The organism is Pseudomonas sp. Irchel s3f7 (assembly GCF_900187615.1).
Lineage (GTDB): Bacteria > Pseudomonadota > Gammaproteobacteria > Pseudomonadales > Pseudomonadaceae > Aquipseudomonas.
Map to the genome: position 1 here is coordinate 56,330 of NZ_FYDO01000013.1, position 56,444 is coordinate 112,773.

At 56.9% G+C, this 56,444-nt stretch carries 51 protein-coding genes, 2 tRNA genes and 4 pseudogenes (2 of these 57 running past the window's edge); 14 read left to right on the forward strand and 43 right to left on the reverse strand.

The genetic code is table 11. The annotated features are described in order from the left end of the window. Both CKW19_RS13185 and CKW19_RS13190 read right to left on the reverse strand, forming a co-directional pair. Positions 1-209, reverse strand: the 5' portion of a protein-coding gene (locus CKW19_RS13185) for a hypothetical protein (RefSeq protein WP_095058236.1). The gene continues 82 nt to the left of window position 1, outside the view; 209 of the gene's 291 nt are visible here — the first part of the coding sequence; the start codon lies at positions 207-209; its stop codon lies beyond the left edge, outside the window. 249 nt (positions 210-458) lie between these two features. After that, positions 459-1,523: a S8 family peptidase gene (locus tag CKW19_RS13190; RefSeq protein WP_095058237.1), complete on the reverse strand. Its 1,065-nt coding sequence runs from the start codon at positions 1,521-1,523 to the stop codon at positions 459-461. A 264-nt stretch (positions 1,524-1,787) separates the two neighbouring features. On the opposite strand from CKW19_RS13190, the gene CKW19_RS13195 reads away from it, so the two are divergent. The 3 genes from CKW19_RS13195 (at position 1,788) to CKW19_RS13205 (ending at position 5,633) form a co-directional block, all read left to right on the forward strand. Beyond that, complete coding sequence (locus CKW19_RS13195; RefSeq protein ID WP_095058238.1) at positions 1,788-3,716, forward strand: ATP-dependent DNA helicase RecQ; 1,929 nt, start codon at positions 1,788-1,790, stop codon at positions 3,714-3,716. A 111-nt stretch (positions 3,717-3,827) separates the two neighbouring features. Then, on the forward strand, positions 3,828-5,054 hold the full coding sequence (locus tag CKW19_RS13200; protein ID WP_095058239.1) for a 3-hydroxyacyl-CoA dehydrogenase: 1,227 nt from the start codon (positions 3,828-3,830) through the stop codon (positions 5,052-5,054). A 156-nt stretch (positions 5,055-5,210) separates the two neighbouring features. Continuing rightward, complete coding sequence (locus CKW19_RS13205) at positions 5,211-5,633, forward strand: thioesterase family protein (protein ID WP_095058240.1); 423 nt, start codon at positions 5,211-5,213, stop codon at positions 5,631-5,633. 66 nt (positions 5,634-5,699) lie between these two features. On the opposite strand, the gene CKW19_RS13210 is transcribed toward CKW19_RS13205, so the two are convergent. From CKW19_RS13210 to fdhD, 3 genes are all read right to left on the reverse strand, one after another. After that, positions 5,700-6,194: a glycine zipper domain-containing protein gene (locus tag CKW19_RS13210; RefSeq protein ID WP_095058241.1), complete on the reverse strand. Its 495-nt coding sequence runs from the start codon at positions 6,192-6,194 to the stop codon at positions 5,700-5,702. Positions 6,195-6,488: 294 nt separating this feature from the next. After that, a complete protein-coding gene (locus tag CKW19_RS13215; protein WP_095058242.1) occupies positions 6,489-8,837 on the reverse strand; it encodes an FdhF/YdeP family oxidoreductase in 2,349 nt (782 codons plus the stop codon). Next, a complete protein-coding gene (gene fdhD / locus CKW19_RS13220) occupies positions 8,834-9,673 on the reverse strand; it encodes a formate dehydrogenase accessory sulfurtransferase FdhD (RefSeq protein ID WP_095058243.1) in 840 nt (279 codons plus the stop codon). The genes CKW19_RS13215 and fdhD overlap by 4 nt, the downstream gene beginning before the upstream one ends. Positions 9,674-9,936: 263 nt before the next feature. On the opposite strand from fdhD, the gene lysM reads away from it, so the two are divergent. Beyond that, positions 9,937-10,377 (forward strand): peptidoglycan-binding protein LysM, encoded by a 441-nt coding sequence (gene lysM / locus CKW19_RS13225; protein WP_095058244.1) that lies wholly within the window; start codon positions 9,937-9,939, stop codon positions 10,375-10,377. A gap of 155 nt (positions 10,378-10,532) precedes the next feature. On the opposite strand, the gene yrfG is transcribed toward lysM, so the two are convergent. Continuing rightward, a complete protein-coding gene (gene yrfG / locus CKW19_RS13230; RefSeq protein ID WP_095058245.1) occupies positions 10,533-11,195 on the reverse strand; it encodes a GMP/IMP nucleotidase in 663 nt (220 codons plus the stop codon). Between the two features lie 88 nt (positions 11,196-11,283). Between yrfG and nudE the strand changes: the two genes are divergently transcribed. Both nudE and cysQ read left to right on the forward strand, forming a co-directional pair. Next, on the forward strand, positions 11,284-11,847 hold the full coding sequence (gene nudE / locus CKW19_RS13235) for an ADP compounds hydrolase NudE (protein WP_095058246.1): 564 nt from the start codon (positions 11,284-11,286) through the stop codon (positions 11,845-11,847). A 20-nt stretch (positions 11,848-11,867) separates the two neighbouring features. Then, entirely contained in the window at positions 11,868-12,674 is an 807-nt protein-coding gene (cysQ, locus tag CKW19_RS13240) for a 3'(2'),5'-bisphosphate nucleotidase CysQ (RefSeq protein WP_095058247.1), read from the forward strand. A gap of 86 nt (positions 12,675-12,760) precedes the next feature. Here cysQ and CKW19_RS13245 read toward each other — a convergent pair whose 3' ends face one another. From CKW19_RS13245 to CKW19_RS13255, 3 genes are read right to left on the reverse strand one after another with little or no spacing between them, the layout of a single operon-like run. After that, positions 12,761-13,216, reverse strand: coding sequence for a YiiD C-terminal domain-containing protein (locus CKW19_RS13245; RefSeq protein ID WP_095058248.1), 456 nt, complete (start codon positions 13,214-13,216; stop codon positions 12,761-12,763). A 40-nt stretch (positions 13,217-13,256) separates the two neighbouring features. Beyond that, entirely contained in the window at positions 13,257-14,651 is a 1,395-nt protein-coding gene (locus CKW19_RS13250) for a sigma-54 dependent transcriptional regulator (RefSeq protein WP_095058249.1), read from the reverse strand. Beyond that, positions 14,648-16,456 carry an ATP-binding protein gene (locus CKW19_RS13255; RefSeq protein WP_095058329.1) on the reverse strand — a complete coding sequence of 603 codons (1,809 nt, stop codon included), beginning with the start codon at positions 16,454-16,456 and terminating at the stop codon, positions 14,648-14,650. Before CKW19_RS13255 ends, CKW19_RS13250 begins: the two co-directional genes overlap by 4 nt. 163 nt (positions 16,457-16,619) lie before the next feature. Here CKW19_RS13255 and CKW19_RS13260 point away from each other — a divergent pair, with 163 nt between their 5' ends. The 3 genes from CKW19_RS13260 (at position 16,620) to CKW19_RS13270 (ending at position 21,373) form a co-directional block, all read left to right on the forward strand. Beyond that, positions 16,620-19,532: an aminotransferase gene (locus CKW19_RS13260; RefSeq protein ID WP_095058250.1), complete on the forward strand. Its 2,913-nt coding sequence runs from the start codon at positions 16,620-16,622 to the stop codon at positions 19,530-19,532. 277 nt (positions 19,533-19,809) lie between these two features. Then, a complete protein-coding gene (aguA, locus tag CKW19_RS13265) occupies positions 19,810-20,916 on the forward strand; it encodes an agmatine deiminase (protein WP_095058251.1) in 1,107 nt (368 codons plus the stop codon). A gap of 244 nt (positions 20,917-21,160) precedes the next feature. After that, a complete protein-coding gene (locus CKW19_RS13270) occupies positions 21,161-21,373 on the forward strand; it encodes a hypothetical protein (RefSeq protein WP_095058252.1) in 213 nt (70 codons plus the stop codon). Between the two features lie 176 nt (positions 21,374-21,549). On the opposite strand, the gene CKW19_RS13275 is transcribed toward CKW19_RS13270, so the two are convergent. Continuing rightward, positions 21,550-23,643, reverse strand: coding sequence for a TonB-dependent siderophore receptor (locus CKW19_RS13275; protein ID WP_095058330.1), 2,094 nt, complete (start codon positions 23,641-23,643; stop codon positions 21,550-21,552). Between the two features lie 142 nt (positions 23,644-23,785). Here CKW19_RS13275 and CKW19_RS13280 point away from each other — a divergent pair. After that, positions 23,786-23,923, forward strand: a pseudogene (locus tag CKW19_RS13280) (outer membrane porin, OprD family); the annotation flags it as partial. A 229-nt stretch (positions 23,924-24,152) separates the two neighbouring features. Here CKW19_RS13280 and CKW19_RS13285 read toward each other — a convergent pair. The 3 genes from CKW19_RS13285 to CKW19_RS13300 form a co-directional block, all read right to left on the reverse strand. Beyond that, entirely contained in the window at positions 24,153-24,434 is a 282-nt protein-coding gene (locus CKW19_RS13285; protein WP_095058253.1) for a DUF3077 domain-containing protein, read from the reverse strand. A 456-nt stretch (positions 24,435-24,890) separates the two neighbouring features. Next, positions 24,891-25,121, reverse strand: coding sequence for a hypothetical protein (locus CKW19_RS13295; protein WP_095058254.1), 231 nt, complete (start codon positions 25,119-25,121; stop codon positions 24,891-24,893). Between the two features lie 21 nt (positions 25,122-25,142). Then, positions 25,143-25,730 (reverse strand): colicin E3/pyocin S6 family cytotoxin, encoded by a 588-nt coding sequence (locus tag CKW19_RS13300; RefSeq protein WP_095058255.1) that lies wholly within the window; start codon positions 25,728-25,730, stop codon positions 25,143-25,145. Here CKW19_RS13300 and CKW19_RS13305 point away from each other — a divergent pair. Further along, a pseudogene (locus CKW19_RS13305) lies at positions 25,698-25,850 on the forward strand (transposase); the annotation flags it as partial. The gene CKW19_RS13300 and the pseudogene CKW19_RS13305 overlap by 33 nt on opposite strands. Positions 25,851-26,543: 693 nt before the next feature. Continuing rightward, positions 26,544-27,134 (forward strand): hypothetical protein, encoded by a 591-nt coding sequence (locus CKW19_RS13310; protein ID WP_095058256.1) that lies wholly within the window; start codon positions 26,544-26,546, stop codon positions 27,132-27,134. Positions 27,135-27,501: 367 nt separating this feature from the next. Here the strand turns inward: CKW19_RS13310 and CKW19_RS13315 are convergent, their stop codons facing one another. The 12 genes from CKW19_RS13315 to CKW19_RS13385 form a co-directional block, all read right to left on the reverse strand. Further along, positions 27,502-29,196: a DUF262 domain-containing protein gene (locus tag CKW19_RS13315; RefSeq protein WP_095058257.1), complete on the reverse strand. Its 1,695-nt coding sequence runs from the start codon at positions 29,194-29,196 to the stop codon at positions 27,502-27,504. Positions 29,197-30,251: 1,055 nt separating this feature from the next. Then, on the reverse strand, positions 30,252-32,084 hold the full coding sequence (locus tag CKW19_RS13330) for an AAA family ATPase (protein WP_095058260.1): 1,833 nt from the start codon (positions 32,082-32,084) through the stop codon (positions 30,252-30,254). A 251-nt stretch (positions 32,085-32,335) separates the two neighbouring features. Continuing rightward, positions 32,336-32,611: a hypothetical protein gene (locus CKW19_RS13335; RefSeq protein ID WP_095058261.1), complete on the reverse strand. Its 276-nt coding sequence runs from the start codon at positions 32,609-32,611 to the stop codon at positions 32,336-32,338. Continuing rightward, on the reverse strand, positions 32,608-33,588 hold the full coding sequence (locus tag CKW19_RS13340) for an integrase domain-containing protein (RefSeq protein ID WP_095058262.1): 981 nt from the start codon (positions 33,586-33,588) through the stop codon (positions 32,608-32,610). The genes CKW19_RS13335 and CKW19_RS13340 overlap by 4 nt, the downstream gene beginning before the upstream one ends. A 903-nt stretch (positions 33,589-34,491) precedes the next feature. Further along, positions 34,492-35,820, reverse strand: coding sequence for an integrase arm-type DNA-binding domain-containing protein (locus CKW19_RS13350; protein ID WP_095058264.1), 1,329 nt, complete (start codon positions 35,818-35,820; stop codon positions 34,492-34,494). Positions 35,821-35,984: 164 nt separating this feature from the next. Next, positions 35,985-36,060 (reverse strand) — tRNA-Thr (locus CKW19_RS13355). Positions 36,061-36,164: 104 nt separating this feature from the next. Next, complete coding sequence (locus CKW19_RS13360) at positions 36,165-36,692, reverse strand: serine acetyltransferase (RefSeq protein ID WP_095058265.1); 528 nt, start codon at positions 36,690-36,692, stop codon at positions 36,165-36,167. A 331-nt stretch (positions 36,693-37,023) separates the two neighbouring features. Continuing rightward, on the reverse strand, positions 37,024-38,253 hold the full coding sequence (locus CKW19_RS13365) for a methyltransferase (protein WP_095058266.1): 1,230 nt from the start codon (positions 38,251-38,253) through the stop codon (positions 37,024-37,026). Next, positions 38,234-38,923: an ABC transporter permease gene (locus CKW19_RS13370; RefSeq protein WP_053153100.1), complete on the reverse strand. Its 690-nt coding sequence runs from the start codon at positions 38,921-38,923 to the stop codon at positions 38,234-38,236. The genes CKW19_RS13365 and CKW19_RS13370 overlap by 20 nt, the downstream gene beginning before the upstream one ends. After that, positions 38,920-39,615, reverse strand: coding sequence for an ABC transporter permease (locus CKW19_RS13375; RefSeq protein ID WP_053153103.1), 696 nt, complete (start codon positions 39,613-39,615; stop codon positions 38,920-38,922). Before CKW19_RS13375 ends, CKW19_RS13370 begins: the two co-directional genes overlap by 4 nt. Positions 39,616-39,692: 77 nt before the next feature. Then, the gene (locus CKW19_RS13380) at positions 39,693-40,442 is read right to left on the reverse strand and encodes an ABC transporter substrate-binding protein (protein ID WP_095058267.1); all 750 of its coding nucleotides are present in this window, start codon (positions 40,440-40,442) and stop codon (positions 39,693-39,695) included. Between the two features lie 13 nt (positions 40,443-40,455). Next, entirely contained in the window at positions 40,456-41,229 is a 774-nt protein-coding gene (locus CKW19_RS13385; RefSeq protein WP_007972784.1) for an ABC transporter ATP-binding protein, read from the reverse strand. Positions 41,230-41,793: 564 nt separating this feature from the next. On the opposite strand from CKW19_RS13385, the gene gabP reads away from it, so the two are divergent. Further along, a complete protein-coding gene (gabP, locus tag CKW19_RS13390) occupies positions 41,794-43,185 on the forward strand; it encodes a GABA permease (protein ID WP_095058268.1) in 1,392 nt (463 codons plus the stop codon). Between the two features lie 77 nt (positions 43,186-43,262). Here gabP and vapC read toward each other — a convergent pair whose 3' ends face one another. From vapC to CKW19_RS13420, 6 genes and pseudogenes are all read right to left on the reverse strand, one after another. Continuing rightward, the gene (gene vapC, locus CKW19_RS13395; protein WP_095058269.1) at positions 43,263-43,670 is read right to left on the reverse strand and encodes a tRNA(fMet)-specific endonuclease VapC; all 408 of its coding nucleotides are present in this window, start codon (positions 43,668-43,670) and stop codon (positions 43,263-43,265) included. Next, positions 43,670-43,900 carry a type II toxin-antitoxin system VapB family antitoxin gene (gene vapB, locus CKW19_RS13400; RefSeq protein ID WP_095058270.1) on the reverse strand — a complete coding sequence of 77 codons (231 nt, stop codon included), beginning with the start codon at positions 43,898-43,900 and terminating at the stop codon, positions 43,670-43,672. Before vapB ends, vapC begins: the two co-directional genes overlap by 1 nt. Before the next feature lie 171 nt (positions 43,901-44,071). Continuing rightward, on the reverse strand, positions 44,072-44,524 hold the full coding sequence (locus CKW19_RS13405) for a hypothetical protein (protein WP_095058271.1): 453 nt from the start codon (positions 44,522-44,524) through the stop codon (positions 44,072-44,074). 6 nt (positions 44,525-44,530) lie between these two features. Next, complete coding sequence (locus tag CKW19_RS13410; protein ID WP_095058272.1) at positions 44,531-44,947, reverse strand: hypothetical protein; 417 nt, start codon at positions 44,945-44,947, stop codon at positions 44,531-44,533. Between the two features lie 13 nt (positions 44,948-44,960). Then, positions 44,961-45,950, reverse strand: coding sequence for an alpha/beta fold hydrolase (locus tag CKW19_RS13415; RefSeq protein ID WP_095058273.1), 990 nt, complete (start codon positions 45,948-45,950; stop codon positions 44,961-44,963). 114 nt (positions 45,951-46,064) lie between these two features. Continuing rightward, positions 46,065-46,265: pseudogene (locus CKW19_RS13420) on the reverse strand (DUF1016 domain-containing protein); the annotation flags it as partial. A gap of 260 nt (positions 46,266-46,525) precedes the next feature. Between CKW19_RS13420 and CKW19_RS13425 the strand changes: the two are divergent. Beyond that, complete coding sequence (locus CKW19_RS13425; RefSeq protein ID WP_095058274.1) at positions 46,526-46,975, forward strand: hypothetical protein; 450 nt, start codon at positions 46,526-46,528, stop codon at positions 46,973-46,975. 47 nt (positions 46,976-47,022) lie between these two features. On the opposite strand, the gene CKW19_RS13430 is transcribed toward CKW19_RS13425, so the two are convergent. The 12 genes and pseudogenes from CKW19_RS13430 to CKW19_RS13480 all read right to left on the reverse strand — a co-directional run. Further along, entirely contained in the window at positions 47,023-47,814 is a 792-nt protein-coding gene (locus CKW19_RS13430) for a TSUP family transporter (RefSeq protein ID WP_095058275.1), read from the reverse strand. Between the two features lie 268 nt (positions 47,815-48,082). Then, positions 48,083-48,592 carry a hypothetical protein gene (locus CKW19_RS13435; protein ID WP_256580335.1) on the reverse strand — a complete coding sequence of 170 codons (510 nt, stop codon included), beginning with the start codon at positions 48,590-48,592 and terminating at the stop codon, positions 48,083-48,085. Positions 48,593-49,014: 422 nt separating this feature from the next. Beyond that, positions 49,015-49,215, reverse strand: coding sequence for a hypothetical protein (locus tag CKW19_RS28440; RefSeq protein WP_143500359.1), 201 nt, complete (start codon positions 49,213-49,215; stop codon positions 49,015-49,017). A 15-nt stretch (positions 49,216-49,230) separates the two neighbouring features. Then, on the reverse strand, positions 49,231-50,652 hold the full coding sequence (locus tag CKW19_RS13440; protein WP_095058276.1) for an amino acid permease: 1,422 nt from the start codon (positions 50,650-50,652) through the stop codon (positions 49,231-49,233). Between the two features lie 331 nt (positions 50,653-50,983). Beyond that, positions 50,984-51,301, reverse strand: a complete 318-nt coding sequence (locus CKW19_RS13445; RefSeq protein ID WP_095058277.1) for an ASCH domain-containing protein — start codon at positions 51,299-51,301, stop codon at positions 50,984-50,986. Positions 51,302-51,374: 73 nt separating this feature from the next. Next, on the reverse strand, positions 51,375-51,881 hold the full coding sequence (locus CKW19_RS13450; protein ID WP_095058278.1) for an AAA family ATPase: 507 nt from the start codon (positions 51,879-51,881) through the stop codon (positions 51,375-51,377). 22 nt (positions 51,882-51,903) lie between these two features. Next, positions 51,904-52,452 (reverse strand): annotated as a pseudogene (locus tag CKW19_RS13455) (IS66 family transposase); the annotation flags it as partial. Positions 52,453-52,679: 227 nt separating this feature from the next. Beyond that, complete coding sequence (locus CKW19_RS13460; RefSeq protein ID WP_095058279.1) at positions 52,680-53,768, reverse strand: hypothetical protein; 1,089 nt, start codon at positions 53,766-53,768, stop codon at positions 52,680-52,682. Positions 53,769-53,900: 132 nt separating this feature from the next. After that, positions 53,901-53,976, reverse strand: a tRNA-Phe gene (locus CKW19_RS13465). A gap of 103 nt (positions 53,977-54,079) precedes the next feature. Further along, positions 54,080-54,352 (reverse strand): oxidative damage protection protein, encoded by a 273-nt coding sequence (locus CKW19_RS13470; RefSeq protein WP_007989188.1) that lies wholly within the window; start codon positions 54,350-54,352, stop codon positions 54,080-54,082. Further along, positions 54,349-55,416, reverse strand: coding sequence for an A/G-specific adenine glycosylase (gene mutY, locus CKW19_RS13475; RefSeq protein WP_095058280.1), 1,068 nt, complete (start codon positions 55,414-55,416; stop codon positions 54,349-54,351). The genes CKW19_RS13470 and mutY overlap by 4 nt, the downstream gene beginning before the upstream one ends. Next, on the reverse strand, positions 55,413-56,444 hold the end of the coding sequence (locus CKW19_RS13480) for an AsmA family protein (RefSeq protein WP_095058281.1). Its footprint extends 1,203 nt past the window's final position; 1,032 of the gene's 2,235 nt are visible here — the last part of the coding sequence; its start codon lies beyond the right edge, outside the window — the gene reads right to left on this strand; its stop codon occupies positions 55,413-55,415. Before CKW19_RS13480 ends, mutY begins: the two co-directional genes overlap by 4 nt.

The window sequence follows — 56,444 nt, forward strand, 5'->3', positions numbered from 1 at the left end:
ACGATTTTCGGGATGTCGCTCGCGTCGGCCTGTTTGAAGCAAAGGCAATACAAGGTTTCCAGCAGGTCGCTGGCGGCGCGGATGCGCTGGCGGGCGGCATCGAGGATCTCGTAGGGATCGGCCTCGGTGTCGATGACCAGCACCGGGGTTTCGCTGTAGCTGGATGTAAGTGACTGGTAGCGTTCGGTCGTTGTGTTCAGCGGGGGCATTGATGTCGGTCCTGTGAGAAATCGGAGGTCACTCCGGCAGGCCGCCACAGTATCTTCAGCCGCGCAAAAACTATGAAGAGAGCGGCGCATCAGAGCAATACCGCCGCTATCGACAGGTTTTGTAGGGCGTTTACACCGATAGGGGAATGCTCCTACGCCCCCCATTGGTTTGATTGATGAACGCTTTTTCGGGTAACGATTCCTACGAGCTGAGCAGAAAAAACTGTTGGATGCGTCGACGATCAGGATTCAATCGGTCCCAGGTGCGGGAAGACGTCGCGATGCTGCTTCAAGATCCAGTAATCCTCGACCATAGGCTTCGCTGTTGGCGTAAAGACCTGTCCGGTTTGCAGTTTCCAGCACGTGGTCGCGAACTTGCTGTGTGCTCATTTCAGGGTACAGGCTCTGCACGGCTGCCAATGCGCCACTGACCAATGCGGCGGCGGGGGACGTGCCAGCGGTTTGCACGTATTTACCGTCCTTGCCTGTGGTCAACAAACCTTGACCAGCACCCGAATCCCCACCGGGAACGGCGATGCACCATGCCGCAGCTACGCCACAGTAATTGGATTTACCATTGATGGCACTGCCGTCGTTTTTCAACGCTACGACCGCGATCCAGCCTTTTTCCAGTTCAGGGATGGCAAGGGGCAAGCCCGGTTCTGCCAAAGGCTCTCGTCTGAGTTCATTGCCGGTTGGAAACACAAATACGGCACCTTCTTGAACCAGTTGCCGAGCCTTCACCAGCGAGTCTGGCATGACCTGGCTGTAACGCGCTTCAGTGAGTTCCGTCGCTGGAATGGCATTGGCCCAGGAGTTGTTGAAGATCCGCGCGCCGCTGTCAAAACCTGACTGCCAGGAGCGGGCAATTTCACTGTCAAAGAAAAAGGGTTCGTTATCGTCGCCGAAACGGAAGGGGATCAATTGCGCATTGAATGCGACGCCGTGCATGCCATGGTCATCCTTGTTGGCGGCGAGAATACCGGCCATCTGGGTGCCGTGACCGACGCGGTCAAATGTCCCCGGCCGGTTCTCAACATAATCAAACCCGGGGGCACCCACCCTGCCTTCAAACTCTGCAAGTTCGGCGTTCAGGCCTGAGTCAATCAAAGCGACGGTCACACCCTGCCCGGTGCCGCCGCGTGCGTAGAGGCGTGACGCCTGCACGACCGCCAACCCCTTTTGAGCGTGATACTCAGGTGTCTCGAATGTGTCGGGCGCAATTGTGGTTTTTTCGGGAACAGTCAGGCATCCGCTGAGCAGCACAGGCATGGCCAATAGGAGCGCAAATTGAAAAGCATAGGGTTGGAACATGATCGGTCCTTCGAAAGGGGGCGCCCGTTTCAGTCCTCTTCAGTGATGAAAACGTCGCGCAGAATCTGGTTGGTCATAGAACATACCTGCGCCGCACTGGGGGCGTGAGATGGCAAAAGGCTCTGTGTGTTTCAACCTGTGGCGCGAGCGGGAGCGGGTTATGGCTGTATCATCCCGTATCGTTTTTACCCCCGACCTTTTCTCGACTCACTGCGATCGCCGACTAGGCTTTGCTCATCGCAGCGGTCAACGGAGTGACAGCTTATGCACAACACCCTGGAACAGGTTTTCGGTTATCCACAGTTTCGGCCCGGTCAGGAAGCGGCGGTCAGCGCGGTGCTGGCGGGGCGCTCGGCGGCGGCCATTTTTCCCACCGGTTCCGGCAAATCCCTGTGCTATCAATTGTCGGCCGTGCTGTTGCCACACCTGACGCTGGTGGTCTCGCCATTGCTGGCGTTGATGCAGGATCAGTTGGCGTTCCTGCAGCGTCATGGCATCGCTGCGGGCAGCATCGATTCGGCCCAGAGTCGCGATGACGCCAGCGACGTGATGGCCCGCGCCAAGTCCGGTGAATTGAAGATTCTGATGATTTCGGTTGAGCGCCTGAAGAACGAGCGCTTCCGCAATTTTCTTCAGCAAGTGCCGATCTCGCTGTTGGTGGTGGACGAGGCGCATTGCATCTCGGAATGGGGTCATAACTTCCGTCCGGATTACCTCAAGCTTCCGGACTACCAACGGCAGTTCAATATCCCGCAGGTGCTGCTGTTGACGGCAACGGCGACACCCAAAGTCATTGTGGATATGCAGACAAAATTCGCCATTGCCGCTGACGATGTCGTCACCACGGGTTTCTATCGACCCAACTTGAATCTGCTGGTGGAGCCTGTGCGGGGTCAGGACAAGCGTCGTCGCCTCGTCGAGTGGATGGCTGAGCGCCACGGCCAACCGAGCATCGTGTACGTCACGTTACAGAAGACCGCCGAGCACATTGCCGAGCACCTCAATCGTAATGGCATTCAGGCCGAGGCTTATCACGCCGGTTTGCCCCACGACCAGCGCGACGGTATCCAGAAACGCTTCATGGGCGGGCAGTCCGGTTGCATCGTCGCCACCATCGCCTTCGGCATGGGCATCGATAAAAGCGACATCCGCAACGTGGTGCATTTCGACCTGCCCAAATCCATCGAAAACTACAGCCAGGAAATCGGCCGCGCAGGACGCGATGGCCAGCCGTCCGATTGCCTGGTACTGGCCAACCGCGACAGCCTCAACGTGCTGGAAAACTTCGTCTACGGCGATACGCCTGAGCTGGATGGAATCCGCCATGTGCTAGACGAACTGCAAGCTTGCGCCCCGGAAGGACAATGGGAGTTTTTGCTGGGACCGCTGGCGGACCAGAGCAACATCCGTCAGCTCCCGCTCAAAACCTTGCTGGTGCAGTTGGAGCTGCGTGGAATCATCGCTCCGCGCTACGCCTATTACGCGGAGTACCGATTCAAGTACTTGCTGGAACCCGATGCCTTGCTGGCACGTTTCGAGGGTGAGCGCAGGGATTTTGTCGCAGCCATTATCCAGACCTCCAGCCGTGCCAGAACCTGGGCCACGGTGAATTTCGACGCGCTGTATGAACATCATCAAGCCGAGCGTAATCGAGTGGTCAAAGCACTGGATTACTTTCAGGAAAAGGGCTGGGTCGAGCTGGAAAGCAAGCAGATGACCGAGGTCTACAGCCTGCTGCAAAGCGGTTTCGACAGCGCCGCGTTGAGCGAGGAACTGCACGCCTGCTTCAGCCGACACGAACACACCGAGATCGCGCGGATTCACGCGATGCTGGATCTGTTCGCTACCGAACGCTGCCTGGGTTATCGCCTGGCCGAGTACTTCGGTGACGAAAATGCGCCACAGCAATGCGGGCATTGTTCGGTGTGTCACGGGCAAGTGGCGCGACTACCGGCACCACCGGCGTTGCCGGCGCTTGTGGATAAAAACTTCGAGGCGTTGTGTGGCAATTTTATCCACAAGCACGAGCAGCACACGGGCAGCGCACCCTCGGCTGAACGCACGACAAGATTCTTGTGCGGTATCAGCGTGCCGCTGTTCACCAAGCTCAAGGCGCGGGCGATTCCGGGGTTTGCGGCGTTGGAGGATTATCCGTATGCCGAGGTGCGGGCGTGGGCCGAGCGGCATCTGTAGCAGGCCACATCCATCCGCTGAATGTTGCTCATCACAGGAATAAATTTCAAAAAAACGTTGTGGCTGACTATGGTGGGGGCTGTCTTAGGATCGCCAACAAGAGAACACAATATGAGCCAGACGCCGACGAATATTCAGCGCGCAGCCGTGATTGGCGCGGGCACCATGGGCCGAGGCATTGTCATGTGCCTGGCCAACGCCGGGGTAGCAGTGCAATGGGTTGATAACAATCCACAGATGCTCGAGCAGGCATTGGTCACCGTAGCAGACACCTACGCCCACAACGTGCGGCAGGAGCGAATCGATCAGGCTGAAGCAGACGCTCGTATCGCTCGGGTCACTGCCGCCGCCGATTACGCGGCCATTCGCGATGTTGATCTGGTCATCGAGGCGGTGTACGAAAACCTTGAGCTCAAGCAGAAAATCTTCCGCGAGCTGGACGGTCTGCTCAAGCCCGAAGCCATTCTGGCGAGCAACACCTCGGCACTGGATATCGACGCCATTGCGGCGGTGACTCGCCGGCCGCAACAAGTCCTGGGCCTGCATTTTTTCAGCCCGGCACACATCATGAAACTGCTGGAAATCGTCCGTGGCGCCCAAACTGCACCGGCGGTCATCGACGCTGCGCTGGCACTGGGCAAACGCATGGGCAAGGTCAGCGTGGTGTCGGGCAACTGCGACGGTTTCATCGGCAACCGCATGCTCAATACCTATGTGCTGGAGGCGCGAAAAATGCTGCTGGAGGGGGCTTACCCCTATCAGGTGGATGCGGCGCTGCAAGGTTTCGGTTTCGCCATGGGGCCGTTCCGCATGTTCGACGTGGTCGGTGTCGATTTGCAGTGGCGTTCCCGACAACTGTCCGGTGTCGGTCAGGATGCACCTGAGGTTCAGGTGGATAACCGGTTGTGCGAGATGGAGCGTTTTGGTCAGAAGAGTGGCAACGGCTATTACCACTATGAGCCGGGCAGTCGTCAGGCCGAACATGATCCTCTGGTCGATGCGTTGGTGCTGGAAGTCAGCGAAGGGCTGGGGTTCCAGCGTCGCGAGATCAGCCAGGAAGAGATTCTGGAGCGCTGCTTGCTGGCACTGGTCAACGAAGGGGCGAAGATCCTTCAGGAAGGCATCGCCGGATCGGCCCACGATATCGACCTGGTTTACCTCAACGGGTACGGTTTCCCGGCAGACAAGGGCGGGCCGATGGCCTGGGCGGATCAGCAGGGGTTGGCGGATATTCACCGGCGCTTGATAGACCTTGAGACACGCCAGGGTGATCACTGGAATCCGGCGCGGGTGATTGGTGAGCTGGCAGCGGCTGGCAAGGGCTTTGCTGACAAGTGATTGATGTGGCGCCCGCGAGGACGCCTTCGCCAGCAGGCTGGCTCCCACAGTTGATCCAGGTCGCCCGCAGATTTTGGCAATGTGCGAGCCTGCTCGCGATGAGTTCAACTCGGTTTTTCGCCGTAGACTGGCGAACCCACTCAGGAATCAACACTGATGCCTCATCGCACCGAGTACCCGCACTTCCAGCCCGTCACCACGCGCTGGCATGACAACGACGCCTACGGTCACGTCAACAACGTCACCTACTACAGCTTTTTCGACACCGCGGTGAACACTTACCTGATCGAAGTCGGTGGTCTGGATATCCACGATGGCGAGGTGGTGGGGTTCGTGGTGAGCTCAGCCTGCGATTACTTTGCGTCCATCGCTTTCCCGGACCGGATCGAGATCGGTCTGCGGGTGGGCAAGTTGGGCAACAGTTCGGTGCAATACGAACTGGCCGTGTTCAAGCAGGGAGAAGACGAGGCCTGCGCGGCGGGGCGCTTCGTGCATGTGTTTGTCGATCGTGGGTCGAATCAACCCGTGGCGATTCCTGCAGGGTTGCGCGGGGCGCTGGAGCGTCTGGTGGTTCAGTAAGGCAAAAAAAATCGCAGCCCTTGGGCTGCGATTTTTGTTGTACTCACCAGCGAGGCGCTCGAGGCGTTAGTCGCGGTGGTACTTGTGGTGCTTGCGATGACCATAGGCATGGCCACGGCCCGGATGGCCGTCACGGTAGTAACGACGGTCATTATGGCTGCGATACGAACGATGATCGTCGTCGTGATCATTATCATTGTCGTACTCTTTGCCCATGTAGTTACCCAGTGCGCCACCGGCACCGCCGCCCGCTGCGGAGCCGATCAGGCTGCCGGTGGTGCCGCCCACGCTGCGGCCGACCACGTTACCGCCTGCAGCACCCAACGCACCGCCAATGGCGGCTTCGCCACGACTGTGTTTGTTTGCGCCGACTGCGCTACCACCCGCGCCACCCAGGGCAGCACCGATGGTGGAACCTGTATTGCCGCCTAACGACTGACCGACGACCGAGCCTAGAACCCCGCCCAATGCGCCGCCCACACCAGCTTCGGTGGTGCCGCCAGCAGAGGCAATGCCACTGACCAGGCCAAGGGACAACAAGAGAATCGAGGAGTACTTCATGGGGGAACCTCAAGGGGATGACGATGCGATCCTGAGGCTCCGAATTGTGCGTGACAATCGAAATCCGACGAATAACACGACTTGTATACAATTGTGCAAGTTACTGTTTTCTGGATGGAACTTAACTTTTTTTCGCCGGTCTTTTACTTATTCCCGAAGGCTGTTTTCATTTGAAAACGGCCTTTTTTGTGGGCGATTGAAATGTTTTTGCGTGGCCCATCAAGAATTTAAAAGATCGCAGCCTTTGGCAGCTCCTACAGGGATTGCCGAAGGCTGCGATTTTTTGATTTTGCGTTACGCCGACCGGGCCATAATCAACCCCGAGTCACTCGCCGCCTCCAGGCGGATCGCCACGAACTTCGACGTCGGTGTATGGCTACCATCACCGATGCTTTCCAGTGGCACCAACGGGTTCACTTCCGGATAGTACGCCGCCGCTTGCCCGGCCGGGATGTCGAATGCCAGCAGCGTGAAGCCTTTCACCCGGCGCTCGACGCCATCGTCCCAGATCGAAACGATGTCGGCCTTCTGACCAGGCTTGAAGCCCAGGCGGATGATGTCGGCTTCGTTGACGAACAATACATCGCGTTGTCCCTTCACGCCGCGATATCGGTCATTAAGGCCATAGATCGTGGTGTTGTACTGATCGTGGGAACGCATCGATTGCATGATCAGGTCCGGCAGCACGCCGGTGGCGCGGGTGCGCTCGTGGACCAGATCCTTGGGCAACCTGTTGGGTTTGAAAGTGGCCCGGCCCGACGCGGTGTTCCATTTGCGCGCACCGGCGCTGTTGCCGAGGTAGAAACCGCCCGGGTGCTTGATCTTCTCGTTGAAGTCTTTGAAGTTGGGGAGGGTGTCGGCGATCAGGTCGCGGATGCGGCCGTAGTCGGCCACCAGCCAGTTCCAGTCCACCGGATGGCTGCCCAGCGTCGCAGCAGCGATCCCGGCGAGGATCGCCGGCTCCGAGCGCATCTGGTTCGACAGCGGCTGCAACTGGCCGTTGGAGGCGTGGACCATGCTGAAGGAGTCTTCGACGGTCACCGCTTGCGGGCCTTCGAACTGGATATCGATGTCAGTCCGGCCCAGGCACGGCAGGATCAGCGCGTCTTTGCCGTGGGTCAGGTGGCTGCGGTTGAGCTTGGTGCTGATCTGCACGGTCAGGTCGCAGTTTTGCAGCGCCTGGAAGGTCCGTGGGCTGTCCGGGGTGGCTTGGGCAAAGTTGCCGCCCAGGCCGATGAAGACTTTTGCCCGGCCTTCGGCCATGGCGTGAATGGCCTCGACCACGTTGTGACCGTGGGCGCGCGGTACCTTGAACTGGAAGCGATGCTCCAGCGCGTCGAGAAACGCCGCTGGCGGGCGCTCATTGATGCCCATGGTCCGGTCGCCCTGCACGTTGCTGTGGCCTCGCACCGGACACAGGCCGGCACCCGGTCGGCCGATGTTGCCGCGCAGCAGCATCAGGTTGGCGATTTCCTGAATGGTCGCCACCGAATGACGATGCTGAGTGATGCCCATGGCCCAGCACATGATGACGTTCTTGCCCTTGGCATACATGCGCGCCGCTTGCTCGATCTCCTCGAGGGTCAGGCCGGATTGCTCGATGATCTGTTCCCACGGGGTGTCATCGATGGTCGCCAGATAATCCAGCACGTTGACGCTGTGTTCATTGAGGAAGTCGTGATCGAACACCGCCGGGGCGCCGGTCTTTTGCGCGTCGCGTTCCCACAGCAGAAGGAATTTCGCCATGCCGCGCATGATCGCCATGTCGCCGCCGAGTGCCGGGCGGAAGAAGGCGGTGTTGGTCGGCTTGTCGCGGTTGGTGAGCATTTCGATCGGATGCTGCGGATGCTGGAAGCGCTCCAGCCCGCGCTCCTTCAGCGGATTGATGCACACCACTTGCGCGCCGCGATTCACCGCTTCACGCAAGGGTTCGAGCATCCGCGGGTGGTTGGTGCCGGGGTTCTGGCCCCAGACGAAGATTGCATCGGCGTCTTCAAAGTCGTCGAAGGTCACGGTGCCTTTGCCGACGCCAACGCTCTGCGCCAACGCGACACCGCTGGCTTCGTGACACATGTTCGAGCAGTCAGGGAAGTTGTTGGTGCCGTAGGCGCGTACGAACAGCTGGTACAAAAAAGCCGCTTCGTTGCTGGCGCGGCCCGAGGTGTAGAACTCGGCCTGATTGGGGCTCGCCAAGCCGTTCAAGTGTTTGGCGATCAGGGCGAAGGCGTCGTCCCAACTGATTGGCTTGTAGCGATCGGTTTCGGCGTCGTAGCTCATTGGCTCGGTCAGGCGACCTTGATATTCGAGCCAATAGTCGCTTTGTTCCAGCAATGAGGTGACGCTGTGTTTGGCGAAGAACTTGCCATCGACACGGCGTTTGGTCGCTTCCCAGTTCACCGCTTTGGCGCCGTTCTCGCAGAACATCACCATGCCCTTTTCCGGCGAATCGCCCCAGGCGCAACCGGGGCAGTCGAAGCCACCGTTCTGGTTGGTCTTGAGCATTATGCGGAGATTTTTCAGCGCGTTGTCGCTGGTCATCCAGGCCTGGGCCACACTGATCAGCGCACCCCAGCCACCGGCCGGACCTCTGTAGGGCTTGTAGCGAGGGACGGGTTTCTGGTCGGCTTGGCGGTGTTGACTCACGCTTGGTTCTCCATCGCGGGGCTGTAGACCCGCGGCGCATTCTTTTGCGGCAGGTGAATGAGATTGAGGTTGTGGCGCCGGGCCCATTGCACGGCAAGGCCGGTGGGGGCCGACAGGCTGACCAGCGTTTGAATGCCGGCACGCAGGACTTTCTGGATCAGTTCGAGGCTGCAACGGCTGGTGACGATCGCCAGCCCGCCAGCGGTCGGGATCTTTTGTCGGATCAGGCCGCCGATCAATTTGTCGAGGGCGTTGTGCCGACCGATGTCTTCACGGCCCAGCAGCAACTCGCCCTGGTCATTCATGAACACCGCCGCATGCACTGCACCGCAATGCTGGCCCAGCGGCTGGAACGCTCCAATGCGCTGGCGCAGTCCGTCGAGCCATTCGGCGGGTGGCAGCGGCGCGCCGGGTAAAACTTTCAGGTCCGGCAATGCCTGCTCGACCGCCTCCACGCCGCACAACCCGCAACCGCTGGTGCCGGCCAGTTGCCGACGCTGTTGCTTGAGGTTCCAGAAGGCGCGATTGGCGATGGTCACTTGCGCGTATTGCGCCGACCCCGAGCCACTGAGTTGCAGGTCATAAATGTCCGTGGCGTCCTCGATGATGCCGCTGCCCAGGCTGAAGCCGACAATGAAGTCTTCCAGATCTGTGGGCGTCACCAGCATGACCGCCTGGCTGATGCCGTTGAAGGCAATGGCCAGCGCCACTTCTTCGGCCAGCGCGGTGCTGGCCGATTCCGAGTACTCAAGATTGCTGTAGCTGTATGTCTGGCTTGCGGCGGGCGCGGGCGTTTCGAGGGCAGGCGCCGCGCAGGCAGGGCGCTTGGTGTTCATGGCATCACCGACGGTTTGATCAGCTTTAAGACTAGGCGTGACAACATGTCGCGTCTAATCGCTATTACTGATCTACCGATAGATGCGCTCGATCAAGCTCGGCCAGCGATTGCGGATAAATCGCGAAACAGGCTTGCGCGAGCATGCTGGATGTCGATCTTCGCTCCAGGCGGGAAGCGGCGTCATTGGTCGGGTTGAATTCGCAAAGGGCGACTGTGGTCTAGGCTTTGATGTCTGGAACCCAAACCCAAGGAGAGTGAAACATGAGTCTTTTCAGCTTTATCAAAGAAGCAGGCGAGAAGCTTATTGATCTACTGACGCCGGGCAATGCCAATGCCAGTGAGCAGTTGAAGGAACACATCAGCAAGGTTGGCCTGGGTAATCCGAATGTACAGGCGACGGTCGACGGCGACAAAGTCACCGTGACCGGTGAAGTCGCGAGTCAGGAAGAGAAAGAAAAGATCCTGCTGGCATTGGGCAACATTGCCGGGGTTGGCAGTGTGGATGATCAGATCACTGTGACAGGACCGGTGGTCGCTGCCGCGCGTTTTGTGGTGGTGAAAAAAGGCGACACCCTCAGCGCGATTTCCCTGAGCGTGTATGGCAATGCCAACCAGTACAACAAAATCTTCGAGGCCAACAAGCCGATGCTGTCGCACCCGGACAAGATTTATCCGGGGCAGACACTGCGAATTCCCGAGTAACACAAAGCCTGTGGCGAGGGAGCTTGCTCCCGCTGGAGTGCGAAGTACTCCCAATTTGGTTAATGCGTTCTCTCTGATAGATCGCATCAGCTGAATGGCGACTGCTGCGCAGCCGAGCGGGAGCAAGCTCCCTCGCCACATTGACCGTGTCAGGTCTACAGCCCTGCAATCAAATCCCGATAATCCTCAACCGCCGCAAACTCTGCGGTGTCCTTCGGCCCTTTGCGGCTGTCGGGTTCGCGTACGGCCAGCAAATGCGCCACACCAAAATCCCGTGCACTGCGCAGAATCGGCAGGGTGTCGTCGATAAACAGGCTGCGCGCCGGGTCGAAATCGATGTCGGCTTGCAAGGCGTCCCAGAACTGCGGGTTTTCTTTGGGGAAGCCGTAATCGTGGGAGCTGATCAGGCGCTCGAAGTACGGTGCCAGCTCGATTTTTTCCAGCTTCAACGACAGCGAATCACGATGGGCGTTGGTGATCAGCACCACGCGTTTGCCGGCCTGCTTGATCGCGGCGAGAAAAATGTCTGCGTCCGGGCGCAGGGCGATCAGATGGGCGGTTTCCAGTTTCAGGTCGCGCACGGGTAATTTCAGTTCGGCACTCCAGAAATCCAGGCAGTACCACTGCAACTGGCCGGCATTGCGTTCGAACAACGGCTGCAACTCCAGTTCAGCCATGGCCCGGCTGACGCCGTGCAACTCTGCATAGCGTTGGGGCAAATGTTCGAGCCAGAAATGGTTATCGAAATGCAGGTCCAGCAACGTGCCGTCCATGTCCAGCAGAACGGTATCGATGTCGGACCAGGGTAGTGAAGGCATGGCAACTTCTCGGGCGGTAGAAAGATTTCTGGCGTAAACAATCGGGAAAGCCGCGTTATAGTACCGCGTTCACGCCAAGGAGCTTTGCATGCGCCAGAAACCCACCATACTCGCCCGCGAAATTGTCGCCACCAGTCGATTGTTCTGCGTGGAAGAGCTGAAACTGCGCTTTTCCAACGGCGTGGAGCGCACGTATGAGCGCCTTGTCGGCAAGGGGGCCGGGTACGGCGCAGTGATGATCGTGGCGATGCTGGATGCCGAACATGCGGTATTGGTCGAGGAATACTGCGGCGGTACCGATGAATATGAGATGTCCCTGCCCAAGGGCTTGATCGAGCCGGGCGAAGACGTGCTGGCGGCGGCTGAACGTGAACTCAAGGAAGAGGCCGGTTTCGGCGCGCGTCAGCTTGAGCACTTGACCGAGTTGTCATTGTCCCCCGGCTACATGAGCCAGAAAATTCAAGTGGTGTTGGCCACCGATCTGTACGAAGAGCGCCTGGAGGGTGATGAGCCCGAGCCGATGGGCGTGAGCAAGGTCAACCTGCGCGAGTTGTCGGCCTTGGCGCAGAATCCGCAATTTACCGAAGGCCGCGCCTTGGCGGCGCTGTACCTGGCCCGTGACCTCTTGACCCAGCGTGGAGCGTTTCAGTGACGAACTTTTCTCATCCATTGATGGCGCCGATTGTTGAGCTGGCGTTGCAGGCGGGCGATGCGATCCTGCCGTTCTGGCGCACGGGCACGGCCGTCACCGCCAAGTCGGATGACTCCCCGGTGACCGCGGCGGATCTGGCAGCCCACCACCTGATTCTCGCGGGCCTGACCGCACTCGACCCGAGCATCCCGGTGCTGTCGGAAGAGGACGCCAACATCCCCCAAAGCGTTCGCGCCGGATGGCAGCGCTGGTGGTTGGTCGACCCGCTGGATGGCACCAAGGAATTCATCAGCGGCAGCGAAGAATTCACCGTCAACATTGCCCTGGTTGAAAACGGTCGCGTGGTGTTCGGCGTGGTCTCGATGCCGACCAACGGTCGTTTTTACGTCGGCGGCGCCGGGCTCGGTGCGTGGCGAGGTGACAAGGGCGGCACGCCAGTGGCGATTCAGGTGCGTGATGTTTTAGCGCCTGGCGAAGCGTTCACTGTGGTTGCCAGTCGTCGTCACTCCAGCCCGGAGCAGGAGCGTTTGCTGGCCGGGTTGAGCGCCAGCCTTGGCGAATTGCAATTGGCGAATATCGGCAGCTCGCTGAAATTCTGCCTGTTGGCCGAAGGCGCGGCGGATTGCTATCCACGCCTGGCACCGACTTCGCAGTGGGATACCGCTGCCGCACAAGGCGTGCTGGAAGGGGCGGGCGGGGAAGTGCTGGATCTGAGCGGCGAACCGTTCTGCTATCCGGCGCGGGAGTCGCTGTTGAATGGATTCTTCCTGGCCTTGCCGGCGAAGGCGGCATGGCGGGAGCAGTTGCTGGCGCTCGCGATCCTGTAGGAGCTGGCTTGCCGGCGAAGCGGTGTGTCAGGCACACCGCGTTGCATCATTCGCCAGCAAGCCGGCTCCTACAGAGGTAGTGGCGCTTAACGGTGCATCACGTACTGCCCGACAAACCTCACCGCCACCTCATCACTGCCCTCATTCACCACCCGCGTGTTCAACGTCAACCGCGCTCGGCTGTATCGCTGGAAGGTGGTCAAAAACTTCTTCCACACGACCGGGTCCGGCGCCTGGCAAATGGCGTTGGCATCGCCCGTCACCGGTAGCGGGTAGCTGATCTGCCCTTCCTGAATCACGATGTGCCCGTCCGTAATGCCTTCTTCTTTCAGACGCAGGTGCAACCAGCCCCAACCGGCCAGGACGGCGCCGCAATACAGGCTGCCGCCAAACATGGTGCTCTTGTGGTTGACGTTGGCCTCCAACGGCAAGCGCAGGCGCAGTTGCTGGTCATGCCAGTCGAGCACCGTGAGGCCCATCTCCCGGGTGAGGGGAATGTCGTGATGCAGGACGGATTCGAGTTGACGACTGTCGCGGCTCATTCAATGACCTCTTGTTTGAAATGGATGACTGGACGGCCACTCAATCGAGGTCGTCGGGTTGGGGACTTGCGCCACTGTCGGCGAAACTCAAGCCGTGCTTGCGCAGTTTGTCGTGCAGGGTCTTGCGCGGAATGCCGAGGGCTTCGGCGACGCTGCGCACTGAGCTGTGGGAACGTGCCAGTTCAGCAGCAATCAGGGTTTTTTCGAAGTTTTCCACTTGCTCGCTCAACCCGCCACTGACGACGTCTATCGCTGTGCCGAGACCACTCTGCGGCTCAGTGTTGTCCAGCGCCAATTCCAGACCCAGGGCAAAACGTTCAGCGGCATTTTGCAGTTCGCGAACATTGCCGGGCCAGGTGTGGCGCAGCAACAGCGCACGCTGACCGGGTTGCAGTTCATGGGGTGGCAAGCCGTGGCGGGCGCTGGCCTCATCGGCAAAATGCTGGAACATCACCAACGCATCTTCACCCCGCTCACGCAGCGGCGGAATGCGCAGCGGTGCGACGTTCAGGCGGTAATACAAGTCGGCGCGGAAGCGACCCTGATCGGCAGCCTGGCGCAGGTCTTCCTTGGTCGCGGCGATGATACGGATGTCGAGCGGGATCAGTTGATTGCCACCCAAGCGCTCGACCACGCGTTCTTGCAGCAAGCGCAGCAACTTCACCTGAACATCCAGGCTCATGCTTTCGATTTCATCCAGGAACAGCGTACCGCCATTGGCGAACTCGAACTTGCCGATGCGGCGTTTTTGCGCGCCGGTAAAGGCGCCGGGCTCGTGACCGAACAGCTCGCTTTCGACCACGGACTCGGCCAGCGCCCCGGCGTTGATCGCTACGAACGGACCGTTGCGCCGGTTGGACAAGTCGTGCAGCGCTCGGGCCACGACTTCTTTACCGGCCCCGGTTTCGCCGAGGATCAGCACATCAGCCTTGGTCGCCGCGAGTGCGCCGATTTGCTCGCGCAGGCGCAACATTGAGGCGGATTGCCCGACCAGACGCGTGCTCAACTCATTGCGATCACTCAGGGCCAGCCGCAGGCTGCGGTTGTCCAGCACCAGTCGGCGCAGGGCCAGGGCACGGCGCACGCTGTCGAGCAGAGCGTCGCTGGCGAAGGGTTTTTCCAGAAAGTCGTAAGCCCCGGCGCGCATGGCCTGCACTGCCAGCGGCACGTCACCGTGACCAGTGATCAGCAACACCGGCAGGTCGGGATCCTGGGCATGAAGTTCAGTCAGCAGTTCGAGACCGTCCATCCCCGGCATGCGGATATCGCTCACCACCACGCCCGGCCAGTCGCGCTCAAGCTGCCCGGCCAAACCTTTGGCTTCGGCCAGCGGCAGAATTTTCAGGCCGGCCAGATCCAGCGTCTGGCTCAGGGCCTGGCGCAGATGGGGATCGTCGTCGATCAACACGACCTGGATACGGTTGTCGATGGTCATGCACTTCGGTCCTCGGACGGTTGCAGGCTCACACCCGGCGCGCCTGCGCGTAGCTTCAGGGTAATCAGTGCGCCGCCTTCCTTGTGGTTGGCGAACGACAGTTCACCGCCGAAGGCGCGCATCAGGGTCTCGCAAATCGCCAGGCCCAATCCAAGCCCCTGAGTACGGGTCTTGGTGGTGTAGAAGGGCTCGCTGGCGCGACCAAGGGCTTCCATGCAAAAGCCGGGGCCGTTGTCGCGAATGTACAGGTTGACGCCTTCGGGCGTGGATTGGGCACTCAGCCAGAGTTTGCGCGGCGGACCTTTTTCGGTCAGTGCGTCCAGAGCGTTGGCCAGCAGATTGCCGAGCACCTGGCGCAGACGGGTTTCCCCGGCCTCGACCCACAGAGTGGCAGCGGGCAAGTCGCGGATCAATTCGACTTCCATGCTGCGTCGGCGTTTGGCCAGCAAGGCCAGCGCATCGTCCAGCGCCGGTTGCAGGGCGACACTTTCCGGAGCGTGGCGATCGCGCCGGGCAAAGGCGCGCAAATGGGCAATGATCGAGGCCATGCGCCCGGTCAATTCGCTGATCAGCTTGAGGTTGCCACGGGCGTCATCGGTGCGCTGGTGGTCCAGCAGCACTTCGGCGTTTTCCGCGTAACTGCGGATGGCGGCCAGTGGCTGATTGAGTTCGTGGCTGATGCTCGCCGACATGGTCCCCAGCGCCGACAGTTTGCCGGCCTGCACCAGATCATCCTGGGCGCGGACCAGTTCCTGCTGAGCCTGTTCGCGCTCCAGCACTTCCTGTTTCAGGCGACGGTTGAGGCCTTCGAGGTCGCTGGTGCGCTCGGCGACCCGGCCTTCCAGTTCGCGGCGGGCCTTGGCTTCGAAGGCGATGCGTTCGAGGTAATGGCGACGGCGCTGCATCATCAGGCCAAGCAGCAACATCGCAACCAGCAGCGCTGCGCCGCCGATGGCGACCACCGTGCGTACCGGCCGGTCGATCAAGGTACGCGGGGCGAGAATGCTGACGTTCCAGCCCGTTTCGGCGATGGGTTGGGTTTGAGTCAGCCAGGCATCTGGATTGAGCTCCAGCGGCTTCGGGTCGCGGGTTGGATAAGGCTGGATCGCGGTGATGGCTTTGTTTTCTGCTTCGCTCAACGGGCGCGTCGAGCGGAATCGCCACTCCGGGCGTGACGTCAGAATCACCACGCCGTTATGGTCCGTCAGCAGCAGCTGTTCCGGGGTTTTACCCCACAGGCTTTCGGTGTGGTCCAGGTCTACCTTGACCACCAACACGCCGACGATTTTCTCGCCATCGCGCACGCCCGCCGCGAAGAAATAACCGCGCTTGGCGGAGGTGGTGCCCAAACCGAAAAACCGCCCGAGCCGCCCGGCCATGGCTTCGCTGAAGTACGGCCGGAAAGAAAAATTGCGCCCGACGAAACTGTCGTGTTTGTCCCAATTGGAGGCGGCCAGGGTTTTACCGCTGGCGTCCATCAGGTACATGACTTCGGCACCGGTCTGGGCGCTGATGTTCTTCAACAGGCGGTTGGCGTTGCCCTGGGTGACGCCGTCGTCCGGTGCACCGAGCACGGCGCGCAGGGCCGGCAGGTCGCCGAGGATCTGCGGCAACACTTCATAGCGGTGCAGGGTGCCCAGCAGGTTGGCGACGTAGAGGTCGAGGGTCTGACGGTTCTGACTGGCCAATTCGCTGCGGTAGTAGCGCTCCGCCAGATGCTGCAACGGCCAGAGCAGCGGTGCCAGGCACAGTGCCAGCAGGGCCAGGCTGCGCCAACGGGGTCTGGGGGGAAGGGTCGGAGTCATGAGCATCGAGCGCCTGTGGGTACAGGCGCATTATGCCTAGGCTTGCGGGCACCGTCTGCGCGAGAAAACGGCCCTGCAAACGCTCAGTACGGACCGTGGGGGGTTGCGTATCGCCCGAAGCGGTGGCGATATAAGCGCCTAATAAATTTTCAGGGGTCGTTGTATGCCGCTCGCCACGTTGATTCATCGCGCCAGTTTGCCCAGCCCGCAGGTGTCTGCGGAGCAGGCGCTTGAGCTGCTTGAGGAACATTACGGCTTTAGCGGAAAGTTGCAGGCCCTGGGTAGCCAGCAGGATCTGAACTTCCGCGTCGACAGCGACCGGGGGCGTTTCGTCCTGAAAATCTGCCGTGGCGACTATTCGGTACTGGAGCTTCAGGCCCAGCACGCGGGGCTCAAGCATTTGGGCGAGCACCCCGATGTGCAGGTGCCGCGCGTGATCCCGGCGAAAAGCGGCGCGGACCTGCTTTCCCTGGACGTTGGCGACCAGGTGGTGCATGTCCGTTTGCTGGAGTACATCGAAGGCCAGCCCCTGACGAGCCTCAAGTATTTCAACCCGGCAGTGGTGGCGGGTTTCGGTCGCCTGTGTGGCGAGATGGACCTGGCGCTGGCGGACTTCGATCACCCTGGCCTGGTGCGGACGCTGCAATGGGACGCTCGCCACGCACACGCCTTGATCGCGCACCTGCTGCCGGTCATCAAGGATGAAGCCCAGCGTCGGCTGATCGTCGAAGCGTCCGAACAAGCCGAGCGCCATTTGCAGCCACTGGAAGACAAGCTGCCGGTGCAGGCCATCCACATGGACATCACCGACGACAACGTGGTGTGGCAGCGCGATGCGCTGCGTCACTGGCAACTGCAAGGCGTGATCGATTTCGGCGATCTGGTGCGCACCTGGCGAATCACCGATTTGTCGGTGACCTGCGCCGCGCTGCTGCATCACGGTGAAGGCGATCCGTTCTGCATTTTGCCGGCGATCCAGGCTTACCACGCGGTCAACCCGCTTCAGCACGAAGAACTGCTGGCGCTCTGGCCACTGATCGTCGCTCGTGCGGCGGTGCTGGTGCTCAGCGGTGAGCAGCAAGTCAGCATCGACCCGGGCAACACCTACAGCCGCGACAATCTGATCCACGAGTGGGAAATTTTCCGCGTCGCCACATCGGTGCCACTGGCGTTGATGGAAGCAGCGATTCTCTCTTCGGTTGGCCAGACGCTGCCGGTTATTGGCAGTGAAGGTTTCGCGCCGCTGTTGCCGAACCTGGTGGGGCGTGAGTTTGCCTTGATCGATCTGGGGGTGTTGAGCCCGCATTTCGAGGCCGGCAACTGGGAGCAGGAAGGCGTCGATCAGCGCCTGCTGGATGAAGCCGTTGCAGCTCATGGGCTGGCGGCCAGTCGCTACGGGCAGTACCGTTTGTCACGGACCCGGCCGGACGTCGCGACTGAGCCAGAGACTTTCCCGTTGCATGTCGAATTGCGTGTCCCCCAGGGCTCGGCGGTCGAATCGCCGTTTGCCGGCGTGGTGCACCAACTGTCGACCGGCGTGCTGCAACTGGACGGCCCGCAACTGAGTGTGCGGCTGTGGGGTGTGACGCCATCGCTGCACAGCGGCGCAGCCTTGGTCAAAGGCCAGGTGCTGGGTTCGGTCAGCGGCCCGTTGATTGTGCAGTTGTGCCGAGGGGCGTCGATCAATGCGCCGCTGTTCTGTACGCCATCGCGGGCGGCCGCCTGGCATGCCTTGTGTCCGTCACCGGCGTCGCTGCTGGGGCTGGCGTGTGACGCCGAAGATGAGCTCGACGCAAAGACCTTGCTGGCGCGGCGTGACGCCAGTTTTGCCCGCACGCAAAAACACTACTACGTCGACCCGCCGCGCATCGAACGCGGCTGGCGCAATCATTTGATCGACATGCAGGGCCGCTCCTACCTCGACATGCTCAACAACGTCGCGGTGCTGGGTCACGGACACCCGCGCATGGCGGCGGTCGCCAGTCGTCAGTGGTCGCTGCTCAACACCAACTCGCGTTTCAACTACGCCGCGGTGGCCGAGTTTTCCGAGCGTTTGCTGAAACTGTCGCCCGAGGGCATGGACCGGGTTTTCCTGGTCAACAGCGGTAGCGAAGCCAATGACCTGGCGATTCGTCTGGCGTGGGCCTACAGCGGTGGTCGCGACATGCTCAGCGTGCTGGAGGCCTATCACGGCTGGACGGTAGGCGCGGACGCGGTGTCGACCTCGATTGCCGACAACCCCAAGGCCTTGAGCAGCCGTCCGGACTGGGTGCATCCGGTGATCGCGCCGAACACGTATCGCGGCGAATTCCGCGGCCCGAACAGTGCACCGGACTACGTGCGCAGCGTCGAACACAACCTGGCAAAAGTCGCCGAGCAAAAACGCCAACTGGCCGGTTTCATCTGCGAACCGGTGTACGGCAATGCAGGCGGTATCTCGCTGCCGCCGGGTTACTTGAAACAGGTTTATGCAAGGGTGCGTGCGCAAGGTGGCGTGTGCATTGCCGACGAGGTGCAAGTCGGCTACGGGCGCATGGGTCATTTCTTCTGGGGCTTCGAAGAGCAGGGTGTGGTGCCGGACATCATCACCATGGCCAAGGGCATGGGCAACGGCCAGCCGTTGGGTGCGGTGATCACTCGCCGGGAAATCGCTGAAGCACTGGAGGCCGAGGGTTACTTCTTCTCGTCCGCTGGTGGCAGTCCGGTCAGCTGCCAGGTCGGCATGGCCGTGCTGGATGTGATGGAGGAAGAAAAACTCTGGGAGAACGCGCAAATCGTCGGCGGGCATTTCAAGGCGCGCCTCGAAGCACTGATCGATATTCATCCGTTGGTGGGCGCGGTGCACGGGTCCGGTTTTTATCTGGGCGTCGAGTTGATCCGCAACCGCGAAACCCTGGAACCGGCCACCGAAGAGACCACGGCGCTGTGTGATCGCCTGCGTGAGCTCGGGATCTTCATGCAACCGACCGGTGATTTCCTGAACGTGTTGAAGATCAAACCGCCGATGGTCACCTCGCGCCAAAGCGTGGATTTCTTCGTGGACATGCTGTCGAAGGTGCTCGAAGAGGAGCTGTAAACTTTTCCCCCTGTAGGAGCGAGCCTGCTCGCGATGGCGGTTTTTCAGTCGACAAATCTGTGACTGACATGGCCTCATCGCGAGCAAGCTCGCTCCTACAGGGATGGGGGTGTTAATCCGATTGTTATCGGCTTTCAATACATGCTTTGAGACAATTCTGACGGGTAACGCTTTAAAAGCCGATATTTATCGGATATAAAGTCGCCATAGTCCACGGCGTGTCCCAATGCGCTTTCCATTTCTGTCAGGCATCAATGCCACTCTGGAGTCCTGAGCCATGACCACGTTGAACAGCTCCCCTCGCGCCGACGGTTTCTACATGCCAGCCGAATGGGCACCTCAAACCCAGGCCTGGATGATCTGGCCCGAGCGCCCGGATAACTGGCGTCTGGGTGGCAAACCGGCGCAGGCCGCCCACGTGGCAGTGGCCAAGGCCATCGCGCGTTTCGAACCTGTGACCGTGGGAGTTTCCGCTGGCCAGTACGAAAACGCTCGCGCACGTCTGGACGTGCCGAATATCCGTGTCGTGGAAATGTCCAGCGACGACGCCTGGGTTCGCGACTCCGGCCCGACGTTCGTCATCAACAACACGGGCGAAGTCCGTGGTGTGAACTGGGATTTCAATGCCTGGGGCGGTTTCGACGGCGGTCTGTATTCGCCGTGGAACCGTGACTCGCAGGTCGGCGGCAAGATCCTTGAAATCGAACGCAGCCAGCGCTATCGCACCGAAGGCTTCGTGCTCGAAGGCGGTTCGATTCACGTCGATGGCGAAGGCACGCTGATCACCACCGAAGAATGCTTGCTCAACCGCAATCGCAATCCACACATGAACCGTGCGGAAATCGAAGCGGTGCTGAGCGCAAATCTGGCTGTGGATAAAATCATCTGGTTGCCGGACGGCTTGTTCAACGACGAAACCGACGGCCATGTGGATAACTTCTGCTGCTACGTGCGTCCGGGTGAGGTGTTGCTGGCCTGGACCGACGATCCGCAAGATCCGAACTACCCGCGTTGCCAGGCCGCGATGAACGTGCTGCAAAGCAGCACCGACGCCAAGGGTCGCCCGTTCACGGTGCATAAAATGCCGATTCCGGGTCCGCTGTTTGCAACCGAGGAAGAATGTGCCGGTGTCGATCCCGTCGATGGTACTCAGGAACGCAATCCTACGGTTCGTCTGGCCGGTTCTTACGTGAACTTCCTGATCGTCAACGGCGGCATCATCGCCCCGAGCTTTGATGACCCGCAGGACGGTCCGGCGAAAGAGATTTTGCAGAACCTGTTCCCGCAACACGAAGTGGTGATGGTGCCGGGTCGTGAACTGTTACTGGGTGGCGGCAACATTCACTGCCTTACCCAGCAGCAACCCGCGCCGCACAAGGAGTGAGTGAGGTCGTAACAGCCTGAGTGGATTACCGGATCGCTCAAGCCAGCGATTTACCTCTCCTGGCCATGCCCAGAACCCGCAGTCCTTAAGGGCTGCGGGTTTTTTGTATCCACTTGGCCATACTTTGGAAACCTTGGCACAGCTCTTGTATCTGTGCTGTTGTAACTGGGGGAGGGGAGAGCTTCGATGTTCTGTCATAAACCTTGGATAAGTTAGCCGCTCACAACTGGGAGAGAGCGCTGAAATGAACGCCGAAGTTAATGCAGTGAACGAAAAGGCGTTGCACCCCCTGGCTGTAAACAGTGAATCGCTCCAGATGATGGCGCACTGGTTCAAGTCCAATGGAACGCGTCCGATCAGTGAAACTGATCCGCGCCGGACGATGATCGAGCGCTACCCCGTTGATCTGTTCAGCGAGGCGGAACTGGATGCGTTGTGGGATGTGATGGAAGGATAAGAAGCACAACAACGGATTGATAAAAGAAAAGCGCTGCCGGGATGGCAGCGTTTTTTTTTACCTGAATAGTCCCGTAGGAGCTGGCTTGCCAGCGAAGGCGTCGTGTCAACCGACTTCAACGTTATTGACCCAGCGCTTTCGCTGGCAAGCCAGCTCCTACAGGTTTTGTGTTGTGGTCAGAAGCTGTAGGTGCCCGTCACCACTACGCTGCGCGGTGCCCCCGGCTGGATCTGAAATGCACTGGTCGCCGACGAGTAGTACGTCTTGTCGCTGATGTTGTTCAGCGCTGCGCGCACATCCCAATCCTTGTGACGGAAGCCGGCCAAGGCATCCCAGCGACCGTAACCTGGTAGCACGGTGGTGTTGAGGTTGTCCGCATAACGGTCACCGACCAGGGTCAAACCGGTTTCGGCGTACCAGCCCATTTCCGGTTTCCAGGTCAGGAACAGGCTGCCGTTGTGTTTGGCCACATTGTTGATGCGCTTGCCTTCCAGGCCATTGTTGTCTTCCTCGATGGTCGCGTCCTGTAGACCCACGCCGCCGCGCACGTACCAGTTGCCGGTGATTTTACCGGCAGCGGTCAGCTCGATCCCGCGGGAGCGTTGCAGGCCGGAGAGCAGGGTAATGGTTGGATTGTTCGGGTCGCTGGTGCGGCGGTTGTAGAGTTCCAGTTCGTAGATCGCCAGCGTCGTGCTCAGGCGATCGTCGAGCCAGTCGCTCTTCACGCCGATTTCTTTCTGCTTGGTCAACTCGGGGCTCAAGTCATTGGCGTTGCCGGCTGCGCCCGGGGTGATACCGATCAGGCCGCCACCGACCGGCGAGAACGTCTTGGACCAGGAGGCGTAGAAGGAATGATTCTGCAGCGGCGTCCAGACCAATCCTACGCGCGGGCTGGTGCTGTGGCTGTCACGGTCTTCGGAAATGTTCCGCAGCTTGTTGGTCGACTCGATATCAAAGGTGTCGTAGCGCAGGCCGGCGAGCAATTGCCATTGATCGTTGAGGCGTAATTGATCCTGCACATACACGGCGCGGCTTTCGACTTCAGTGTGGGAGTTGCTCGACACCTGCATGCGCCCGGTATGAAGCAAGTCGCGGTTGGGGTTGTACAGGTCCAGCGGCGGTACCGGCGAACTCCCCGCGCCCGAGGTGGCCGCGTTGTACAACAGCGGATCGCGGCGCTGGCTGCCGATTTCGATGCCAGTAAGCAGGCGATGCTCCAGGCCGAAGGTGTCGAAGCCACCCTCCAGCTCAACGTTGTTGTAAACGTTGCGGGTCGACAAGTCCTGCTGCCAGTGCTGGCGCGTGACTTTGTTGGTGGCCGGGACGTAGCCGGTGACATAGGTGTTGTCGAAATCGCTATTGAGCTTGAACACGCCCAGGGTCTGACGCAGCTGCCAGTTATCGCTCAACTCATAGGTGAGTTTCGAGCGCAGGGATTGCGCCTTGTCGTCGATGAAATCGTTTTCGCTGCCGTAGGTCGTATCGCGTCCTACGTCTGCCGGGCGACCGTTGACACCGGGAATGCCGCGATCCGGCGTCCGGTTGTAGCGGCTGTACTCGTACTGCACCAACCAGTTGAGGTCGGGAGTCAGTTGCCAGCTCATCGATGGCGCGAACAATTGACGATTGCCGCTCACGCCATCGCGGAAACTGTTTTCGTCCATGTTGCCCATGTTCAGGCGCAGGCTGATGTTCTCGGAAGGGTCGGTGCTGAGGTCGGCGTACAGGCTGCGCAGATCTTCGCTGCCACCTTGGGCTTCGATCGTCGAGCGGCGACCGAACTCCGGTAGCTTGCTCACCCGGTTGACGATCCCGCCCTGGCTGCCACGGCCATACAACACGGCCGCCGGGCCTTTCAGAACGTCAATGCGTTCGATGTTGTGCAAGTCGCGCACGTATTGGCTGTCGTCGCGGATGCCATCGAGATAGAAGTCGTTGCTGGCGTCGAAACCACGGATGCGCAAGCTGTCAAATCGCGTATCGGCGCCGCTGCTGACGTTGGGGATGCCGCTGAGTGCAGTGCCCAAATCGTTGGTGCCGTAGTCCGAGACGTTCGAAGTCTTGATCGAATCGATCGCTTGAGGCACGTAGCGCACCGGCGTATTGGTGCGGGTCGCCGTATTGGTTTGCGTGACACGCGGGTCATCAGCTTCCGCTTCAGCGCTGACAGACGTGGCAGGCAAAATGGTCGTTGTTGCGTAGGAAAAACCGGCAGACAGAAAGGCAGAAAGCCCAAGGGTCATGGGCGTAAGACGAAAGGGGGCAGGCATTGCGAAGTGCATCCGAGAGGGTGGTCAATTCAAGGGCGCGAATGGTAATGCTTGTTATTTACTTTCGTTAATTGTTCTTGAGCGGTTGGGTGGATTGATTGTTGCTAAGTATGTCCTGATTGATACGTTCCGATTTTTAGACTGGTCCGACTTCAACGCCGAAGACGAACGCAGCTGGCAACTGGGCTACGGCCTGGACTTCACCACCTCCACCAGCGAAGGCGGCACCGAGCGCGAGATCTTCAACCAGTTCAAATACGTCGTCCAAAGCGGCCCGGCCACATCTGGCCTTGAAATACAAAACGCCCGATGCGGTGCATCGGGCGTTTTGAGACTGAACAGGTGTAAACCTATTTCAGGACTAGACAGTTGATTTGCTCATGTCGCCGAAACTCGATTTCGGTAACACGTCTTTCGAACGTGTCGTCCGCGGCGAAATGTTCGGAAGACGCGTCGCAAAAAGTGAAAAATTGCGACACGTCTTAGCACTTCAAATTGACGCGACGACGTTATTGATTGCGATTGTTCATCGGCGAGTCCAGCACCTTCACCACATCATCAATGATCGCCTTGCTCATATCCTGCAAAAAATGCGACGCCCAGGCATGCCGATCGGTATCGCGAACCATGGCCGCGTCTGTTGCGAGCAGCTTGGCAACGTGGAGTAGATCGGAAGCGTGGTAGAGAGCCTGGATAACCGGGACGCCAGCGTTGACGCGAAACAGCGGTTCGTTGGCGTGGAAGGAGAAGTGGGTGAGGCCGATGGTTTTCAGATCTTGGGGATTGGTCATTGGGCACCTCCGCTGGTTGGGAGGAATTGAGTATTTGCATGCCTTCGAAGAAAGGCCGGCATAGATACAAAGAACGTGAGAACACAGATTTTTGACGAATCAATTTTATACATGGTCTAGCTCCTATCGTTGAGGAACTGCCACGAACCGTCGCCAAACGATTATGGGTGGCAGCTGTGCGCAGGTTGGCGAACCGGGACAATAGGAACCCGGCAGACCCAAAGGTCTCCCGCGCACAGCTACCATAACGGGAAAATACGAGCGAAAAAAAACGCCAGCAATCGTTATGGTGGCGCCTGTGCGCCTATTGTTTGGGTCGGGTCGCCAAACCCGGTCGCTGATTTTGCAGCGATGTGGGCAGCCTAGCGTGGGGCAGGGCGATTCGCAACCTGGGATCTTGGCCAACAGGGCCGCTAAATGCTTACTGCTTGAATCCAGGCAGCCCGTTGGCTTCGTTCATACACTACAAGACAGCTGAAAAATATAGGCCGGACTACTGAATACCCTGCCCGTCATGTTTTCAAGGTGGCTTATCTGCTCCGGCGATAGGTCGTACTCATAGATTGCATCTTCTGGCTCACTCCAAGCCATTACCTCTGCCAACTTATCAATCTGATCGGCAGGGATCTCAATGCTGAAAGCTAATTGCTCGGTTTGCTTGTCGAACGCAAGAATCTCATGTTTCATTTTTTGGGTTCCAATCAAGATTTATTTAGGCGTGGTTCGACCTGGCTCGGCGTCTTTTGCTCGCTCTCCCGTCTCAGGGTTGAACTCTCCCAGATGCTTGCCCTGCTTGTCGTATAGCTCAACCCGGCCATTCTCATAATCCCACTCATAGATCCGGCCCTTACGATCTTTCCAGCGTTTACGTTTATGCCCGCCGCCTTTGACTGAACTCTTCGAGGGGCTGAGCACCGCATCAGGGAAAGCCGTCAAACCTCTGGGAGCCGGGTGATAGCTGTGGTCGCCGCCGATAGGTCGAGCGAACACCACGTACAGGGAGCTAAGGCCGGTGTCTGCCGGGAATACCAGAATACGGTCGTCGGTCTCAACATCCTCGCCAGCCGGATAACCCTCAATCCCGGAGTCTGTGTTTTCCGGTATGGGGTGAACCATGATGAGGGGATCGCTACTGCGTTGCTCAGGGTGGACCATGGGCGGAATGGCTAGCGGTCCTTTGGGCGTCCACAAAATGGTGATGCCGTTCAAATCCGCTTCCAACACGGTTTTGGTGGCATTCCATTTGACCTGCACCGTGCGTACGGAATCGTCGGCCGGGTTCGCTGGCCGATGCATACGGGCCAGTTGGAAGTCATCAACAATCGAATAAAAGTCATCAAACGGATGGCGTACGGTTACCGGGACAGCGAATTCTTTTTCATGAAGATCAAGAGCGTCTATCCCGGTAATCCGTGAAGAACCAAAAAAAAACGCACGATTTGAGCTTGCTGACTGGGTCAACCTAGGCTTGGCGGGTGTGTTGGGGTGCACTGTAGGTAGGTGTAAGAGCCCGTCAATGTTGCGCTGATGTGAAACGGTAGGCGCGCGGGCAGAGTTTGGTCTGTCGATGGAGATAAGGCTTTGTTGGTCTTATCGCAGCAATGTGGAAGCTTCTAGGGATTTCTGGAATGCCAGAAACAACAAAGCCCTCGTATTTCTACGAGGGCTTTGTTTTGTATGGTGCCGGCACCAGACGAACGGTATGTTTCGGGGGGACTAGGTTTTCTGGGCGTCTGGATTTCGGTGGAAAATTCGGCGTACCCCAACTGGTAACTATAAATAAATCAGCTAGTTATGGCTTTCAGTGGAATCGAACCCGGAATTTATAAGAGTCGGCGCGTTGCTGAACAACTCGTAATTCATCTGCAAATGGGTCGGTAAAGCTCCTGAGTTCGAACGTTTCCGACTATAGAGTTCTTAATGAGCGATACCAAATTCATGATAACCGGAGAGCCCGGGTTATTGGGCGTGGGCGCGCACAGCGCTGGTGAGTACTGAGTGGTTAAGATCCTATTAAAAATAGCTGTAAGTCGTGCGATTATGTATCGGGCTACCTGCTCCAACCATTCCAAGAAAGCAGATCGCTAAACAGGGAGGTTTCAAAAAAACATGGGCTATTTAGAACTAGAAACTGAAAATTCAAGACTTCATGCAGAAAATGAGGTTCTGCGTGCAGAGATTCATATCCTGAAGGGGAGACTCACCCTTTTAGATACGCATCAATCTTTGGCGAAAGGCATGCGTGGCGAGACTTTAGTCGCAAATTGGATAACCGGTTCCATAACCATTCACAACGCGGCTCACGATGTCGAAACGGCGGCAGGTCTTATCAGGTTAGAAATAAAATACTCAGGGCTAAATGTCGCGGATCGAAATAGAAAGTTAGGGGGGCTGGGAACCCAGCGTTGGGCCTGGTCGAAGCCATTTGGGGAGTCGAGCAAAAAAAAGTATGATCGGTTGATCCTGGTGGGTGATAAAGATCCACGCTATATAGATCAGTATCAAGGGATAGACTGCCCATACGTCTTATTCGATGTCCCTTTCAATGAGATTTTACCCTTAACAATCCAGACAAACAGAGGCCATTATCGCTCGATACAGCTGACTACCAATCCGAAAAAGGCTAAATCGGCAGCTAGTGCGCTTTTTTCAAAGTATCAGGTTTCTCTCGACGAGCTTACCAAGCTTTATGGGCTGTAGCTTGATCAGGCGAACGCCGGATAGGCGGCAGCCCTGGCAGACGACAGCGTACAGTCCGGCGCATCAGCCGCCCCGTCTAGACCAACCAACCCGTCTTGCTCCGGATTTTTTTGGCATCCAAGGCATTTGGTAGATTGAAGTGGAGCCTGAAGTAAGGCAGCAGACGAACGGTTTGCTTCAGGGAGCCCAGATTTTCTGGGCGTCTGGGTTGCGGTGGAAGATTCGGCGTACCCCAGCTAGTAACTATAAATAAATCAGCTAGTTATGGCGCTTAGTGGAATCGAACTGGGGCTTCACTGGCGAGTACCAAATATTCAAATTCAGCCTGACCTAGAGCCTACTAGCGCGTCCTAGGGTGAGCACCGCCTCATAGCTCAGTCATCAACGCTTCAATTATTTTGTCGTGTCTTAGCTGAATCGCGTCCTTCCCCCAAATCTGCATGTTGGTGACGAACGTGGCTATTTCTCGCTGCTGTGCGTTGTGTGTGTAGGTAGCCAGCTTTCTGGCAAATACGATATTGCCCACGGCACAGTTATGGGATTTGGAAAGCAGTAGGTAATTGCCGAGGCAGTTCAGATATTCAGAGGTGAACGTTTCATCGTATTCATCGTATCCGTGGGGCATGCCTGTGGGTTCACTCCTAGGTGCAATGTGCTCGAGTTCTGGGCTCTGGATGGTGTCAAAACGCTTTGGCATGTAGCCCCGCTGGCCGTGACGCTCTAGGTGAATCTCATATTTCCAGAGCAGGTGCTTGGCTGTTGCATGGTTGATTTCCCCCTGCAGCGCCTCTTCCAATTTCTCGGTATTCCAATAGGCCCACCAGGATTGATCCGTGTTTTTCAACCAATCGATGTGCTCAAGTATCGGGGTGATACTACTGTCTTTAGTGGTGAAGGCTTCATAAACTCCGTTGATTCGAGCGGTAATGTCGGCACGCGTACCAATCAGTCGATGGCGCACGATCAAACCTTCAAAAGCGCTGCACAGTGCACCAATGTCAGTGATCGGCAAAGCGTAGCGATAGGCCTTGATGATAAACGGCAGAGTGATCGCAATCCCACTGAGCGTCACCAACGAATGGATCTGGAAATGTTCCTTCTCGTGCTTGCCAAAAAAATCGGACAGGTGGAGGAAACTAGCAGACAACGATCGGGTGAAAGACTGAATGAACTCGATGGGTTCCTTGCCAGCGAGCATTTTCCCTATTTTTTCCAGAGTATTGCTTTCCCATAGAGAATTGAAATCAACACGAAGGGTGTATAGCAATACATCATCCTCGTTGATTCGGTATTCAATGGAGGAGATGGATTTGTAGATGTTCTCGAACCGCCCTTTGATTTCAGCGATTACCTGCGCCTTATGATCGTCGTCATGACCATGCAAGTGCACGGTATACATAAACTGCGCCTTGACGACTTCAAGGTTCGAGGGGCGCTTGCCGCGGTTGTTCTGAAAGATGAACATCTGAATCGCTTCTGACTCATCTCGCACCGGGTGCGTGGTGCAAACCGATTGGCAGACGATTGCTAACATTTCGGTCAAATAATCTTCCGATTTATCTCGAAGTTGCGCCTTGAAGTAGTCGAATGCCCGAACGATTCGCTGGGCGGATGCGGTTTCAAGGCCATTGTGATCGGTTTTGGATTGGTCAATTACGTAGTCGATGAACAATTGATTGTCATAGTCGACGGTACTGAAGCGAATTTCGCTACGCCGCCTTATTAAGTCTTCGAAGCAAATGTGCTCGGGGTCGGTCAGCTCACGAAGGGATTTGAGCCGGGCGAACAGCGCTGCCAGAAACAAGGTAAGGGTGGTCAGACGCTGCTGGCCGTCGATAACCCGAAAGAAGTGTCCGGCTTCCTCAAATAGAAAATGCCCGAAGTAGTAAGGGCTTCGGGTATTGCTGGCTCGGTATTCTTCCAGATCTGAAAGGAAGACGTCGGTCTGGGTGCTGCGGCTACTGGTATCGGTGGGTGTCTCCCAGGAATAGGCGCGCTGGTAGGCGGGAACCACGATACGGTTGTTGGCCATCATTTTTTGGATGGTTGTTGAGGATTCCACGGGGTAATGTCCTTATCGGTTGCCAAAGATGATGGCCATCGGCCGTATAATCCCTGAATCCCTACTTTTCCACACCGTTTTTTGGCTGTGTGACGAGCCAAGTTCTAAGAAAGGGGAATACCCATCTTTTTGTTCGTGGAGGAAGATTTACACTCCCTCAAATTGAGGAAGTCTCCGCCAACCTTTGGTGGAGGGGATAGCGTTTCACGACCCCCGTAAGCGCTACCTGAACTTCCGGGCAAACCTTCCTTTTACCACCCTGGTCAGATAGCTATTGAGCCCATGGCCAGATCGGGCAAGCCGCTGCAGCTCGAAAACCACGGCTGCGCCAGGATGTGTGCCATCGTAGAGATATTTCCATCCATCGCTGAACGCGACGACTATTGATCCTGGTCCAATCTCGTACCCAAAGACGCCTGAATCACCCCCTCTGTTTCCGTACCGTTCCATGCTTTCAATCCTTCTGCGAATGGCTGATGTTCACCTACGTGGACACTGGCGATAGTGGCATAAAGGTTTAGTGGAAGGCACGACAAGTTGGCGAGGTAGATACGCGGCCTTGTGATGATGTTTGTGGTGGGAATGTTTGCGGCGAAAAAATGGGGACAGACCACGTTTTTCCTGAGCAGGCATTGGCTCAGGAAAGGGGCAGATTTATATTCGACCTCTCAGAAAGGCCCTTGGGGGAGCCGCACGGCAAGCTCAATCAAGGCGAAGCCTCTGGGGCACAAGCGCAATCACATCAAACCCCAGAAACAACAAAGGCCTGCATTTCTGCGAGCCTTCGTTTTGTATGGTGCGCACCAGGAGTCGAACCTATGATTAAGTAATTATTTTTGATGGGTTTTTATAGTAAGAAATGATGGGCTACCCCTAAAACCACCTTCTTGATCGATGAAAGTTTCCCATCTTAAAAGGAAGGATAGTGAAGTAAGCGTCAATCGGCGTATCTTGGATGTTGATAAGGACTGCTTTGGTCGATTTGAGGGTTTTTAACCGAAAACTGTCGACTCAAAGAAATCCTTTGGAATTTAGTGAGATAAACAGTCCTGTTCCTAGGTTTTACACATTTCAATAATTTCTTCAATTATCGTTTTCAGATCATCGCAAACTTCATCTCGTTCAATTTGACTGATGTACTCTTCTTTGTCGAATTTAACTTTGAAGTATTGGTTTATCCCATTAAGTACTGGTTTGACGTCTTTAATGAACAGGCCTTCAGTATTACTTTCGCGTTCTGAATTTGTGTAGTTGCTGGGAACAAATAGGCCATGAGACTTTAAAAGGTACTCATTTACAGTGTCGGTATCTTTCGCGACAAGGCTGTCCTTGCAATTTTTAGTTATGTATCTAGAAATCGCCGTAGGAATTACTAAATAGTTTTCAATCTCTCTACGTCTTAATGTTCTGTATCTCAATATTATGTGTTGGCCGGAATCATCTTTTTGGTCGTTTTTACCATTCCAATGAAGTTGCATGTTTGTAGTGTTGTAATTATCGTCATCTAAATCTCTTAGGCTATAAGCAGTGATAGGTAGCCCTGTGTCTTGCATTATTTTTTGGTTGAGCTCAATTATTAGTGTTTTTCTCTCTGGATGTTTTTTGTTTGTAATCCATTCCGTCAGATTGTTAGGCCAAATCAATCCAAGTTTTGCGCAGATTTTTTTAAGAGCCCTAGTGTCACTAGCATTTTCGACCAAGATGACTTTTTTATGTTCGATTATTGAATCCAACAACGGGAAGTATTTGCTTCCTAAACCTTCTAAAACAAGAACCTTCTGTTCTTTTTTCTTTAAATACACTGCTTTGGAGTTTTCGACGTGTAGGATTTTTTCATGATTGATCAGTTTTATTAGCTCCGGGCTATGACTAACCATGAGTATTTGCTTGTTGTTGTTCTTGCAGATCTCTTCGAGTTTTTCTAAAAGTAAAGATTGCAGAGACGAATGTAAATGCGCATCAGGCTCATCGAGTAACAATACATTGTTGTTCTGGTCAAGAGCCAAGGCAAAGACACTCAGCCATTGAAGAAATCCGCTCCCCTCTATCATTAAGTCCCGCCTGCTGGACTTGTCGCGCTCTTTAAGTCCAGTATCAGGATTTTTTACTAAGTCGACAACGTCAATATTAATGAAGTTGTGGAAATTACTGTCAAAGGAGTGTGCATATAAGTTTACATGAAAAACTTCGGCAAGAATTTTCTTAAGTTGTCGCCATTCTGTGTCAACTTTATCTAGGATTTCCTTGTCAGAAGTTCCGAGTCTTTTTTTACCCGGGAATAACTTTGTTTTTTCTGATTCGATTTTGTCTTCATGTGCTGAGTGAAGGTCTAAAAGAAGATTTCGAATTACAGAGCCGGCCTGTCCCTTCCCTATAAGTTTTCTTCGATCCGCAATGGAGAGCCAACTTTCGCTCTCACTCATGCCTCCGAACGGTGGTAGATATGCAATGGTAGGAATCGTATCGTTTATTGATAGATTAGAATTGGATTTTTTTATAGCGAAATTATTGCCGTTAAGGGTGTAGGCCAGTTCAAGGAATAGATTTTTATTATCTGCCCCTTTCCATCCGACTTTAACCTTCAATGCATAAGAGCCATTCGCTCTTTGGTCTTTCCAAAGGTATTTTAGAGAAGGGATGCTAATTGGTGAAAAAGATTCCGGTGCAACTCCCAATCCATTTTTATTGGTGTCGTAATCCTCTAGTAAGGATTCCTTGCCGCGATAGTTAACAAGTAGAATTTTTGTGTATTCCCACACTGCAAGCGCATGCAGCAAACTTGTTTTTCCAGAGTTATTGACGCCCGAAATTAGGCTTAGTCCATTCTCGTTTACATCGATATTTATTTTTGAAAATCTTTTGAAGTTTTCAAGTTCTATTAGATTCATTTTTAACTGCCTGGGCTAATAACTCAATAAGCGACTATCTTATTTGGCGATTAGTTGTGTAGTGAGTATTATTAGGAAACGAAAGTGGATTTTATATTTAACGGGGCTGTAGGCGGCATTTTAACTGTCCATTATTTGCTGCCCGTTTCGGTTGCGGGGTTGGGCGGCCACTTTTAGGCGTAGGTCTGATATTGATGCTAGCAATATGCCATTTTGGCGTCCACTCCTTATAACGGATTGCTGGCCTTGGTCTAACGTTTAGGCCGCCAAGATTTTCCTAAACGAACGGAGATCAATTTTATGGTTAGCGCATAGTAATAGCGTGTCGATTCAGCGTGCTGGTTCACGTGGTGATTTAGAATCCATGCGAGATGCTTTTGCTGCCAAGTCCATGGATTGTTGCGTTGCCAGCGCTCAGCGATTGCGGCTTGGATGGCCATCGCTTGACGCAAGTGACGTTGACGGGTGGCGGGTGAGCCTGTCAGGACGCCTGCCAGGAACAATTCCATATCGAATCCCTTGCTCATGCTCGGCTACCGATGTAAGCCGAGACCACGTCGATACGACCGTGCCCCAGTTCGTAGCTGATTTTTACTCTGGCCTCGCGATCAAGGTGTCGGTCGATTTGGTAGCAACTGCCACCGTTGATAGGGGCGAGATGATGGGTGATTTGCTCATAGCGTTTGCACGCATAGGCTGCCCGCAATTCGTGGAAGCCTTTGAGGTTGTGCTTATGGAGGATCTCCCGTGCGGGGCGAATGATTCGCTGTTGGAAATCGAGGTAGCTTTCGGCCGGTGCAAGCAGGTTGCGGCTACCGTCGGGAGATACCTGTTCGGCGTACCTGAGCGCTTCGCGAATATGGTCATCCACCGTGATCCAACGAGGCGCGGTTGCGCCGCCGCGGCCACCTTTGGTGCCGTCCTGAATATTGATCTTGCCAAGTTGTTCGGCTTCACGCTTTAGACGCGGGAGGTCGGCCAAAATGGCTTCGCGTAGGCGCATGCCGGTGGCTCGTGCCAACTGCGCAATGGCGGCGGCGCGCGGGTACTGATTTTCGCTGAGGGCGTTTACGATTCGCTTAACCTGTTCGTGGTCTATGCTCTGCGGCACCGAACGACGAACACTGGTGCGCTGCATTCCCAGCGCCTTGCTCGGACTCCAGACCTTCACATACTGATCACCGCGAAGCGCGGCCATGGTCCGATTCACACTGGACAACCGGTTTTGCGCAGTGGCTATGGCCAGCTCACCCTGTTCAACTTGTTGGCGCAGATGCCCGGCGTAGTCCAGCAAGGTCTGCCGATCAATCTGCCGTGCGTCATTAAATCCCGGGCCATCCTCCGACCGACACCAGCGCACGAACGCCAGCCAACGATCACTGTGTGCTTTGACCGTCCCGTAATGCCCGCCGCCAAACAGATCACGTAGCGCCTGTGGCCCGGCATAACTCAGTTGCCGGCCATAGCCAAAATTGCGCCCGTCCCGTCTACCTACCAATGCCATGATCAAACTCCTCTCGAAGCCAAACCTTTAAAACCTTCCCCACGTCATCCCGCCAAGAATGTTGAGTGTTATCAGGGATCAAGGCCCCTGCGACCTGTGAGGGTTGTCCACTAACGCGGGACTGGCGGCTCTTTACGACCGGGAGCTTGGGCATCTCATGATCTGGCCTCCTGAACACTTCCGCAGAAGTGGGCGGGTGGAGGCTGCACTGGCTGACGAGACCGGCGCCGCGAGATCCTGAGTCAGGTGAAGGCAGTGATGCGATGACCGAGGCATGCCTGACTGTCAGTCAGGTGCAGTCCATTCCTTGGGCTGCGGCACCATCATCTGCATCGCTGTTGCTGGTGACTTCGGTGTTTGTCACGTCGATTGTCACGAGAGGGAATGCCGCAAAGCCTTGTACGAGTTGGGCTGCAGCAGCGGTAGGAGCGCCCGTCTCTTTCCGGGAGAAAGAGACGGGCGCAGGTTGGCGCAGTGAAATGGCCAAGCGGATAGGTTGCTGCAGGGCAGCTGGGTAGGGTGTGTATTTGCCGCAATGGCAATGATCTGAAGTTGGCATCCATCACTCGGTGAGTGACCGTGCGAGCCGCCGGACGCTAATCGCACTTTGGGAGAACCACCACGGTGTGGCGTAGCCTCAAAGGTTCTGGCTACCTGGGTTGCTGTCAACGACAGCGCTTTGCCCGATCTTTTCTACGCCTGTGGATAATTTGGGTCAAGGCTCGATTTTTCGGGAATTCTGCGGTTGTGGATGAAATTATCCACCGGTGGAAATCCGTGGTTTTCCACAGACAGTTGCGTGGGCTTTAGATTTTTTAAGTGAGGTCCATCCAAGCAGGGCGGCTTTGCAGCCCCGCTTGGATGGACCCGCGTGGAAGGGCGGACTGCGGTGATCTCATTGGCTTACCCACGTTTGGATGCGCCACGGCTATTTTGTAGGGCTGTAATGTTGTCGCCGACCGGGTTAGCGAATTCGTGAGGCGTTACATGCCCGCTGCGGTTGGCATCAATGTAGTTGCTCCACCACGCCATGATTAGCCGGCGCTGCTCCAGAAATTCAGCTTTGTGGATATACGCGGCGCGCACGCGGTTGCGTTCCTTGTGACTCATTTGTCTTTCGATGGCTGCGTCGGTCCATAACCCGGACTCAAGCAGGGCGCTACAGGCCATGGTCCTGAAGCCGTGGCCGCACACGTCCTTGCTGGTGTCATAGCCGACGTTGCGGAGCATAGTGTTCACCGTGTTCTCGGACATGGGCTTCCAGTACTTGTGGTCGCCCGGTAGCACTAACTCTGAAAAACGACTGAGGCTGCGCAAGCGCTCCAGTATTTCGATGACCTGCGGCGATAGCGGCACCATTTGAATGTCGCCGTTCATCTTGGTCCCGCGCGTGGAGTTGCGTACCCCTTCAATCGGTGCGCGTGTATCGGGGATTTCCCACATGGCGCGTTGGAGGTCGAACTCACTCCATCGCGCGAAGCGCAGTTCGCTGGAGCGGACGAATACATGCAGCGTGAGTAGGACGGCAAGGCGTGTCAGCTCGCGGCCGTTGTAGTTGTCGATACGGTGTAGCAGTTCGGGTAGGCGGTTGAGGGATAGGGCCGGGCGATGGACTGTGCGTGGCGCGTGAATTGAACCTGCCAGATCCAGTGCAGGATTCATGGTGATCTGCCGAGCCCTTTTGGCCCCGCGCATGATGGTGGATAAGTAGTTCTGTACCCTTAACGCCACATCCATGGTGCCGCGTTCCTTGATGCGCTGGGTGATTTCTAGCAGGTCGTGGGTATCCAATTCAGCTATGGGGCGTTGGCCGATCAGCGGGAAGACGTGGGTGCGCAGTCGGCTCATTACGGTTTTTGCGTGGCCTTCGGTCCAGCGGCGGGACATATCAGCGTGCCATTCCAGGGCAACGGTTTCGAAAAGCAGGGCCGCTCGCTGGGCTACGATCTTGGCCTTCTGCTTTTCTTCCATTGGGTCGAGGTTGTCGAGCAGCAACGCCTTGGCTTCGTCTCGTTTACGTCGTGCGACGGAAAGGGTAACGATGGGGTAATTGCCGATGATGAGCGTGCCTTCCTTGCCGCTGGGCTTGGTGTACTTCAAGCGCCAGGTCTTCACGCCATTGGGTTTGACGAAAAGGTACATGCCGCCGCCGTCGAACAGTTTGTAGGCGCGCTCGCGGGTTTTGGCCGTGCGGCATTGCAGGTCGCTGAGAGGGATCGCTAGACGTGGCATAGGGGTACGCGCTCCTGACCGGAAAATCGCAGTACCCCTAACATACCCTCGGGGAAGGGGGATTTTGTTGGATCCCGACAGAGGGTCCTGGAACGAAAAAACCCGCCAAAAGGCGGGTTTTCGGGGCTTCCAAGGCATTCGGTGGAATGCGATGGAACCTAATGTGGTGCCGGCACCAGGAATCGAACCCGGGACCTACTGATTACAAGTCAGTTGCTCTACCATCTGAGCTATACCGGCGTGTCAGGGCGACGATTATAGCGATTGGGCAGGTTCTGTAAACCCCTGAATTCTGACTATTTTTGCGCGAGCCTCAATTGCGGAATTCTGGCGCTCGCGGGTCGTCATCGAGCGTTGTAAAACGTCGTTCCCGGCGGGATGTCTTTGTTGACGAATGACATGGCTCCGATTGTGACGTTGTCCCCGATGGTCAGGGCGTCGGCGATGATGCAGCTGTTGGCGCCGACGCTGACATTGTCTCCAATCACCAGTTCATAACTGTCCAGGCCCAAGGTCTTGATACCGATGGTGGTGTTTTGACGAATGAAAAAATTGCGACCGATTTTGACGTTGCCTGTAATCACCACGCCAGGCAGGTGAGCGATGCGAAAGCCTGGACCTATCTGGGTGTCGATACTGATGTCGACGCCGTACTTGAGGTTGAGTTTTCTCTCCAGCCGTTTGGCGTAACGGCGTGCAAAACTGTTTCCGGAATAGAAGTACTGGGCCAGCCGGAACATGAACAAGTAGCGCAGGGTATTGTTCTTGCGAGTCCGCTTAAGGATGTTGCTGATAAGGCCTGTGCGGCTGCCACGTTTTTTCTTGTTGGAAACTTCCGACTGCCAGTGTTCTATCAAGGTGTCGAGATCCAAAACGTTGCCCCTGCTGATTCGTTTACCAATGAAGCCGCCGATACCGGCTGCTTATTTTTTAAGGCGTGAAAGCTTGCGCATATTCTACCCATATCGCCTTGATTTTGGCGGTTATGTCCTTTTGATCGAATGCTTATGCACAACGGAATTTCAGATGCACGCGATTAAGTGAGGATTTGTGGATTCGTTCTCGTCTGTACGCAAATCCCTGTTTTTCAGGTTCTTTATTCGACTGTACGAAACTGAGCACTTTTGTTTTACCTCTGAAACAGCGGTGAATATTGGATCCACGATAATTTTATCAACAGAGTTATCCACAGGCTGAGAGCATTTAAGCGCGTTCGGCCAGAAGCAGGAAATTACGCGGGGTGAGCGGGGTTTCGCAGAAGGTGCCGAGGCGAACGGTGTAGCCCTGCTCGGCGAGGAAAAGTGCTCGATCAAGGACCAGCCAAAGCTCCAGCGGACGTCGGAAAAGTCCGCGCAGCAGTTCCAGGTTGCGCACTTGCGCCAGTCGTTGCCAGCCAGCGGCTTCGAGTGCAGTCCAATCCTGAGGGCCAATTGTGGATAACTCTTTGAGTGCGGCCAGGTGATGGCAGTATTCGGCGAAGGGTTTATCCAGCCAGGCAGTCGCTAGCGAGGGAGTTGGAAGGTACTCGTCGATACCGCGCAGTTGCCGTTGCAGCAGGTCGAAGCCCAGTCGCCGGGCCATGGAGGTGTCGCGCTGGCGTCTGACACGGGCACCCGCGGTGACCGTTTCACTCATTGGCAGTGCGAGATCATCCAGCGACAGCTGTAGGGCGGAGCCTTTGGCGCCGTAAGACAGCGGTGTGTATTCAGGCCGGCTGATCCGGTTGTAGCAGCACGGGGCGATGGCGAGTTGTTTGCAGCCTGCGGCGCTGGCTAGTTGGATTAGGCGCACGTGCAAGTCACCGCAGGCGTGCAGGGCGACGGGCGTGTGTTCGGCCTGTAAAAGCGAATCCGCGTCGGAGGCGAGTACATCTTGTTCGACGTGCAGCGCATGCAGGTGATGGCGCTGACTCAGCGCCTGACCGCTGGCGACCAGTGCCGGGTCGTACTCCAGGCATGTCAGTTGCTGGCCGGGTTGCAGCAGGCGTCGACCCAAATGCCCTTTGCCCGAGCACCAGTCCAGCCAATGCCTCGGCGTATCCGAAAATTGCAGCCGACTGGCAAACGCTTCGATCTGCAGCCATTTACGTCCCGGTACGTCGACGTTCAACCGATGGCCTGCGGCTTCGAGGGCATGGGCAGGCAATTCGTCCACAGCACTCAACGCAACGGACATCGCTGCCAGCGAAGCGAAAGGTTCAGGGGCGTGCAGAAGATCGGGATGGTTGTGGGCGCTTTCCGCTTCGTCCAGCGAACGGCCGCGAAGCCAAGCGGCCAATTCGGGGTAGGACGCTTCCCAGGGAAGCTGCAGATGAGTGAACGGTCGAGGCTTCCACAGCGCCTCATGCGCGGTGAGAAAAGTATCCAGCGCAGTGAAACGGGCGAGTAGGTCCTCGCCCGTCAACACGTGGGAATCAACGCCCTTGGCAGGCATCGACGCGCAACCAGCGCTCCAGCAGCTTGAAGCCGCGTACCAGCACGTAAGCCATCACCAGGTAGAACATGCCCGCGGCGAAGAAAATCTCCACCGGCAGGTAGGTCCGGGCAATGATCGTGCGGGCCATGCCGGTCAGTTCCAGCAGGGTCACGGTACTGGCCAGGGCGCTGGCCTTGAGCATCAGGATCACTTCGTTGCTGTAGGCCGGCAGGCCGATGCGCGCGGCACGCGGCAGGATGATGTAGAACAGCGCCTTGGGTTTGGACATGCCCAACGCGCGGGCCGCTTCGATCTCGCCCGGTGGAATCGCCTGAATCGCGCCGCGCAGGATCTCGGCGATGTAGGCCGCGGTGTGCAAGGTCATGGTCGCTGTGGCGCACCAGAACGGATCGCGCAGGTACGGCCACATCGAGCTGTTACGGACCGCGTCGAACTGCGCCAGGCCGTAGTAGACCAGGAACAGCTGAACCAGCAACGGCGTGCCCCGGAAAAAGAAGATGTAGCCGTAGGGAAATGCGCGCACCCACCACAAGCGTGACGAGCGGGCGATGCCCAGCGGAATCGCCAGCAGCAAGCCGGCGATCACGGCGATGGCCACCAGTTCCAGAGTCAGGGTTGCGCCCTGAGCCAGTTTCGGCAGCCACTTGATGATGACTTCCCAGTTCATTGGGTGCTCCTCGCGAAGCCGCGAGCGGCACGTTTTTCCAGGAAGTGCATGCCGGTCATGGCGAGAACCGTCAGGCCCAGGTACATGAACGCGGCCACCATATAGAAGGTGAACGGTTGCTTGGAGACGGTCACACCGATTTGGGCGTGGCGCATGATTTCTTCCAGGCCGATCACCGACACCAGCGCGGTGTCCTTCATCAGGATCATGAACAGGTTGCCCAGGCCGGGCAGGGCGATGCGCCACATCTGCGGCATGATCAACTTGGTGAAGATGCGAAATTTCGACAGGCCCAGGGCTACGCCGGCTTCACGGTGACCTTTGGGAATGGCGAGGATCGCACCGCGAAACACTTCCGTGGCGTAGGCGCCGAAGCACAGGCCCAGCGCAATCACACCGGCGGCGAAGGCGTTGAGTTCAAGGTCGGGGTTGCCGAAGAACTCGCCCAAGGCACGCATCAGGTTGACCGTGCCGAAGTAGATCAACAGCACCCAGAGCAATTCCGGGATACCGCGAACCAAGGTCGAATAAGTGCCGCCAAGCCATTGCAGCGGCTTGTACGGGGAAGTCTTGGCCAAGGCGCCGAGCAGACCGAGCACCAGCCCCAGGCACAGGGCCGAGAGTGCCAGTTTCACAGTCATCAGCGCGCCAGCGGCGAGCGCCGGGCCGAATCCGTAGAGGTCGATAATCATGGATTTCTTTTCAAATCGCGGCGGGCGATGCCGAGAACCGGCGCCGTCAAAGGACGGCGCCGATCAGGCAGTCAGGATCAATAGATGCTGAACGGGAAGTACTTGTCGTTGATCTTCTTGTAGGTGCCGTCAGCGACGATTTCTTTCAGCGCGGAGTTCAGCTTCGCGCGGATCGGATCGCCTTTTCGTACAGCGATACCGATCTTGTCGCTTTCTTCCACCGGGTCGCCCTTGAATTCGTAGGAACGGCCCGCGTCGCTTTTCAGCCACTCGTAGTTGACGTATTTGTCCGCCAGGATGCCGTCCAGACGACCGGAAGTCAGGTCGAGGTAGGCGTTTTCCTGGGTGTCGTACAGCTTGATGGTGATGTCGTCACCATAGTTGTCTTCCAGGAAGGTACCGGCCAGGGTCGCGCGCTGGGCGCCGATGATCTTGCCTTTGAGCGCTGCCTTGTCGGTTTTGAAGTCGACGTTTTTCGGCGCGATGAATTGCAGTTTGTTGGAGTAGTACGGGTCGGTGAAGTCCACCGCTTGCTTGCGCTCGTCGGTGATCGACATCGAGGAGATCAGGAAGTCGAACTTCTTGGCGTTCAGGGCCGGGATGATGCCGTCCCAGTCGGAGGTGACGACGGTGCACTCGACTTTCATCTTGGCGCACAGGGCGTCGCCGATTTCCTTGTCGAAGCCGACGACGTTGCCGCTGGCATCTTTGTTGTTGAACGGCGGGTAGGCCGCTTCGATGCCCATCTTCAGCGTTTCAGCCATGGCACTGGCGCTGAAGGCCAGGGTGACGGCGGCAGCCAGGAAGACCTTTTTGTAGTTCTGCATGTGGGTAGCTCCGTTAGCGGTTGCTGGACATGAATTGTTTGCAGCGCGCCGAAAGCGGGTTTTCAAACACCTGCTGTGGCGATCCTTGCTCTTCTACCAGGCCTTGGTGAAGGAACACCACTTCGCTGGAGACCTGACGGGCGAAGCCCATTTCGTGGGTCACGAGCAGCATGGTGCGGCCTTCTTCGGCCAGTGCGCGGATGACATTAAGTACTTCCTGGACCATTTCCGGGTCAAGCGCGGAGGTGGGCTCGTCGAACAGAATGACCTTGGGCTGCATGGCCAGCGTGCGGGCGATGGCCGCGCGTTGTTGCTGGCCACCGGACAATTGCGCCGGGTAGGCGTGGCGCTTGTCGGCGATGCCGACCTTGGCCAGCAGGGCTTCGGCGACTTCGATGGCTTCGGCCTTGCTCTGGCCCAGCACGCGGCGCGGCGCCTCGATGATGTTGTCGAGCACGCTCATGTGCGGCCACAGGTTAAAGTTTTGAAACACAAAACCGATTTCGCTGCGCAGGCGATTGATCTGCTTGCCGTCGGCGGCAACCAGTTCGCCGTTCTTTGCGGCTTTGAGCTTGAGTTCTTCACCGGCCACCAGGATCTGACCCTGGTGCGGGTTTTCCAGCAGGTTGATGCAACGCAGGAACGTGGACTTGCCGGAACCGGAAGAACCCAGGATCGAGATCACGTCGCCGTCGCGGGCGGTCAGCGAGATACCTTTGAGCACCTCAAGCGAACCGTAGCGTTTATGCAAGTTGCGGATTTCAAGCGCGGGCGTGGCCTCAGCCATGTGCGTTCCTCATATATGTTGCGCTCCTGCTGTTGGCTGGCCTTCCTGGCGAGGCGGCCAACCTAGCATAGCGTTTCAATGGCAGCCAACAGCGCTACGGACAGTAAATGGCTGGTGTGTGGCAGGTTGTCGCATCGGCGCAGCAGACTGTCGCCCCATCAACAACCGAACAGCCGTTTGAACCTTGTCTATCGATAAAAAGCGCGGTGGCTGCCGCAAAAAAAGGCGCGATGTTGCCAGCTTTGACAAGGTGTTGGAAGCGCTATCCGGCCAAATGTACCGCTCGTGCACTTTTAATGTGCGCGAAGCCATTTTCAGGTGTGTTTCCGGTGCGCTGATTCACCACACAAAGTGGGTGGCAGGGTAACGTTCTGGCAAAGTGCCATTAAATTCAATGGCTTGCGATGACTGTCCGGTCTTGTTGGAATCGCCGGGTTAGAAGGATTTGAAATATTTTGGCGTAATTATTGCGTGCAGAATCCGGAACGCCCCGTTGGTTTCTTTTTACGAGAAGGATCGCTAAACGGGATGCATGCATTCGCTTCTCCTTACAAAGGTAGTTTTATGAGCAGTACCCAAAGCTCTAATGGCCTCGAACAGGGGCTCAAACCGCGCCACGTGACCATGCTGTCGATTGCCGGGGTTATCGGCGCCGGCCTGTTCGTCGGCTCGGGTCACGCCATCGCTGCGGCAGGTCCGGCTGTTCTGTTGGCTTACGCCGCCGCCGGTATGTTGGTGGTATTGGTGATGCGCATGCTCGGCGAAATGGCCGTTGCTTCGCCGGACACCGGTTCCTTTTCGACATACGCCGACCGCTCGATCGGTCACTGGGCCGGTTTCACCATCGGCTGGCTCTACTGGTGGTTCTGGGTCCTGGTGATCCCGCTGGAGGCCAACGCCGCCGCGACCATCCTGCATGCCTGGTTCCCGGGTGTGGACATCTGGGCCTTCGCCCTGGTCATCACGATGCTGCTGACCGTGACCAACCTCTTCAGCGTGAAAAACTACGGTGAGTTCGAGTTCTGGTTCGCCCTGCTCAAGGTCGTGGCGATCATTGGTTTCATTGTGCTCGGCGTGCTGGCGATCTTCGGCTTTCTGCCGAACAGTCAGGTCAGCGGCGTTTCGCACCTGTTCGACACCCAAGGCTTCCTGCCGAACGGCATGGGCGCAGTGTTGGGCGCGATCCTGACCACCATGTTCTCCTTCATGGGCACCGAGATCGTGACCATTGCGGCCGCGGAATCGAAAGACCCAGGCAAGCAAATTTCCAAGGCCACCAACTCGGTGATCTGGCGGATCGGCTTGTTCTACCTCGTATCGATCTTCATCGTTGTGGCCCTGGTGCCATGGAACGACCCGATTCTGGCCAGCGTTGGTTCCTACCAGACCGTGCTTGACCGCATGGGCATCCCGAACGCCAAGATGATCGTCGACATTGTGGTTCTGGTTGCTGTGACCAGCTGCCTGAACTCGGCGCTCTACACCTCGTCGCGCATGATGTTCTCCCTGGGCAAACGCGGCGATGCGCCGGCGATGTCCACGCGCACCAACAAAAGTGGCACACCTTACTGGGCAGTGATGTTGTCCACTGGCGCAGCGTTCCTGGCGACCTTCGCCAACTACGTGGCCCCGGCGGCAGTGTTCGAGTTCCTGCTGGCCAGTTCCGGCGCCATTGCACTACTGGTGTACCTGGTGATTGCGATTTCGCAACTGCGCATGCGCAAGCAGCGTATGGCGCGTGGTGAGAAAATCGCCTTCAGCATGTGGCTGTTCCCGGGCCTGACCTACGCGGTGATCTTCTTCATCGTCGCGGCCCTGACCATCATGCTGTTCCAGGATGCCCATCGCGTGGAAATCCTCGCGACCGGTCTGCTGAGTCTTCTGGTCGTCGCTGCCGGCTTGCTGGTATCACGCCGTCGCAAACTGGAAAAGCGTGGCGCGGTCGTGCTGAACTGATTCGCACCGCGTAACGCAAAACGGCCGCCGCCAGTGATGACGAGCGGCCGTTTTTATATCTGTCGATTACTCCATTTTCATTCGACATGAACCCAGTCTTCTACACGTAACCCCGGAGCGCGTGCGAACTCGCGCAGGTTGTTGGTGACTACGATCAGCCCCCGTGAGCGTGCGTGTCCGGCAATCATTTGGTCGTACGGGCCTATCGGTGTGCCCACTTTTGCCAGCTCGCACCGAATCATTCCGGTATGCGCTGCTGCTTCGTTGTCGAAGGGCAGGACTTCAAGACGAGCGGCGAAACCCTCAACGACCGCCAGGTTTTTTTCGGGGGCTGCCGATTTTTCCGCACCGTAGATCAACTCCATCAGCGTTACCGCGCTGATGCACAGCTGATCGTGATGCCGGTTGAACGCCTCCCGTACCACCTGTGGTTTGTTCTTGATGGTGAAGATGCAGATGTTGGTATCGAGCATGTATTTGATCATCAGAACGACTCGCGCTCCTGTTCAGCGGGTTGCTCACGTTCCGCCATGAAGTCGGCGGTGGCGCTTTCGCCGTCGAACCAGCTGTCCCAGGTTTCATCAGCGGGGGTGATGATGCGGGTTCGGCCAATGGCGACGACGTTGACTCGTTTGACGTCGCTTGGCATGGCCACGGCTTTTGGCAGGCGGACGGCCTGGCTTCGGTTGCTCATGAAAAGGGTTGTCTGTTCCATTTTGACCTCCTGCGCTTTTGCTGGCGCGATGAGTCAAAGGATAGGTTTTGCAATGGATATGTCAATGGGATATACGCGATGCCTGATGAAAGGAAGGCGCCCGATTCAAAAGCCAAAAAAACGGCCGCCGTCAGTGATGACAAGCGGCCGTTTTTGTTTGCGCGGCGGCGGTTACTCGGCTTTTTCTTCCGGACCGTCCAGCGTTTGGCGGTACACATCCAGCGCATCGCTGAAGTCGGTGATGAACTGCGGTTCGCTCAACCAGGCCTGGGCAGCTTCGCGGTCCATGCCGTCGGCCCACATGCGGTAGTCGATCAGCATGTCGGCGGCCAGATGCGTGGCGGCCATGCCTTCGTCGTCGGCGTTTTCCATGTCCAGCAGTTCTGGATGGTCGATGATGATAAAGGCGAGATCAGTCAGCAATGTCGAGAGCATTTCGCGGCGGCTGACGGCTTCGGCGTCGCGCATTTTGCTGAACATCGCCAGGGTGTATTCCGGGATTGGCTCGGCGAGGTGGCCAAGGTCATCGTCCATCTCGGCGGGTTTACGGCCGTGGATATTGATCTGCTTGGCTTTGGCTTTTGCACGCTTGGCGCGTTTCTGTTGCTTGTTCAGGGAGGCCATGGGAACTCAGTTCGGTTTCGGTTGGGTTTGCGCGGCGATGGCGTCGGACGCTGCCACGTAGTCGGCCTGGAAGGCCGGTGATTCGATCCACGCCAGGGCGCCGGCCTCGTCGGTTTCGGTCGACCATTGGCGGTACTCGATCAACGCGGCCAGGATGAAGTCCATCGCGCCTTCTTCGCCTTCCTGCTCGTACACCAGCTCTAGCAGCGGGTCTTCGAGGAAGGCTGTGCACAGCGCTTGCTGGCTGATCTTCTCGGCGTCGATCATTTTCTTGAACAGTTCGGTCAGGTCCACCGACTCGAAGTCGATGCGGTCATCGTTCGGGTCCAGCTCGACCGGCGCAGCGGCCCGCTGGGTGCGGTTCTGCTTGGCTTTGGCCTTGGCGCGGGAGGCGCGTTTTTGCTGCTTGTTGGCGGAGGCCATGGCGTTTGTTCCGTTATGCGTTAATGGGGTCGCTGCGCGGTACTCGCCGCCCGGGGGTATCGGGGGCCAGCTCTCCGTTTTGCAGCCAGTGCAGTGCGATGGGCCATAGTGTGGCTTGGTATGCGCTGCGAAAAAAGGCGAAATGTCCGACTTCTTCTTCGCCGATGTCTTCAGGGGCGATGCGCAAGTGGGTGTTCAAGCTGCCGGTGGAGTAGCGGAGCAGGCGCTCGATGGCCGGGATCGTGCCGTAGGGATCGTCGCTGACGCTGATGGCGAGCGTTTTGGCCGTTACGGCAGCGAAGGGCAGGCGACCGACGGTTGCGTGGAGCGAGCGGCCGCTGGGGCGCTTCTCGTATCGATCAGTCGGCGTACTCCAGTCGCGGACGACGCCAGCCGGTGTGTCTTCCAGCCAGCCGAGGCGCTTGCCGGGGAAGTAGCCGCAGACCATTGTCAGCAGCGGCATCACCACATGCCATTTGCCGAACATCCGCCAGCGATGGGCCGGTGCGTAGTCGCGCCAGTAGGCGAATTGCGCGCCGACGGTCACCAGGCGACGGATCAGATGCCCGGACGCTCCCAGCCCCGCTGCACAGCCGCCAAAGCTGTGACCGACCACATCGACAGGCTGGCCCGGAAATTCACGCTGCGTGCGCTTGAGCATCGCCTCGAAATCCAGCGCTCCCCAATCGCTCCAGGAAGCCTCAAGCCCTTTGAGTGATTCCGGACGCGATTCGCCGATGCCTCGGTAGTCATAGGTGATGACGTTGAAGCCATTGGCGAACAGATAGTCGGCAAAGCGTGAGTAATGACGGCAACGGACCGAGGTGGCGGCGTTGATGATGACGACCGGGCGGGCGATGTCTTGAACGGCGTGCTGCCAGGTGAAGCCGCCAAGGATGAAGCCATCGGGGGCTGTTTCCTTGAACGGTTTGCCAGGTGCGGGAGCCTCCAGCGACAACTTGATTTGAGTGGGGGCCAGTGGAGGCGTGTCCTGCAAATTCATCGGTGTCAGACCTTTGCGGGTAGTTGCCAACCATAGTCTTGATGTCGTTGATGAACAATCCACTCATCTCAACGCGGTTTTTTGGCGAGTCAATCGCTCTTCAAATGCCGCTCGTTCGCGATCCAGCTCGCTGCGGAGTTCTTCCTTTTGCTCAAATTCAACGATGTACCGACCCATCTGCCAACAGGTTTGCACCTGAACGGTATCCACCGCCCGAAGTACCTTCTGACGTGCCTGACGGATCAATTCGCCTAGGTTACCCAGCAGCGATACGAGTTTTGGGTCTTGAGTGTCATTGGGTGTGAGGTCAGTCATGAGGTCTTCCGCAGCAGCCTGAGAGGCGCATGAGAATGACAAGTGAACACCACTCAAAGATGCCGGGCGTTACTGAGAAACAGGCAGGAAACGCCGGGTGCGCTGGCAGGACGTATCTGATGACGGGCGAGGTCTGAGGAACAAAAGGCGTAGTACGTTTCGTACTCACCCCAAGACCCAATCAATCTGAAACCCCTCCCGCCGACAGGAAATCCAAAGAATGTAACGATTGGGTTCAACAGAACCCGGGAGTCGCCATCATGAAAACCACCCATTCATTCATGTTGTCCCTCGCCGCCGTCAGCGTTCTGCTGTTTCCTGCCATATCGCCCGCCGCGAGCCTTGAGCCCGTCGACAGCTCTGGCGTACAGGTTCAGCGGCAGGAGCAAAACGGCATCACCTACCTGTCCGGCGGTATCGGTGAGGATGAGGCAAAGGCTATCCAGCAGACGTCTGGTTATAACCTGCACATGACGTTCTCTGTCGGAACGGGCAATGAATACACGCCAGACGTGAATGTCGTCATTCAGAAAGCCCCGGGGGAAACCGTGCTGACGCTTAACAAAGCGGGCCCGCTGGTTTACGTCAAATTGCCTGCCGGTAAGTACACCGTCATCGCGACGCGCAACGGGGAGTCACGGCAAGACATTGCCGATGTCGGCAGCGGTACACCCCGTAACCTGGTTTTTCACTGGAATGATGCGAGTTAACGAGACGCTCAACGCCATGGACCCTGAATCTTGCGATTCAGGGTTTTTCATAATAAGGCCAATGTCTGGATGACCGCGATGCGTAAGGGATTGGTTTCTACGCTCAGCAGTTTGATGGCCAAGGCGCAGCAGACCACGATCAACATGGGTTTGATCAGCCGTGGTCCAACCCGGACCGCAGCTCGAGCACCCAATTGGGCGCCGAGGAAGGCCGCCAAAGCCATGGCGATGGCTACCGGCCAGATAATCACACCTTTGGTGATGAAAACCGACAGAGAACCGAGGTTGCATGAAGCGTTGGCCAGCTTGGTAAAACTCATGGCCCGCATCATGCCCAAGCCGCAGAGCAGTACAAATCCGACGATAAAGAAAGCGCCCACGCCGGGACCAAATATACCGTCGTAAAAACCCAGGATCGGCGCAACAGTGAACGAAAAAAGCAGAATGCCGATTCTCTTGCGTCGATCTTCATTGGCCAGCTTTGGAGACAGCGCAAAATAGATGGCCACCAGAATCAGCATGATGGGCACGCAGACTTCCAGATAGCGCTTATCAACAGAGCTGACCAGCAAGGCCCCGCTGGCTCCGCCAATGAAACCGCAAATAACCAGGAATCGGCCCTCGCGCCACTCGATCATTCCTTTGCGAGCAAAGGTTGCGGTTGCCGAAATGGTTGCCGAGGCGGCCTGAAACTTGTTCGTTGCAATAGCACTGATGGGGTCTACCCCGGCCAAAAACAGTGCTGGCAGAGTAATCAACCCGCCGCCACCTGCTATTGCATCAAAGAAGCCAGCGCAAAACGCGACGAGCGCCAACATGCCAATAACGTCCCAAGACATCTCACCCTCTCTTTTTTAATTATTAGCCAGTCATCCATTTGTCTGGCCATTCAATGGATTGAATCTGTGTCAGGCGTCAGGCGTCAGCCCTGAAGTCGCAACGGGTCGTCTGTTATTACGATGGGACAAGAAAACTTCGAGAGTCCGAAGATGCGGACCAGAACGCGCCTGTTGTCTTTGATCCGGTCACGACAGTGCAGAGCCCGGACGTTATTGATGACCATTGCCGACTCTTGCGTCAGGGTGTGCTCGACTGGAGTTGCTTCACCTATGCACTGGCACAAGGCGGCGAAGGCTGTTTTGGCACTTTGATAAGTCCGCCGCCCTTGAAATTCGCCACCAGCCGAACCAGTTTTCCTTCATTGTCCATGTCGTAGGCAAAGGCGCTGTTGTCCACCAGTTTCAACAAGATCTGATTACGCGCGGCCAGGCAAAGGACGTCGTATCGATTCTCCAGGGATGTCAGGGCGGGCAATTCATTGGGGGGGCTGACATCGGTGATTTTTTGCAGCCCCTCAAAGATCAACACGCAAACAAGGCCATCGGAGTAGGTGCCCAGCAGTTCGCATTGGTCTTTCGAGAAAGAGAGCTTCAACTCAATGGCTGCCAAAGAGGCTTTCGAGTCGGCTCCTGGGGCCTGCGGCCCGCCGATCGCGGCCAGTCCTTCGGCGAGCGTGTGAAGCAATGTTGACTGCCGCTTATCAAAATTTAGAGTCCTGATCTCTTGCCCAGAGAAAAGCTCAGTGGTTTCTACCTCTGGTTTGATGACGTTAGTCATTGGCGACATCCCTGTTGAGTCTCTGCTGCCGGGTATGCGGCAGCTCCTCCTGCGATTCTGCACAAACTGTAAGTCGGCGTATGTCATCCCTTTCCGTTAAGGCGTTGGGAGCGTTCTGACAGACAAAAGACAAGCAGAAATAACTGATATCCAATGCCTGAAGGCATTTCTGGACTCAGCCTGGGATGGGGGGATTTTGTCGCTTCGATGATGCCTGGGGGAGTGCCTCGTCAAATCGCAGGCATAAAAAACCCTGAATCTTGCGATTCAGGGTTTTCGGTATTTGGTGCCAGAGACAAAATCGAACCATTGGCTACAGGCTGCGCATGTACTGAGTTGTATGTTGAGTGGGGACAAGGCTGGGCACAACTGAGGGCGCGACTGAGGAAAAAGGTTCTTCCTGACGTGCCGCTCATGTCGGCTCAAGTTTGACCAGGTGGGTTTTTAACAAGTGCAGCCATGTTGAAAGACCAAGCTTGATCTAAAAACAGTATTGGTTTGCAGTTCACAACTGCACGCCCTAGACCGACAAAGCCCAGGGCGTTGAAAATACCAAAAACCAATATTCCGTGAATCGTATTGCTGCTCCGCTTAAGTGCAGCAAACGGAATGGGCTTTTGCATTTCAGGCACTACGACTTAAGAAACCGAACGCGCCACACCTTGCGTTGAATTGGTCGGTTGCAGCTTGAATACGTAGAACAACACCGTCAGCAGCACCAGGAACGCAGGCCCCACATACAGCGCCACGCGGGTGTCCGGGAAGTACGCCATCAGGCCGACCACCAGCACCAGGAATGCCAGCGCCAGGTAGGAGCTGACCGGGTACAGCCACATGCGGTATTTCAGACCGGCACGTTCGCTGGCACTCAGGCCTTTGCGAAATTTCAACTGGGCCAGCAGGATCATCGCCCAAGTCCAGATCGCGCCGAAGGTGGCAATCGCCGTCACCCAGACGAAGACTTTTTCCGGCACCAGGTAATTGAGCAGCACACCCAGCAGCAAGGCGCCAATCGACAGCAGCAACGCACGACGCGGTACGCCGTTGTTCGAAGTCTTGGCGAAACCGGCCGGGGCCTGGCCGTTCTGCGCCAGGCTGTACAGCATGCGCCCGGTGCTGAAGATGCCGCCGTTGCACGACGACAATGCCGCGGTGATCACCACGAAGTTGATGATACCGGCCGCGGTCTTGATGCCCAGTCGCTCGAAGGTCATCACGAACGGACTGCCCTGGGTGCCGATTTCATTCCACGGATAGATCGACAGGATTACGAACAGCGCGCCGACGTAGAACAGCAGGATTCGCCAGAACACCGAGCCAATCGCATCGGGAATGGTTTTCTGCGGGTTCTTCGCTTCACCGGCGGTCAGGCCGATCATCTCGACGCCCAGGTAAGCGAACATCACCATTTGCAGGGACATCAGCACGCCTTGCACGCCGTTGGGCATGAAGCCGCCGTGGGTCCACAGGTTGGAAATGCCCAACGCCACACCGTCGTTGCCGAAACCGAAGGCAATGACGCCGATGCCGCCGAACACCATGGCAACGATGGTGACGATCTTGATCAGGGCGAACCAGAACTCGAACTCACCGAAGGCCTTGACCGCGATCAGGTTGATCGAGCCCATGCTGATCAGTGCCGCCAGGGCCCAGATCCAGCGCGGCACATCAGGGAACCAGACGCCCATGTACACCGCCACCGCGGTGATTTCCGCAACGCAGGTCACCAGCCACAGAAACCAGTAGTTCCAGCCAGTCAGGAAGCCCGCCAATGGGCCGAGGTAGTCTTGGGCGTAACGGCTGAACGAGCCGGCGACCGGGTTGTGCACGGCCATTTCGCCGAGGGCGCGCATGATCACCAGGATCGCCAGACCGCCGATGATGTAGGACAGCATGATGGCCGGACCGGCCATTTCGATGGCCTTGGCCGAACCGAGGAACAGGCCGACGCCGATACAGGCACCGAGGGCCATCAAGCGAATATGCCGTTCGCCGAGTTCGCGTTTGAGCGGGCCGCCCTGAGTGGTATCGCCATGGGGTAAGTGATTGCCTACGGGCATAAGGGGCACCTCATCTTGTTATTGGATATGACCACCGAGCGTCGAAGCGCCGACCCATAAGCCAGTTGCTTCGCGTAACCGGGCCTGCGTTGTGGGCAAGCCCGTTCTGTAGGACAAAGCCTGCAGACCAGCGGGATATGCAGTATAAAAAGCTTATGCCAGTCGTTTTCACTATATAGCCAACAAAATACAGCCATAACTACCTGAAAATTTCCAAATAATGGACTGATTCTGTTTGGTTAAGTATTTTCGACTATATCCATGAACGGTCGGAAAATCCGAAGCCCTCAGATAAGGACTACGTATTTTTTTGTATCCATACACCAGTCCGCTACTGCTGAGGACAGCGGTTCTGACCGCAGCCCCGAAAAAATAAATGGGCTCGCCTGCCGTCGTTGCACTTGGCCATGGCCGTTCGTGTGAATCGCCCCGGATTTTCTAGACACCTTGCAAGCTCATTGCGCACCGCTTTCACGCGTACGATTGCGACAGCAATACCGTCACCATCGATATGGAGAAATCGCCCGTTTTCAACAATCAGGAGATCCTCGGAAGGATCTAAGTTTGGATGCCAATGACGAACTTCGAGGGTTTTCTCCCCAGAAGCGATTCGAGCGCCGCTGGGCCGTACAATTGATAAGGCTTTGATGGTTCTCTCCTAAAGGGTAGCGTCCGTAAGCGTCTGCTAATTACACCTTGCGACCTTGGGCCTTTAGCTGGCGCTACTCCTTGGATAAAAATCGTTCGGTGATCATCGCCACCGCCACCGCCGGAGACGTCAGGGCTGTGTCTATCTTAAACGGAGCGCTTTCCCACGCCTCGTATTCATGATCCAGTACAGACTGCCAGGTTGGTGGAGTCAGCCCAGGAATATCAATCTTTCTGGTTTCTACCCGGCGCTGGTGTTCATGTTTATCAGAGCAGATCACTTGGATGTTCACTAATGGAGCACCAGAGCGTGTGGCGATATCGCTCCACGCCTTTCGGCTTTCGATTACTGGGTTAACACAGTCAACTATGACCGTGCTGCCAAAACGAAGATTGCTTAGAGCAAGCTCATTGGCGACCATGTACCCGCTCCGCCCTACGTCTTGTGCAAGAGCACCGGAGTCTCGAATAGCCTGCTCAATCGTATCGATCCGCAGATACACGGCACTTGTTCTGGTGGCAAGGTCACTTGCGATAGTCGTTTTTCCGGTACCTGGAAGGCCGCTGAAGACAATGAGCATTCTATGTCCTTAGGTTAGTGAGTTAACCCAGTTTAGGTGGCTGCCAGTTATGCGGCAGCAACTGATCGATTTCACTCGCCCGCTGTGTTGGCAGCCGCGTGAGAACATCCTTCAAAAAAGCATACGGATCATGCCCATTCAACCGCGCAGACTGGATCAAACTCATGATCGCCGCTGCCCGTTTGCCGCTGCGTAGCGACCCTGCGAAGAGCCAGTTCTTGCGTCCAAGAGCCCAGGGGCGGATCTGGTTCTCGGCCCAATTGTTGTCAATGGGTACGGCCCCGTCATCGAGGTAGCGCGACAGCTCTGCCCAGCGTTTCAGGCTGTAATCCAACGCTCTGCTGATAGCCGAGCCTTCGGGCACAAGATCACGCTGGGCGATCATCCAGGCATGCAGCCTATCCATCACTGGTAAGGCTTTTTCTTGCCGTATTCGACGCCGTAAATCCGGTTCAAGGTCGCGGCCTTCGCTCTCGATTTCGTACAGCAACTGGATATAACGCAGGGCCTGCTCGGCGAGCAGGCTCTTGTTGGTGGCGTGCAAGTCGAAGAACTTGCGTCGCGCATGACTTGGCCGGACGGATACGCTGAACAAGCAATACAGCACGGTTTTGGGCCAGCGGGCGACGCTGTTCTATTCACCGACTTACGGACCGGCGTATCTGTATGACTACCAGGGGCGTGGGCGGACTTATATGTTGGGTTGGTCGGTGGCTTACTGAGCCTTCTCGACGGCTAACGTAAAAACCGGCATACCTATTAAGGGTGCCGGTTTTTTGTGGGGGGGTGGTAAATAAATCAGCCTGTTTTTTTCGAGTTGTCTGGTTCTGTGAGTTTTATGGAAATAATGCCGTCCTTGGGTACTTTGACTTTGATTTTTTTGTCTGCGGATGTCCATTCAATAAAGTAAATTCCACCCATTGACCAAGTGATATGAGCATTGTCCAATGCGCAGTCGGTTTTTACGCCATAACTTGGTATTTCTTTGTATCTAGCACAGGTAGCATCGTTAAACAGTACTTGCTCGGCCTTATAGTTTCCAATGCCCAGTTGCTTAACGACATTGCCAGGCAGCACGTTCATGGTGTTAGTCACCAAGAGCAGAAAAAAAGCAAGAGGAGGGGTCATCAGCAGCAGGAATCGTTGGTCCCTTCTGCCGAGCGCAGTCAGGAACGTCAATAAAAGCAAAGTCACCACGAAGGAGAGAATCATAAAAGGGTATTGACCCAGCATCGCGGTGATTTCAGGAAACGCGTGATCTACTGTCAAGGTGGACAGGAGCGCCACAATGTTACAAACGGAAAAGGCGAGGAAGGCTGTGAAAGTGAATCTCAACCAACTCCAGGAGGGAAGTTCGTAGTTTTGTTGTAGCAGTCCACCAAATATAAGGCCGACTACGATTGGTGCCAAAATCAAACTGATGGTGTGTGCAATGTCGTCATCAAAAAAATAAATAGATGATATGAGGGATAAGTTGCAAATCAGTGCAGGCAGCACAAAGTAGATATTGATTAGCCTGTGATCAAGTTTTTCTTTGGGGTTAAGATTGTTGATTCGGTATTCAAGCTCGTCACGGACTTGTTTTTCACTGAAAAACATTTCAGACCAAATCCACGCGGGAGCGGCAAATCCAAGCCCCACTACAACAAGCACCGAACCGCCGAGAACGGCAGCTGCGGCTAATAGAGACAAGAAGCTGAACAGGTCGAAGTCGGGGTAGAAGTTGTGTTGGCAAAAATAAACCAGAAAGATCAAGAAGCCAAACGCCAGAGAGGCGGTCTGGAATAATTTCCAATTGTGTTTTGCTACAAAGCCTAGAGCCAAGTCCAGCTCTTGAAATTGAGTGTTGCCTGATTTTTTTTCTTGCTTGGTTTCAGGGGCGTTCATCGGTGCATCCTTGCTCATGATTCATCGAGAATTGGGAGTGAAGCACTGGGTCGGCACGTAGGCCTCCTTGGCTTCCGATTTATCGCAGGCATAAAAAAACCCTGAATCTTGCGATTCAGGGTTTTCGGTATTTGGTGCCCAGAGACGGAATCGAACCGCCGACACGGGGATTTTCAATCCCCTGCTCTACCGACTGAGCTATCTGGGCAACGGGGCGCATTAAACGGGTTTTTCAGGGGGTCGTCAAGCAAGTTTTCAAAAAAATTTTAATTATTACCGTCGCTTACGTGCCGCCCCCCGATAAATCGGGGTTATTCCGACGGCGGCACGTAGCCTTCGGCCTTGGCGTAATCCTCGCCGGAGAAGTACTTGTCCATTTCTCCCTGAAGATATTTGCGATCTTCGGCGTTCATCATGTTCAGGCGTTTTTCGTTGATCAGCAGGGTCTGGTGTTTTTGCCAGTCGGCCCAGGCCTTTTGCGAGACGTGATCAAAAATGTCCTGGCCTTTGGCGCCCGGGAACGGAGCGCGCTCCAGGCCTGGCAGTTCTTCTTTGTACTTGCGGCACATGATGGTGCGGGTCATGACGACTCTCCTGCGTTCAATACGGCGGCCGCGCGTTCGAGCAAGGTTTTGACCGGGGCGGCAAGGCCCAGGCGCGGCGGGGTGGCGAGGTTATACCAGAGCCAGTCGGCCTCGGCCACGTGATGGCCGGACTCCTGGACCTGAACCAGCCAGGGTTCGATGGATAACTGGAAATGGCTGAAGGTGTGCACCAGGTTTGGCAGCGCCTGTTGTGCGCCCAGTTCCAGCGAGTGCTGCGACGCCAGATGTTGCAGGTCGTCGAGGTCGTCGAGTTCCGGCAAGCTCCAGAGACCGCCCCACAGGCCCGTGGAAGGGCGACGATAAAGCAGGATCGCACCTTCACCGTTGGCGAGCATCGGCATCAACGTGCGCTTCTGTGGGATGGCTTTGCGCGGCTTGGGGATCGGGTAGCGGGTTTCCAGGCCGAGCATGTGCGCTTCACAGCCCTTTTCCAGCGGGCAGAGCAGGCAACTCGGTTTGCTGCGGGTGCAAAGCGTAGCGCCCAAATCCATCATCGCCTGGGTGTAGGCGTTGACCCGATCATGCGGCGTAAAGCGCTCAGCGTTGGCCCAGAGCTGTTTGGCGACCTTCGGCTCGCCGGGGTAGCCCTCCTGCGCGGTAAAGCGCGCCAGCACGCGTTTGACGTTGCCGTCGAGGATCGGCGCGCGCAGGCCCATGCTGATGCTGGCGATGGCGCCAGCGGTGGACAGGCCGATCCCCGGCAAATCAGTGAGTTTTTCCACATCCCGAGGAAATTCGCCGCCGTACTGTTCGACGACGATCTTCGCGGTCTTCTGCAAATTGCGCGCACGGGTGTAGTAACCCAGGCCCGTCCACAAGTGCAGCACTTCGTCTTCCGGTGCCGCTGCCAGGGCTTCGACCGTCGGCAACGAGGCCATGAAACGGTCAAAGTAGTTCAGCACGGTGCTGACCTGGGTCTGCTGCAACATGATTTCCGAGACCCATACCCGATACGGGTTGATGTCCTGCTGCCAGGGCAAATCGTGCCGGCCATGGCGGTCGAACCAGTCCAGCACCGCCGTTGAAAACTGCTCGGCTCTCATTGCTTGAACAGCCCCTTGAGCGCGTCTTTGAGTTTCGGGTCGACCTTGTCGCCCCATTTCTCGTCGATTTTTTCGCTGATTCTGTCGCCAGCCAGTTTGCCCGCGACCTGGCCCATGCGGTCGTTATCCAGGCGGCAAGCCTTGGCACCCAGCTCCAGCGGGCCGCGGCAGCGCAGTGGCCACTCGATAGCGGCAAACTTCTCGTTGACCTGGCAAGCCGGGTCCGGCATGTCGCTCTTGTCGCCTTCGACGACAATGCCGACGCGGTAATCCATACCCAGGACTCTCAAGTCGATGTCGCCATTGCCGTTGACGGTCATGCCCGGGATGCGCACTTTCAGATCCGGGTTGCTGGCCACGCCATTACGGAACGTCAGGTTACCCTTGAGCTCCTGGAACGGTGTGTCCTTGCCGCGAGGCTCGCCGCTGAGGGATTTGCGGTTGAGCGTGGCGATGCCTTTGCACAGCTGTTGTTCGAGGTTGGCATTGAGCAGCACGCCGTTGTTGATGACGAAGCTGGTGGTGCCGTTGAGGGTTTCGATCAGCGCTTTCTGGCTGTTGCCGTTGCCGGTCAGGTTGCTGTTGAGCGTGACCAGGCCTTTGACCGGCGGATTCTTGCCCTGGCTTTCGAGGATTTTCTCTGCCGGGACGCGGCTGATCTTCGTCAGCAGGTTCAGCGCCGGTACAGGCTGGCGCAGATCGAGGGTGCCAGCGGCGTTGAAGTTGCCTTCGTACAGGTTGCCGCTCAGGTTCACCAGGGTCAGCAGACCACCCTGGCCGGTGGCCTTGAGCGCGGCGTTTTGAATCGGCAGGTTTTCCAGGGTCAACAGGCCGAAGCTCAGGTCGGCGTCCACATCGAGTTTGCTCAGGCGCTCCACCGGCAACAGGCGTTCGTTGCTCCAGGCCTCTTTGGTCGGCGATGGCGGCAGCGGGGTGCTGCCGGCGCCCGCCATGGCATCGGCTTCGGTACTTGCGACTTCGGCTTGGCGCACTTGCTTGGCGCTGTTGGCCTCAGCAGATTTCGGCGG

What these genes read in the sequence shown, in the direction of transcription:
- CKW19_RS13195 (WP_095058238.1), top strand. Translation starts at nt 1,788, where the DNA reads ATGCACAACACCCTGGAACAGGTTTTCGGTTATCCACAGTTTCGGCCC.
- CKW19_RS13205 (WP_095058240.1), top strand. Translation starts at nt 5,211, where the DNA reads ATGCCTCATCGCACCGAGTACCCGCACTTCCAGCCCGTCACCACGCGC.
- CKW19_RS13375 (WP_053153103.1), bottom strand. Translation starts at nt 39,615, where the DNA reads ATGATTATCGACCTCTACGGATTCGGCCCGGCGCTCGCCGCTGGCGCG.
- CKW19_RS13310 (WP_095058256.1), top strand. Translation starts at nt 26,544, where the DNA reads ATGGGCTATTTAGAACTAGAAACTGAAAATTCAAGACTTCATGCAGAA.
- mutY (WP_095058280.1), bottom strand. Translation starts at nt 55,416, where the DNA reads ATGAGAGCCGAGCAGTTTTCAACGGCGGTGCTGGACTGGTTCGACCGC.
- CKW19_RS13365 (WP_095058266.1), bottom strand. Translation starts at nt 38,253, where the DNA reads ATGCCTGCCAAGGGCGTTGATTCCCACGTGTTGACGGGCGAGGACCTA.
- CKW19_RS13190 (WP_095058237.1), bottom strand. Translation starts at nt 1,523, where the DNA reads ATGTTCCAACCCTATGCTTTTCAATTTGCGCTCCTATTGGCCATGCCT.
- CKW19_RS13285 (WP_095058253.1), bottom strand. Translation starts at nt 24,434, where the DNA reads ATGACCAATCCCCAAGATCTGAAAACCATCGGCCTCACCCACTTCTCC.
- CKW19_RS13470 (WP_007989188.1), bottom strand. Translation starts at nt 54,352, where the DNA reads ATGACCCGCACCATCATGTGCCGCAAGTACAAAGAAGAACTGCCAGGC.
- CKW19_RS13440 (WP_095058276.1), bottom strand. Translation starts at nt 50,652, where the DNA reads ATGCCCGTAGGCAATCACTTACCCCATGGCGATACCACTCAGGGCGGC.
- gabP (WP_095058268.1), top strand. Translation starts at nt 41,794, where the DNA reads ATGAGCAGTACCCAAAGCTCTAATGGCCTCGAACAGGGGCTCAAACCG.
- CKW19_RS13425 (WP_095058274.1), top strand. Translation starts at nt 46,526, where the DNA reads ATGAAAACCACCCATTCATTCATGTTGTCCCTCGCCGCCGTCAGCGTT.
- CKW19_RS13255 (WP_095058329.1), bottom strand. Translation starts at nt 16,456, where the DNA reads ATGACTCCGACCCTTCCCCCCAGACCCCGTTGGCGCAGCCTGGCCCTG.
- CKW19_RS13340 (WP_095058262.1), bottom strand. Translation starts at nt 33,588, where the DNA reads ATGGCATTGGTAGGTAGACGGGACGGGCGCAATTTTGGCTATGGCCGG.
- CKW19_RS13200 (WP_095058239.1), top strand. Translation starts at nt 3,828, where the DNA reads ATGAGCCAGACGCCGACGAATATTCAGCGCGCAGCCGTGATTGGCGCG.
- CKW19_RS13410 (WP_095058272.1), bottom strand. Translation starts at nt 44,947, where the DNA reads ATGGCCTCCGCCAACAAGCAGCAAAAACGCGCCTCCCGCGCCAAGGCC.
- CKW19_RS13245 (WP_095058248.1), bottom strand. Translation starts at nt 13,216, where the DNA reads ATGAGCCGCGACAGTCGTCAACTCGAATCCGTCCTGCATCACGACATT.
- CKW19_RS13295 (WP_095058254.1), bottom strand. Translation starts at nt 25,121, where the DNA reads ATGAAACATGAGATTCTTGCGTTCGACAAGCAAACCGAGCAATTAGCT.
- CKW19_RS13385 (WP_007972784.1), bottom strand. Translation starts at nt 41,229, where the DNA reads ATGGCTGAGGCCACGCCCGCGCTTGAAATCCGCAACTTGCATAAACGC.
- CKW19_RS13460 (WP_095058279.1), bottom strand. Translation starts at nt 53,768, where the DNA reads ATGAACGCCCCTGAAACCAAGCAAGAAAAAAAATCAGGCAACACTCAA.
- lysM (WP_095058244.1), top strand. Translation starts at nt 9,937, where the DNA reads ATGAGTCTTTTCAGCTTTATCAAAGAAGCAGGCGAGAAGCTTATTGAT.
- fdhD (WP_095058243.1), bottom strand. Translation starts at nt 9,673, where the DNA reads ATGAACACCAAGCGCCCTGCCTGCGCGGCGCCTGCCCTCGAAACGCCC.
- CKW19_RS13260 (WP_095058250.1), top strand. Translation starts at nt 16,620, where the DNA reads ATGCCGCTCGCCACGTTGATTCATCGCGCCAGTTTGCCCAGCCCGCAG.
- aguA (WP_095058251.1), top strand. Translation starts at nt 19,810, where the DNA reads ATGACCACGTTGAACAGCTCCCCTCGCGCCGACGGTTTCTACATGCCA.
- CKW19_RS13270 (WP_095058252.1), top strand. Translation starts at nt 21,161, where the DNA reads ATGAACGCCGAAGTTAATGCAGTGAACGAAAAGGCGTTGCACCCCCTG.
- CKW19_RS13435 (WP_256580335.1), bottom strand. Translation starts at nt 48,592, where the DNA reads ATGACTAACGTCATCAAACCAGAGGTAGAAACCACTGAGCTTTTCTCT.
- vapB (WP_095058270.1), bottom strand. Translation starts at nt 43,900, where the DNA reads ATGGAACAGACAACCCTTTTCATGAGCAACCGAAGCCAGGCCGTCCGC.
- CKW19_RS13370 (WP_053153100.1), bottom strand. Translation starts at nt 38,923, where the DNA reads ATGAACTGGGAAGTCATCATCAAGTGGCTGCCGAAACTGGCTCAGGGC.
- CKW19_RS13380 (WP_095058267.1), bottom strand. Translation starts at nt 40,442, where the DNA reads ATGCAGAACTACAAAAAGGTCTTCCTGGCTGCCGCCGTCACCCTGGCC.
- CKW19_RS13430 (WP_095058275.1), bottom strand. Translation starts at nt 47,814, where the DNA reads ATGTCTTGGGACGTTATTGGCATGTTGGCGCTCGTCGCGTTTTGCGCT.
- CKW19_RS28440 (WP_143500359.1), bottom strand. Translation starts at nt 49,215, where the DNA reads ATGCAAAAGCCCATTCCGTTTGCTGCACTTAAGCGGAGCAGCAATACG.
- CKW19_RS13350 (WP_095058264.1), bottom strand. Translation starts at nt 35,820, where the DNA reads ATGCCACGTCTAGCGATCCCTCTCAGCGACCTGCAATGCCGCACGGCC.
- CKW19_RS13415 (WP_095058273.1), bottom strand. Translation starts at nt 45,950, where the DNA reads ATGAATTTGCAGGACACGCCTCCACTGGCCCCCACTCAAATCAAGTTG.
- yrfG (WP_095058245.1), bottom strand. Translation starts at nt 11,195, where the DNA reads ATGCCTTCACTACCCTGGTCCGACATCGATACCGTTCTGCTGGACATG.
- CKW19_RS13275 (WP_095058330.1), bottom strand. Translation starts at nt 23,643, where the DNA reads ATGCCTGCCCCCTTTCGTCTTACGCCCATGACCCTTGGGCTTTCTGCC.
- CKW19_RS13300 (WP_095058255.1), bottom strand. Translation starts at nt 25,730, where the DNA reads ATGCATCGGCCAGCGAACCCGGCCGACGATTCCGTACGCACGGTGCAG.
- cysQ (WP_095058247.1), top strand. Translation starts at nt 11,868, where the DNA reads ATGGCGCCGATTGTTGAGCTGGCGTTGCAGGCGGGCGATGCGATCCTG.
- vapC (WP_095058269.1), bottom strand. Translation starts at nt 43,670, where the DNA reads ATGATCAAATACATGCTCGATACCAACATCTGCATCTTCACCATCAAG.
- nudE (WP_095058246.1), top strand. Translation starts at nt 11,284, where the DNA reads ATGCGCCAGAAACCCACCATACTCGCCCGCGAAATTGTCGCCACCAGT.
- CKW19_RS13210 (WP_095058241.1), bottom strand. Translation starts at nt 6,194, where the DNA reads ATGAAGTACTCCTCGATTCTCTTGTTGTCCCTTGGCCTGGTCAGTGGC.
- CKW19_RS13450 (WP_095058278.1), bottom strand. Translation starts at nt 51,881, where the DNA reads ATGCTCATTGTCTTCAGCGGCCTTCCAGGTACCGGAAAAACGACTATC.
- CKW19_RS13335 (WP_095058261.1), bottom strand. Translation starts at nt 32,611, where the DNA reads ATGAGCAAGGGATTCGATATGGAATTGTTCCTGGCAGGCGTCCTGACA.
- CKW19_RS13330 (WP_095058260.1), bottom strand. Translation starts at nt 32,084, where the DNA reads ATGAATCTAATAGAACTTGAAAACTTCAAAAGATTTTCAAAAATAAAT.
- CKW19_RS13405 (WP_095058271.1), bottom strand. Translation starts at nt 44,524, where the DNA reads ATGGCCTCCCTGAACAAGCAACAGAAACGCGCCAAGCGTGCAAAAGCC.
- CKW19_RS13250 (WP_095058249.1), bottom strand. Translation starts at nt 14,651, where the DNA reads ATGACCATCGACAACCGTATCCAGGTCGTGTTGATCGACGACGATCCC.